Annotated in this window: 59 protein-coding genes and 3 tRNA genes (2 of these 62 only partly in view); 24 read left to right on the top strand and 38 right to left on the bottom strand. The window is 57.5% G+C overall.

Annotated elements, in window-relative coordinates; genetic code table 11:
- Positions 1-3,222, top strand: the 3' portion of a protein-coding gene (locus AC2FJV_RS04695; RefSeq protein ID WP_496712843.1) for a pyruvate carboxylase. Its footprint begins 216 nt before the window's first position; only the last 3,222 of its 3,438 coding nucleotides appear in the window; the start codon falls outside the window, past its left edge; it ends in the stop codon at positions 3,220-3,222.
- Positions 3,223-3,275: 53 nt separating this feature from the next.
- Here the strand turns inward: AC2FJV_RS04695 and AC2FJV_RS04690 are convergent, their stop codons facing one another.
- Positions 3,276-4,205 carry a hypothetical protein gene (locus tag AC2FJV_RS04690; RefSeq protein WP_496712841.1) on the bottom strand — a complete coding sequence of 310 codons (930 nt, stop codon included), beginning with the start codon at positions 4,203-4,205 and terminating at the stop codon, positions 3,276-3,278.
- 134 nt (positions 4,206-4,339) lie between these two features.
- Entirely contained in the window at positions 4,340-4,723 is a 384-nt protein-coding gene (locus tag AC2FJV_RS04685; protein WP_142636882.1) for an MAPEG family protein, read from the bottom strand.
- 201 nt (positions 4,724-4,924) lie between these two features.
- Between AC2FJV_RS04685 and AC2FJV_RS04680 the strand changes: the two genes are divergently transcribed.
- The 3 genes from AC2FJV_RS04680 to AC2FJV_RS04670 all read left to right on the top strand — a co-directional run bounded on the left by AC2FJV_RS04680 (position 4,925) and on the right by AC2FJV_RS04670 (position 5,319).
- Positions 4,925-4,999, top strand: a tRNA-Gly gene (locus AC2FJV_RS04680).
- A gap of 33 nt (positions 5,000-5,032) precedes the next feature.
- Positions 5,033-5,107, top strand: a tRNA-Gly gene (locus AC2FJV_RS04675).
- Between the two features lie 56 nt (positions 5,108-5,163).
- Entirely contained in the window at positions 5,164-5,319 is a 156-nt protein-coding gene (locus tag AC2FJV_RS04670) for a hypothetical protein (RefSeq protein WP_185956685.1), read from the top strand.
- Here the strand turns inward: AC2FJV_RS04670 and AC2FJV_RS04665 are convergent.
- Positions 5,316-5,555 carry an Lrp/AsnC family transcriptional regulator gene (locus AC2FJV_RS04665; protein ID WP_142636899.1) on the bottom strand — a complete coding sequence of 80 codons (240 nt, stop codon included), beginning with the start codon at positions 5,553-5,555 and terminating at the stop codon, positions 5,316-5,318. The genes AC2FJV_RS04670 and AC2FJV_RS04665 overlap by 4 nt on opposite strands.
- Before the next feature lie 154 nt (positions 5,556-5,709).
- On the opposite strand from AC2FJV_RS04665, the gene hisB reads away from it, so the two are divergent.
- Positions 5,710-6,297, top strand: a complete 588-nt coding sequence (gene hisB, locus AC2FJV_RS04660; RefSeq protein ID WP_142636880.1) for an imidazoleglycerol-phosphate dehydratase HisB — start codon at positions 5,710-5,712, stop codon at positions 6,295-6,297.
- On the top strand, positions 6,298-6,936 hold the full coding sequence (gene hisH / locus AC2FJV_RS04655) for an imidazole glycerol phosphate synthase subunit HisH (protein WP_496712839.1): 639 nt from the start codon (positions 6,298-6,300) through the stop codon (positions 6,934-6,936).
- Between the two features lie 4 nt (positions 6,937-6,940).
- Here the strand turns inward: hisH and AC2FJV_RS04650 are convergent, their stop codons facing one another.
- Positions 6,941-7,348, bottom strand: coding sequence for a DUF2147 domain-containing protein (locus tag AC2FJV_RS04650; protein WP_496693810.1), 408 nt, complete (start codon positions 7,346-7,348; stop codon positions 6,941-6,943).
- 134 nt (positions 7,349-7,482) lie between these two features.
- Between AC2FJV_RS04650 and hisA the strand changes: the two genes are divergently transcribed.
- Complete coding sequence (gene hisA, locus AC2FJV_RS04645; protein WP_496693811.1) at positions 7,483-8,202, top strand: 1-(5-phosphoribosyl)-5-[(5-phosphoribosylamino)methylideneamino]imidazole-4-carboxamide isomerase; 720 nt, start codon at positions 7,483-7,485, stop codon at positions 8,200-8,202.
- Position 8,203: 1 nt separating this feature from the next.
- On the opposite strand, the gene AC2FJV_RS04640 is transcribed toward hisA, so the two are convergent.
- On the bottom strand, positions 8,204-8,596 hold the full coding sequence (locus AC2FJV_RS04640) for a DUF302 domain-containing protein (protein WP_496690916.1): 393 nt from the start codon (positions 8,594-8,596) through the stop codon (positions 8,204-8,206).
- A gap of 170 nt (positions 8,597-8,766) precedes the next feature.
- On the opposite strand from AC2FJV_RS04640, the gene hisF reads away from it, so the two are divergent.
- The 3 genes from hisF to AC2FJV_RS04625 all read left to right on the top strand — a co-directional run bounded on the left by hisF (position 8,767) and on the right by AC2FJV_RS04625 (position 10,470).
- Positions 8,767-9,528, top strand: a complete 762-nt coding sequence (gene hisF / locus AC2FJV_RS04635; protein ID WP_271949509.1) for an imidazole glycerol phosphate synthase subunit HisF — start codon at positions 8,767-8,769, stop codon at positions 9,526-9,528.
- Positions 9,525-9,842, top strand: coding sequence for a phosphoribosyl-ATP diphosphatase (locus AC2FJV_RS04630; RefSeq protein ID WP_496712837.1), 318 nt, complete (start codon positions 9,525-9,527; stop codon positions 9,840-9,842). Before hisF ends, AC2FJV_RS04630 begins: the two co-directional genes overlap by 4 nt.
- Positions 9,843-9,903: 61 nt before the next feature.
- Positions 9,904-10,470 (top strand): hypothetical protein, encoded by a 567-nt coding sequence (locus AC2FJV_RS04625; RefSeq protein WP_142636866.1) that lies wholly within the window; start codon positions 9,904-9,906, stop codon positions 10,468-10,470.
- A gap of 4 nt (positions 10,471-10,474) precedes the next feature.
- On the opposite strand, the gene AC2FJV_RS04620 is transcribed toward AC2FJV_RS04625, so the two are convergent.
- The 4 genes from AC2FJV_RS04620 to rlmB form a co-directional block, all read right to left on the bottom strand.
- Positions 10,475-10,945 (bottom strand): CoA-binding protein, encoded by a 471-nt coding sequence (locus AC2FJV_RS04620; protein ID WP_496693813.1) that lies wholly within the window; start codon positions 10,943-10,945, stop codon positions 10,475-10,477.
- 200 nt (positions 10,946-11,145) lie between these two features.
- Positions 11,146-11,592, bottom strand: a complete 447-nt coding sequence (locus AC2FJV_RS04615; RefSeq protein WP_496694802.1) for a YHS domain-containing (seleno)protein — start codon at positions 11,590-11,592, stop codon at positions 11,146-11,148.
- Between the two features lie 108 nt (positions 11,593-11,700).
- On the bottom strand, positions 11,701-11,979 hold the full coding sequence (locus AC2FJV_RS04610; protein ID WP_142636860.1) for a hypothetical protein: 279 nt from the start codon (positions 11,977-11,979) through the stop codon (positions 11,701-11,703).
- A gap of 15 nt (positions 11,980-11,994) precedes the next feature.
- Complete coding sequence (gene rlmB, locus AC2FJV_RS04605) at positions 11,995-12,768, bottom strand: 23S rRNA (guanosine(2251)-2'-O)-methyltransferase RlmB (RefSeq protein ID WP_142636858.1); 774 nt, start codon at positions 12,766-12,768, stop codon at positions 11,995-11,997.
- A 116-nt stretch (positions 12,769-12,884) separates the two neighbouring features.
- Here rlmB and AC2FJV_RS04600 point away from each other — a divergent pair.
- Positions 12,885-12,968: transfer RNA gene (locus tag AC2FJV_RS04600), tRNA-Tyr, on the top strand.
- 110 nt (positions 12,969-13,078) lie between these two features.
- On the opposite strand, the gene AC2FJV_RS04595 is transcribed toward AC2FJV_RS04600, so the two are convergent.
- The 5 genes from AC2FJV_RS04595 to AC2FJV_RS04575 all read right to left on the bottom strand — a co-directional run bounded on the left by AC2FJV_RS04595 (position 13,079) and on the right by AC2FJV_RS04575 (position 18,512).
- Positions 13,079-13,600 carry a DUF2478 domain-containing protein gene (locus AC2FJV_RS04595; RefSeq protein ID WP_496694801.1) on the bottom strand — a complete coding sequence of 174 codons (522 nt, stop codon included), beginning with the start codon at positions 13,598-13,600 and terminating at the stop codon, positions 13,079-13,081.
- Positions 13,601-13,670: 70 nt separating this feature from the next.
- Positions 13,671-14,336 carry an NnrU family protein gene (locus AC2FJV_RS04590; protein ID WP_142636854.1) on the bottom strand — a complete coding sequence of 222 codons (666 nt, stop codon included), beginning with the start codon at positions 14,334-14,336 and terminating at the stop codon, positions 13,671-13,673.
- Between the two features lie 105 nt (positions 14,337-14,441).
- The gene (locus tag AC2FJV_RS04585; protein WP_496712834.1) at positions 14,442-16,505 is read right to left on the bottom strand and encodes an ABC transporter permease; all 2,064 of its coding nucleotides are present in this window, start codon (positions 16,503-16,505) and stop codon (positions 14,442-14,444) included.
- Positions 16,502-17,551 (bottom strand): quaternary amine ABC transporter ATP-binding protein, encoded by a 1,050-nt coding sequence (locus AC2FJV_RS04580; protein WP_496712832.1) that lies wholly within the window; start codon positions 17,549-17,551, stop codon positions 16,502-16,504. The genes AC2FJV_RS04585 and AC2FJV_RS04580 overlap by 4 nt, the downstream gene beginning before the upstream one ends.
- 10 nt (positions 17,552-17,561) lie before the next feature.
- Positions 17,562-18,512, bottom strand: coding sequence for an ABC transporter substrate-binding protein (locus AC2FJV_RS04575; RefSeq protein WP_142636848.1), 951 nt, complete (start codon positions 18,510-18,512; stop codon positions 17,562-17,564).
- A 386-nt stretch (positions 18,513-18,898) separates the two neighbouring features.
- Here AC2FJV_RS04575 and AC2FJV_RS04570 point away from each other — a divergent pair, with 386 nt between their 5' ends.
- Complete coding sequence (locus tag AC2FJV_RS04570) at positions 18,899-19,561, top strand: DNA-3-methyladenine glycosylase I (protein ID WP_142636846.1); 663 nt, start codon at positions 18,899-18,901, stop codon at positions 19,559-19,561.
- A gap of 45 nt (positions 19,562-19,606) precedes the next feature.
- On the top strand, positions 19,607-20,293 hold the full coding sequence (locus AC2FJV_RS04565; protein WP_271949488.1) for a hypothetical protein: 687 nt from the start codon (positions 19,607-19,609) through the stop codon (positions 20,291-20,293).
- A gap of 3 nt (positions 20,294-20,296) precedes the next feature.
- On the opposite strand, the gene AC2FJV_RS04560 is transcribed toward AC2FJV_RS04565, so the two are convergent.
- On the bottom strand, positions 20,297-20,701 hold the full coding sequence (locus tag AC2FJV_RS04560) for a c-type cytochrome (RefSeq protein ID WP_496712830.1): 405 nt from the start codon (positions 20,699-20,701) through the stop codon (positions 20,297-20,299).
- Positions 20,702-20,792: 91 nt separating this feature from the next.
- On the opposite strand from AC2FJV_RS04560, the gene AC2FJV_RS04555 reads away from it, so the two are divergent.
- A complete protein-coding gene (locus AC2FJV_RS04555) occupies positions 20,793-21,230 on the top strand; it encodes a DMT family transporter (RefSeq protein ID WP_496712828.1) in 438 nt (145 codons plus the stop codon).
- Here AC2FJV_RS04555 and AC2FJV_RS04550 read toward each other — a convergent pair.
- The 3 genes from AC2FJV_RS04550 to AC2FJV_RS04540 form a co-directional block, all read right to left on the bottom strand.
- Positions 21,214-21,900 (bottom strand): ABC transporter ATP-binding protein, encoded by a 687-nt coding sequence (locus tag AC2FJV_RS04550; RefSeq protein WP_496693819.1) that lies wholly within the window; start codon positions 21,898-21,900, stop codon positions 21,214-21,216. The two genes, AC2FJV_RS04555 and AC2FJV_RS04550, sit on opposite strands and share 17 nt — an antisense overlap.
- Complete coding sequence (locus AC2FJV_RS04545) at positions 21,893-23,188, bottom strand: lipoprotein-releasing ABC transporter permease subunit (protein ID WP_142636836.1); 1,296 nt, start codon at positions 23,186-23,188, stop codon at positions 21,893-21,895. Before AC2FJV_RS04545 ends, AC2FJV_RS04550 begins: the two co-directional genes overlap by 8 nt.
- A 63-nt stretch (positions 23,189-23,251) precedes the next feature.
- A complete protein-coding gene (locus tag AC2FJV_RS04540) occupies positions 23,252-24,334 on the bottom strand; it encodes a DUF6492 family protein (protein WP_496712826.1) in 1,083 nt (360 codons plus the stop codon).
- A gap of 247 nt (positions 24,335-24,581) precedes the next feature.
- Here AC2FJV_RS04540 and AC2FJV_RS04535 point away from each other — a divergent pair, with 247 nt between their 5' ends.
- Complete coding sequence (locus AC2FJV_RS04535; RefSeq protein ID WP_496712824.1) at positions 24,582-24,941, top strand: hypothetical protein; 360 nt, start codon at positions 24,582-24,584, stop codon at positions 24,939-24,941.
- On the opposite strand, the gene AC2FJV_RS04530 is transcribed toward AC2FJV_RS04535, so the two are convergent.
- Both AC2FJV_RS04530 and proS read right to left on the bottom strand, forming a co-directional pair.
- Positions 24,938-25,828: a glycosyltransferase family 2 protein gene (locus tag AC2FJV_RS04530; RefSeq protein WP_496712822.1), complete on the bottom strand. Its 891-nt coding sequence runs from the start codon at positions 25,826-25,828 to the stop codon at positions 24,938-24,940. The two genes, AC2FJV_RS04535 and AC2FJV_RS04530, sit on opposite strands and share 4 nt — an antisense overlap.
- Positions 25,812-27,152, bottom strand: a complete 1,341-nt coding sequence (gene proS, locus AC2FJV_RS04525; protein ID WP_496712849.1) for a proline--tRNA ligase — start codon at positions 27,150-27,152, stop codon at positions 25,812-25,814. The genes AC2FJV_RS04530 and proS overlap by 17 nt, the downstream gene beginning before the upstream one ends.
- 167 nt (positions 27,153-27,319) lie before the next feature.
- Between proS and AC2FJV_RS04520 the strand changes: the two genes are divergently transcribed.
- From AC2FJV_RS04520 to AC2FJV_RS04500, 5 genes are all read left to right on the top strand, one after another.
- Positions 27,320-28,684 (top strand): FAD-dependent oxidoreductase, encoded by a 1,365-nt coding sequence (locus AC2FJV_RS04520; RefSeq protein WP_496712820.1) that lies wholly within the window; start codon positions 27,320-27,322, stop codon positions 28,682-28,684.
- Complete coding sequence (locus AC2FJV_RS04515) at positions 28,684-29,658, top strand: isopenicillin N synthase family dioxygenase (protein ID WP_496712818.1); 975 nt, start codon at positions 28,684-28,686, stop codon at positions 29,656-29,658. Before AC2FJV_RS04520 ends, AC2FJV_RS04515 begins: the two co-directional genes overlap by 1 nt.
- Before the next feature lie 91 nt (positions 29,659-29,749).
- Positions 29,750-30,823 (top strand): AI-2E family transporter, encoded by a 1,074-nt coding sequence (locus AC2FJV_RS04510; protein WP_496690933.1) that lies wholly within the window; start codon positions 29,750-29,752, stop codon positions 30,821-30,823.
- Positions 30,824-31,513 carry a P-loop NTPase family protein gene (locus AC2FJV_RS04505; RefSeq protein WP_271949468.1) on the top strand — a complete coding sequence of 230 codons (690 nt, stop codon included), beginning with the start codon at positions 30,824-30,826 and terminating at the stop codon, positions 31,511-31,513.
- 49 nt (positions 31,514-31,562) lie between these two features.
- Positions 31,563-33,107 carry a Ppx/GppA family phosphatase gene (locus tag AC2FJV_RS04500; RefSeq protein WP_496693826.1) on the top strand — a complete coding sequence of 515 codons (1,545 nt, stop codon included), beginning with the start codon at positions 31,563-31,565 and terminating at the stop codon, positions 33,105-33,107.
- Between the two features lie 3 nt (positions 33,108-33,110).
- On the opposite strand, the gene AC2FJV_RS04495 is transcribed toward AC2FJV_RS04500, so the two are convergent.
- From AC2FJV_RS04495 to scpA, 6 genes are all read right to left on the bottom strand, one after another.
- Complete coding sequence (locus AC2FJV_RS04495) at positions 33,111-33,482, bottom strand: hypothetical protein (protein WP_496689681.1); 372 nt, start codon at positions 33,480-33,482, stop codon at positions 33,111-33,113.
- 37 nt (positions 33,483-33,519) lie between these two features.
- Entirely contained in the window at positions 33,520-34,524 is a 1,005-nt protein-coding gene (locus AC2FJV_RS04490; RefSeq protein ID WP_496694789.1) for an endonuclease/exonuclease/phosphatase family protein, read from the bottom strand.
- A gap of 4 nt (positions 34,525-34,528) precedes the next feature.
- A complete protein-coding gene (locus AC2FJV_RS04485; protein WP_496712816.1) occupies positions 34,529-35,209 on the bottom strand; it encodes a TerB family tellurite resistance protein in 681 nt (226 codons plus the stop codon).
- A gap of 45 nt (positions 35,210-35,254) precedes the next feature.
- A complete protein-coding gene (locus AC2FJV_RS04480) occupies positions 35,255-35,743 on the bottom strand; it encodes a GNAT family N-acetyltransferase (RefSeq protein ID WP_142636811.1) in 489 nt (162 codons plus the stop codon).
- Positions 35,740-36,342 (bottom strand): VOC family protein, encoded by a 603-nt coding sequence (locus AC2FJV_RS04475; protein WP_281972738.1) that lies wholly within the window; start codon positions 36,340-36,342, stop codon positions 35,740-35,742. Before AC2FJV_RS04475 ends, AC2FJV_RS04480 begins: the two co-directional genes overlap by 4 nt.
- A 107-nt stretch (positions 36,343-36,449) precedes the next feature.
- A complete protein-coding gene (gene scpA / locus AC2FJV_RS04470) occupies positions 36,450-38,576 on the bottom strand; it encodes a methylmalonyl-CoA mutase (RefSeq protein ID WP_496712814.1) in 2,127 nt (708 codons plus the stop codon).
- 168 nt (positions 38,577-38,744) lie between these two features.
- Between scpA and AC2FJV_RS04465 the strand changes: the two genes are divergently transcribed.
- Positions 38,745-39,191 carry a DUF4174 domain-containing protein gene (locus AC2FJV_RS04465; protein ID WP_271949456.1) on the top strand — a complete coding sequence of 149 codons (447 nt, stop codon included), beginning with the start codon at positions 38,745-38,747 and terminating at the stop codon, positions 39,189-39,191.
- Between the two features lie 76 nt (positions 39,192-39,267).
- Here AC2FJV_RS04465 and AC2FJV_RS04460 read toward each other — a convergent pair whose 3' ends face one another.
- The 5 genes from AC2FJV_RS04460 to AC2FJV_RS04440 all read right to left on the bottom strand — a co-directional run bounded on the left by AC2FJV_RS04460 (position 39,268) and on the right by AC2FJV_RS04440 (position 44,880).
- Positions 39,268-41,313: an ATP-binding protein gene (locus AC2FJV_RS04460; RefSeq protein ID WP_496712812.1), complete on the bottom strand. Its 2,046-nt coding sequence runs from the start codon at positions 41,311-41,313 to the stop codon at positions 39,268-39,270.
- Positions 41,314-41,427: 114 nt separating this feature from the next.
- The gene (locus AC2FJV_RS04455; protein WP_142636801.1) at positions 41,428-41,631 is read right to left on the bottom strand and encodes a hypothetical protein; all 204 of its coding nucleotides are present in this window, start codon (positions 41,629-41,631) and stop codon (positions 41,428-41,430) included.
- A 706-nt stretch (positions 41,632-42,337) separates the two neighbouring features.
- Complete coding sequence (locus AC2FJV_RS04450) at positions 42,338-42,691, bottom strand: hypothetical protein (protein WP_142636799.1); 354 nt, start codon at positions 42,689-42,691, stop codon at positions 42,338-42,340.
- Positions 42,692-42,764: 73 nt separating this feature from the next.
- Positions 42,765-43,091, bottom strand: a complete 327-nt coding sequence (locus AC2FJV_RS04445) for a DUF6497 family protein (protein WP_496689677.1) — start codon at positions 43,089-43,091, stop codon at positions 42,765-42,767.
- A gap of 256 nt (positions 43,092-43,347) precedes the next feature.
- Complete coding sequence (locus AC2FJV_RS04440) at positions 43,348-44,880, bottom strand: acyl-CoA carboxylase subunit beta (RefSeq protein WP_142636795.1); 1,533 nt, start codon at positions 44,878-44,880, stop codon at positions 43,348-43,350.
- A gap of 183 nt (positions 44,881-45,063) precedes the next feature.
- On the opposite strand from AC2FJV_RS04440, the gene AC2FJV_RS04435 reads away from it, so the two are divergent.
- Positions 45,064-46,269, top strand: coding sequence for a multidrug effflux MFS transporter (locus tag AC2FJV_RS04435; protein ID WP_142636794.1), 1,206 nt, complete (start codon positions 45,064-45,066; stop codon positions 46,267-46,269).
- 65 nt (positions 46,270-46,334) lie between these two features.
- Entirely contained in the window at positions 46,335-47,735 is a 1,401-nt protein-coding gene (locus AC2FJV_RS04430) for a helix-turn-helix domain-containing protein (protein WP_271949447.1), read from the top strand.
- A gap of 59 nt (positions 47,736-47,794) precedes the next feature.
- Here AC2FJV_RS04430 and AC2FJV_RS04425 read toward each other — a convergent pair whose 3' ends face one another.
- From AC2FJV_RS04425 to AC2FJV_RS04400, 6 genes are all read right to left on the bottom strand, one after another.
- Positions 47,795-48,034 carry an HP1242/YdcH family protein gene (locus AC2FJV_RS04425; RefSeq protein WP_142636790.1) on the bottom strand — a complete coding sequence of 80 codons (240 nt, stop codon included), beginning with the start codon at positions 48,032-48,034 and terminating at the stop codon, positions 47,795-47,797.
- Between the two features lie 78 nt (positions 48,035-48,112).
- Positions 48,113-49,771, bottom strand: a complete 1,659-nt coding sequence (betA, locus tag AC2FJV_RS04420; protein ID WP_496712809.1) for a choline dehydrogenase — start codon at positions 49,769-49,771, stop codon at positions 48,113-48,115.
- An 86-nt stretch (positions 49,772-49,857) separates the two neighbouring features.
- Positions 49,858-51,366: a choline-sulfatase gene (betC, locus tag AC2FJV_RS04415; RefSeq protein ID WP_496712807.1), complete on the bottom strand. Its 1,509-nt coding sequence runs from the start codon at positions 51,364-51,366 to the stop codon at positions 49,858-49,860.
- A complete protein-coding gene (gene betI, locus AC2FJV_RS04410) occupies positions 51,363-51,935 on the bottom strand; it encodes a choline-binding transcriptional repressor BetI (RefSeq protein WP_271949443.1) in 573 nt (190 codons plus the stop codon). Before betI ends, betC begins: the two co-directional genes overlap by 4 nt.
- A gap of 87 nt (positions 51,936-52,022) precedes the next feature.
- On the bottom strand, positions 52,023-52,931 hold the full coding sequence (locus AC2FJV_RS04405) for a DMT family transporter (RefSeq protein ID WP_496689676.1): 909 nt from the start codon (positions 52,929-52,931) through the stop codon (positions 52,023-52,025).
- Positions 52,932-52,971: 40 nt separating this feature from the next.
- Positions 52,972-53,571 (bottom strand): LysE/ArgO family amino acid transporter, encoded by a 600-nt coding sequence (locus tag AC2FJV_RS04400; RefSeq protein WP_282021478.1) that lies wholly within the window; start codon positions 53,569-53,571, stop codon positions 52,972-52,974.
- 86 nt (positions 53,572-53,657) lie between these two features.
- On the opposite strand from AC2FJV_RS04400, the gene AC2FJV_RS04395 reads away from it, so the two are divergent.
- Positions 53,658-54,542 (top strand): LysR family transcriptional regulator ArgP, encoded by an 885-nt coding sequence (locus tag AC2FJV_RS04395; protein ID WP_496712805.1) that lies wholly within the window; start codon positions 53,658-53,660, stop codon positions 54,540-54,542.
- A gap of 14 nt (positions 54,543-54,556) precedes the next feature.
- Here AC2FJV_RS04395 and AC2FJV_RS04390 read toward each other — a convergent pair whose 3' ends face one another.
- Positions 54,557-54,890, bottom strand: the end of a protein-coding gene (locus AC2FJV_RS04390) for a permease (protein ID WP_496712803.1). It continues 938 nt past the right edge of the window; the window shows 334 of its 1,272 coding nt (coding positions 939-1,272); the start codon falls outside the window, past its right edge — the gene reads right to left on this strand; the stop codon is at positions 54,557-54,559.

Here is a 54,890-nt window from a genome sequence, read left to right as displayed (position 1 = left end):
GCCAAGGAATGTGGTGCGGATGCCATCCACCCGGGCTATGGCTTGTTGTCGGAAAACCCAGATTTCGTGGATGCCTGCGTCCAGAACGGGATCACCTTCATTGGACCAAAGGCCGAAACCATGCGCGCCTTGGGCGACAAGGCCAGCGCCCGCCGCGTGGCCATCGCCGCCGGAGTTCCGGTGATCCCTGCGACCGAAGTGCTGGGCGACGATATGGACGCGATCCGGTCACAAGCCAAAGAGATCGGATATCCCCTGATGCTCAAAGCATCCTGGGGCGGAGGTGGCCGCGGTATGCGCCCAATCGAATCCGAGGACGAACTGGAAGAAAAGGTCCTGGAAGGCCGCCGCGAAGCCGAGGCTGCCTTTGGCAATGGCGAGGGCTATTTGGAAAAGATGATTATCCGCGCCCGCCATGTCGAGGTGCAGATTCTGGGCGACAAACATGGCGAAATTTACCACTTGTATGAGCGCGACTGCTCGGTCCAGCGCCGTAATCAGAAAGTCGTGGAACGCGCGCCTGCCCCGTATCTCAGCGAAGAACAACGCGCGGAAATCTGCGAACTGGGCCGCAAGATTTGCGCCCATGTAAATTATGAATGCGCAGGCACCGTCGAGTTCCTGATGGATATGGAAACCAGCAAGTTCTACTTCATCGAGGTGAACCCGCGCGTTCAGGTGGAACATACCGTCACCGAGGAAGTCACAGGTATCGACATTGTGCAGGCACAGATCCTGATCGCCGAGGGCAAATCGTTGGCCGAAGCCACCGGCGCCGCCAGCCAAGCGGATGTGCACCTGAACGGTCATGCCCTTCAGACCCGGATCACAACCGAAGACCCACAGAACAACTTTATTCCCGACTACGGTCGCATCACCGCATACCGCTCGGCTACTGGCATGGGTATTCGCCTAGATGGCGGCACGGCCTATGCGGGTGGTGTAATCACGCGGTACTACGACTCGCTGCTGACCAAGGTCACGGCCTGGGCCCCGACGCCACAGGCCGCGATTTCGCGAATGGACCGAGCGCTGCGCGAGTTCCGTATTCGTGGCGTCAGCACCAATATCGACTTTGTCATCAACCTGCTGAAACACCCGACCTTCCTGTCGAATGAATACACCACCAAGTTCATCGACACGACGCCCGAGCTGTTCACCTTTAAACGACGCCGTGACAGGGGCACCAAGGTTCTGACCTATATTGCGGATATCACCGTGAATGGGCATCCTGAGACCAAGGATCGTCCCGCACCGCGTACCGATCTGAAAGAGGCCAAGGCCCCGGCTCTGAAAAGTGAGCCGCAGATGGGCACCCGCAATCTGCTAGAACAAAAGGGCCCGCAGGCGGTGGCCGATTGGATGAAGGCTCAGCGCCAGTTGCTGATCACCGACACCACGATGCGCGACGGGCACCAGTCGCTGCTGGCGACGCGGATGCGGTCGATCGACATGATCAAAGTGGCCCCGAGCTATGCGGCCAACCTGCCGCAGCTGTTCAGCGTCGAATGCTGGGGCGGCGCCACTTTCGATGTGGCTTATCGGTTCTTGCAGGAATGTCCGTGGCAACGTCTGCGTGACCTGCGCGAGGTGATGCCGAACCTGATGACCCAGATGCTTTTGCGCGGTGCAAACGGGGTTGGATACACCAATTACCCCGACAACGTGGTGCAGGAATTCGTTCGTCAGGCGTCAGAAAATATCGACGTGTTTCGCGTCTTCGACTCTCTCAACTGGGTCGAAAATATGCGTGTCGCGATGGATGCGGTGGTCGAGAACGGTAAAATCTGTGAAGGCACCGTTTGCTATACTGGCGATATTCTGGACCCGAACCGTGCCAAATATGACCTAAAATACTATGTTGGCATGGCGAAAGAGTTGCGCGATGCCGGGGCTCATATTCTGGGCCTGAAAGACATGGCCGGCCTGCTGAAACCAGCCTCGGCCAAGATTTTGATCCGTGCGCTGAAAGAAGAGGTCGGGTTGCCAATCCACTTCCACACGCACGACACTGCCGGTATCGCCAGCGCCACCATTCTGGCCGCCTCCGAGGCGGGTGTGGACGCAGTGGATTGCGCGATGGACAGCTTCAGTGGCAACACTTCTCAGGCGACATTGGGCACTGTGGTCGAAGCGCTGCGCCATACGGAACGCGACACCGGTCTGGACATCAAAGCCATCCGCGAAATCAGCGACTATTTCGAGGTGGTCCGAGGCCAGTATGCGGCCTTTGAATCCAGCCTGCAGGCCCCTGCATCCGAGGTATATCTGCACGAGATGCCCGGTGGCCAGTTCACTAACCTCAAGGCTCAGGCGCGCAGCCTTGGCCTGGAAGAGCGTTGGCATGAAGTGGCGCAGATGTATGCGGACGTGAACCAGATGTTCGGCGATATCGTCAAAGTCACGCCTTCGTCAAAAGTGGTTGGCGACATGGCGCTGATGATGGTCAGCCAAGGGCTGACGCGCGCCGATGTCGAAAACCCGGACTCGGACGTGGCCTTCCCGGATTCGGTCATCGACATGATGCGCGGCAATCTGGGGCAGCCTCCGGGCGGGTTCCCTGATGCGATCATCAGCAAGGCGCTTAAGGGCGAAAGCCCCAACACTGACCGCCCCGGCAAAGACGTACCCCCGGTCGATCTGGAGGAAACGCGCGCCGAGCTATCCAAACAACTGGACGGCAAAGAGGTCGACGACGAGGATCTGAACGGATACCTGATGTATCCCAAGGTGTTCCTTGATTACATGGGTCGCCATCGGATCTATGGCCCCGTCCGCACCCTGCCCACGCGCACATTCTTCTATGGAATGGAGCCCGGCGAAGAGATCGCCGCGGAAATCGATCCCGGCAAGACTCTGGAAATTCGCTGTCAGGCCATCGGTGAAACCGATGAAAATGGTGAGGTCAAAGTGTTCTTTGAACTGAACGGTCAGCCCCGTGTGATCCGGGTGCCAAACCGTCTGGTGACGTCAACCACGCAGGCCCGACCCAAAGCGGAAATCGGCAACCTCGCACATATCGGCGCACCGATGCCGGGTGTCGTGGCAACCGTTGCGGTTACTGCGGGACAAGAGGTCAAAGAAGGCGATATGCTTTTGACCATCGAGGCCATGAAGATGGAGACTGGCATTCACGCCGAAAGGGACGCCGTAGTCAAAGCCATCCACGTTCAGCCAGGCGGCCAAATTGACGCCAAGGACCTGCTGATCGAGCTGGAATAGCAAAAAAAGGCGCGCCTCTGGGGCGCGCCTTTTCCATTTCATTGGGTTAAGGTTCAGCCGTCTACGGTTTCTCCTTCAACCTCATCTTCGACCAATGCCTTTTCTGTTTCATCACCAGAAACATCATAATCCGCAAGCGCCGGCAGACCCAGCAGGTCGTGCAGCTCGTTCAGGGCGTCGTCAGACAACTCGCGACCGCCGGTCAGAGTATCCAGAGCCTCTTGCGGGTCAGAAGATCCGGCCAGGTTTGTCTCGGCCTCCTCTACTGCCAGCGCAGCCTCTTCGACCGCGTCGTCGTACTTGTCCTGAGCGGTGATGCCCTCGGCAAGCTCGTCTTCGGTCGGCTCATAGGCCTCTTCGATCTCTTCTGCGGTCAGTTCCTGCAGGTCTTCCAGTTCGTCGTTCTTATCCTGCAGATCTGTCGCCGCATCGGTATGACCAAGAATGCTCTGCTGATAAGAGTACAGTTTTCCTGGCATACTGTTCGGAGACGCATTCATAAGAGCCGTTTGGCTGGCATGGGCTGCGTTCAGACCTTTAAGCTCCGATGCAATTTTGCCGTGCTTGTTGGGGTGAACCGGCTCCTCATCAACGACAGCAGTGGTAACTTTGGTCATCTTGGCAGGTTTCTTATTGCCCTTGACCAGATTACCAATCGAAGCGACCAGCCCGTTTTTCTTTTGAGTCGTAGCGCCCGTTTTGGCAGTTTTTTGCTTTTTCAGGCCAAGACTGGCGAGCAACCCTTTGCCAGTCCCCTTTTTACCCAAGGACTTGCCACCTTTCACCTGTGAGGACTTGTCGCCAGACTTATCCGCGCCGTTCCCATTTCCACCACCATTGCCTTTGCCACCGCCATTACCTTTGCCGCCACCATTTTTGGCGATGGCCATATCAGGTACGGCAACAACTGCCACAAAGCTTACAGCGCCAAGCAGCAGAAATGAGGTCGCAATTACACGCGAAAGTAACAAGAACCGTTTCATATTATTCACCTGTCCTTCTTGAGCAGTGGCAGCAGATACCACAAAATCAAGCACCTGAGTTAACGTTGACAGTTAGTTAATAATTGAATTTGGGTAAAATGGTGGCTTTTTTCGGCGTGTGCGACCCACCGCGCTCACACCGCCAGCACAATATTGGCTATTGCAGCTACGAAGATTGAACCAAATGTCAGCAGCATTCCGATTTGCCTGAGGATAACGATCTGCGGAGACCTGCCAAACCCATATGCATGAAGCAGGCGACCACCCAGCAAGGCCAATCCCAACAGGTTCAACAGCAACCCGCTGGCGCCCTGCAATTCAACCATCGCCATCAATAACAGCGCAAACGGCGCGTATTCCGCGAAATTGCCATGAGTTCGGATCGCCTTGATCATTTGCCCCTTGCCACCATCCCCGTAGGAAACCTTTTCGCCCCGTCGGTGGCCAATGACCCGAAGGCTCAGCGCCAGATACAAAAAGGCGGCTAATGCCGCATAAACCGGTGTAATTGTCAGCATGGGTGGCTCCGTCTATTAATATTCCTAAGCTCTGGGCAAAGCTTAACGCGGAATCTCGACCGGTCCAGTTGAACCGGGCTGCTGCTACGCGAGGTCAAGTCTGTCTGGATTTCCTCCGCACGAGAAGATTTTTTGCAAAAGTCGCGTTTTTCCCCTTGCAGCTTTCCGCCAGAATTAATACTTCACGCCTCACTCAACGGCGCGGGCGTAGCTCAGGGGTAGAGCATAACCTTGCCAAGGTTAGGGTCGGGCGTTCGAATCGCCTCGCCCGCTCCATTGAGAGGTCTCCGGACCAAATATGTATCTGATGCGGGCGTAGCTCAGGGGTAGAGCATAACCTTGCCAAGGTTAGGGTCGGGCGTTCGAATCGCCTCGCCCGCTCCAGATACAAACCCTCTCACTCAACGCTGTTTTCTTATGGTGCGGCCTGCTGAAAAAGCATGACCCGCGTATATGTTCATATGCCGCAACCGAACAAAGCCACCTTCACATTGGCCGCGCGGACGGCGCATAAGAACGTCTTTGACACCGCGCCGAAGTACTCCGATCACGACCCGGACCGAATCTTCCGCGTGACAACGTTTGAGCAGGGCTAGAACGCCTTGAACGTCATTGTGGTCAGCGAGCGTTCTATACCCGAGATCACCAGCAGATTTTCATTGATGAAATGTCCCACATCCTCGGCCTCGGGGATGTAAAGCTTCAGCAGCAGGTCATATTCGCCGCTGGTAGAGTAGAGCTCCGAGTGGATTTCGCGCAACGCGATCTCTTCAGCCACCTTGTAAGTGGTGCCAGGTTTGCAGCGGATCTGGATGAAAACACAAGTGGACATGGGCCGAGCCTTGTTGGTTGAGTTGGCCGCAGGCTGACATGGGCTGCGCCCGGGCGCAATCCCCTGCAACAGTTTGCGGCGATTGCGACGGATGGTCTGGATCAACCCGCCCTACCCCGTCTATAAGCACGCCTGTAGTAAAAGGAATTCGCCCATGCGCAGCGCAAAGATCAGCCGTCAGACCGCCGAAACCGAGATCACGGTCGAGGTCAATCTGGATGGGACCGGCCAGTATGACAATCAGACCGGCGTCGGTTTCTTTGACCACATGCTGGATCAGTTAGCGCGCCATTCTCTGATCGACATGACGATCCGTGCCAAGGGCGATTACCACATCGACGACCACCACACGGTCGAGGACACCGGAATCGCACTGGGGCAAGCGTTGACACAGGCCTTGGGCGACAAAAAGGGCATCCGGCGGTATGGCGAATGTCACCTGCCGATGGACGATGCACAGGTGCGCTGTGCGCTGGATCTGTCAGGGCGACCGTTTCTGATCTGGAACGTAGACCTGCCGACACCCAAGATTGGCACCTTCGACACTGAACTGGTGCGCGAGTTCTTTCAGGCGCTGGCCACTCATGGCGGCATCACGCTGCATATCGACCAGTTGCACGGGTTCAACAGCCACCACATCGCAGAAGCGGCGTTCAAAGCTGTCGCGCGCGCATTGCGCGACGCGGTTGAGACCGATGCGCGCAAAGCAGATGCGATTCCGTCGACCAAGGGCGCGTTGTAAATGCTCACCGCCATTATCGACTATGAAAGCGGCAATCTGCATTCCGCTGAAAAGGCGTTTCAGCGCATGGCGCGGGAACTGGACTCCGGCGAGGTCGTGGTCACATCCGACGCGGATGTCGTGGCGCGCGCCGACCGGCTGGTGCTGCCCGGCGACGGCGCTTTCCCTGCCTGCGCGGCCGAGCTGCGCGGGCACAAGGGTATCTATGACGCGATGGTCGAAGCGGTCGAGCAGAAAGCCCGCCCATTTCTGGGTATCTGCGTCGGTATGCAGCTGATGGCCTCGAAAGGTCATGAGTACACTGACACCGATGGGTTGGACTGGATTGCTGGGGATGTGGTGCAGATTGCGCCGTCAGACCGGTCGCTGAAAGTGCCGCATATGGGTTGGAACGATCTGGTGTTGGAAAGCGAACACCCTGTCTTTGCCGGGGTCACATCAGGCGATCACGCCTATTTCGTCCACTCATACCATTTCCGGGTCAGCGATCCGTCACAGCGTCTGGCCTATGTGGATTACGGTCAGGACGTCACGGCCGTAATTGGCCGTGACACTATGGTCGGGATGCAGTTCCATCCTGAGAAAAGCCAGGATGTGGGCCTGCGCATGATCGGGAATTTCCTGACCTGGACGCCCTGAGCGGTTACTGAACCCGTGTCCAGTCCTGCCCGCGACACACCAATCCACCCGCAACACAACCTTTGACGGTCAGCTTGTTCTGGCTGTCCAAGGTCATTTTCGAGCTGTAGGTCTTGTCTCTGTCCGGAGCCCAGATCTTGCCCCCGCCATAGGTGCCGTCGCCATCGGGCACCATATCCCAGATGATCTGCTTGCCGAGGTTTTCATATTCCAACTGTTCATTCCCGTCTTTGTCAAAAGCGGTATCGATGGTACCGCAAATCGCGCTGCCGCATTCGGCGATCGAAACATGCAGATACCCGCCGGAGTCTCCGGGCTGGGTTTTCCAAAGACCGTCAACCGGGTCGGCCATCGCCGCTCCCGAAATCAGAGATGCCAGCCCCAAGGCTGCTGCAAAAGCTGTTTTCTTCATAAAATCCTCCCTATTTGACCAGCAGTCTGGCGCGCTGGTGGACGTGGGGCAAGATTGACTTTGCGTCGCGTTGCATCCCCTGCCCTGCCTGTGCGATATCCCGCCGGGAAAACAGCGATTCAAGGCCTGACAACATGATCCTCTATCCTGCCATCGACCTCAAAGACGGACAGGCCGTGCGCCTGCTGCGCGGAGAAATGGACAAAGCGACCGTGTTCAATGAAGACCCCGCCGCCCAGGCCCGTGCCTTTGTCGACGCGGGGTGCGAATGGCTACATCTGGTTGACCTGAACGGTGCATTTGCCGGTGAGCCGGTCAACGCCGCCCCAGTCGAGGCAATTCTGAAGGAATGCAACGTTCCCGCCCAGCTTGGTGGCGGTATCCGCGACATGGTCACCATTGAAACCTGGATCGACAAAGGTCTGGCCCGAGTGATTCTGGGCACAATCGCGGTTGAGAACCCGGATCTGGTGCGCGAGGCGGCCAAAGCCTTTCCCGGCAAAGTTGCCGTTGGCATTGATGCCCGCAACGGCATGGTCGCGACCAAAGGCTGGGCTGAAGAGACGAATGTACAGGTCACTGATCTGGCGCGCAGCTTCGAAGACGCTGGCGTTGCTGCAATCATCTATACCGATATCAACCGCGATGGCGCGATGCAGGGCCCTAACATTGAGGCCACCGCGGACTTGGCCCGTGCCGTATCGATCCCGGTGATCGCGTCAGGCGGCGTCAGCTCATTGGATGATCTGATTGCTCTGCGAGATTGCGGTGTGGAATTGAACGGCGCGATTTCCGGCCGGGCGCTGTATGACGGCGCGATTGACCTGGCAGAGGCCATTCGCGCCCTGACCTGATTTACTGCGCGGCAGCCGCAGTCAGCTTTGCCAGCGCCCCGCGCATTTTCTCGATGATGGGAGAGTTTTCGACCGCGTCGAACTCATCCATCGTCTCTTTTGGATCTTCATAGATCAGCCAAACCTGACCGTCGGCATCTTCATACGCTTGCACCTTGAGCGGCAGGAACAGTCCGGCACGCGGGTCGATCTGCATTGCAGGCGTACCTAGCGCAGGATTGCCGAAAATCAGCACCTGATTGGGCGGGATAGGCGTTCCGACCTTTTCAGCTCCGGCGGCGTGGTCGATCCGCGCAAAAACCGTTGCACCCGCGTTGCCAATCGCCGTCTCAAGCGCGTCCAGCGCCTGGGTCACCGATTTGTCGGTCTTCATCTTGATGATATCGTCAGCCATTGCGGCAGCTGCTCCTGCGAAAATGAAAGTGGTTGCTAAAAAGAGTCTACGCATCTCATTGATCTCCTGATGAATTGGGGACAGTTTTCACAGGTTCCAGAGTTGTGACAATCACAAGTCTGGCATCGGCGGGGCTTTGCCGTTAGAGGTGCGCCAACAAAGGACGAGAGATGCTGAAAACCCGTATCATACCCTGTCTGGATGTCGCCGATGGCCGCGTTGTCAAAGGTGTTAACTTTGTTGGCTTGCGCGATGCGGGTGACCCGGTGGAATCCGCCAAGGCCTATGACGCGGCAGGCGCTGACGAGATTTGCTTTCTGGACATCCATGCCACCCATGAAAACCGGGGTACCATGTTCGATGTGGTGCAGCGCACAGCGGAACAGTGCTTTGTACCCCTGACCGTTGGCGGCGGCGTGCGGACCAAGGAAGACGTGCGCGCTCTGTTGCTGGCCGGTGCAGACAAGGTCAGCTTCAACTCGGCGGCAGTGGCAAACCCGGATGTGATCGCCCAAGCCGCCGATCAATTCGGCAGCCAGTGCATCGTCTGTGCCATCGACGCCAAGACCGTCAGCCCTGGAAAGTGGGAAATTTTCACTCATGGCGGACGCAAGCCCACCGGCATCGACGCGGTTGAGTTCGCCAAAACCGTCGTCGCCAAGGGCGCGGGTGAGATTCTGCTGACTTCGATGGATCGCGATGGTACCAAAGCCGGGTTCAACTTGCCGCTGACACGCGCCATTTCGGATGCTGTGAATGTACCAGTGATCGCCTCGGGCGGGGTTGGAACTCTGGATCATCTGGTCGAAGGCGTCACCGAAGGCGGTGCCAGCGCTGTCCTTGCCGCATCGATCTTTCACTTCGGCGAATTCACCATCCGCGAGGCCAAGGAACACATGGCTGCCGCTGGCATCCCGATGAGGCTGACATGAGCATTCTGCACGACCTGGCCCAAACGATTGAGGCCCGCAAAGGGACGGATCCTGAAGGCAGCTGGACCGCCAAGCTGTTGGCCAATGGCCCCGAGAAATGTGCCGAGAAATTCGGCGAAGAAGCGGTTGAGGCCATCATTGAGGCGGTCAAGGGCGATCAGGCCAAGCTGACCTCAGAGGCGGCGGATGTACTGTATCACCTGCTGGTCATGCTGGCCGCGCGCGATGTGGCGCTGGATGATGTGCTGGCCGAACTGGCCCGGCGTCAGGGCACCAGCGGCATCGCGGAAAAGGCCGCGCGACCCAAGGGGTGACGCAGGTGTTGTCGATCCATTATTCTGATCCTGACAGGTTCGCAGGTCAAAGGGTGCGCAGATGATCAGAGCTTTGGTATTTGGACTGGCGCTAGCCGTTCTGGGGTCCTGCGCAATTGCCCCGCCGTCCACCAGTGATGAAGTTCAGCGCCTGGCGTCTGAAATCCGCAACCTCGGGCCTGACATCGACCCTGAAGAGGCCAACCGCGCCGCGCGCATTGCCTATGCCTACACCGATCAACTGGCTCAGGAATATCAGATCACCGACCCGCCACTGATCCACAATGCCAAAGTCAACAAGGGCCTGAAGCCGCGCGGACTGTGTTGGCACTGGGCCGAGGATATCGAACGGCGGCTGGATCAGGAAAACTTCCAGACGCTGGAAATGCACCGCGCCATCGCTAATGCCGACAACCCGTTCCGGATCGACCACAGCACGGCAATCATCAGTCGCAAAGGCGAGACAATGTATGACGGTGTTGTGCTGGACCCCTGGCGCTATGGCGGCGTGCTGTACTGGACGCCCTTACCACAAGACACGCGCTATGACTGGGTTCCGCGCGAAGTGGTTCTGGAAAAGCGGCGTTTGGAACAATTCGGCGAACTGCAACCATATCTCGGTGAATAACCGCTCAGAGTTTCGACGAAATCATTCCGGTGGCAAAACCACCCATGCGCAATTCGCCAAACAAACGCTGATATTCGATCTTCGGGCAGCGGTTCATCACGACATCCACCCCGCGCACCTGCGCTGTAGCCGCAGCCGGGGCATGTTCTATTCCAATCTGCATCCAGATTGTGCGCAGATTGGGAAACGCCTCCAGCGCCGCGTCCACTATGGGTGGTACAGCTTCGGATCGGCGAAAGATATCGACCATGTCTACCGGTTCGGAAATCTCGGATAGCGACGCACGGATTGTCTGGCCAAACAGCATCTTGCCCGCATGGCCGGGGTTAACAGGGATCACTTTGTATCCCTTAAGCGACAAATACCGCGCCACATAATAGCTGGGTCGCACCGGATTCATCGACACGCCCGCCACCGCAATGGTTTTGGTACGCTTTAGAATCCGGGTCAGGAATTCATCGGAATATTCAGTCATTTGCGCACCCTAGTCGCCCTTTCCAAAAGAAAAAAGCGCCCAGGAATACCTGAGCGCCAGTTGTTGGAACGAGGGACAGTGAAATGACCCGCGGCAGTTCCGTTCCGCGGTCACTGTGACATTTAAGCATGAGTTCAGAGAAAAAAAGAGGTAGCGCGCAATTTTGTGATGACAGATCAGAAAAAACGGCCGCCGCCCTGTTATTCATACAGAACGCTTGGCCAATGCGCTTCGGCCTCGCGGATATAAGCTGCGGTATCGCGTTGCCAGATGCGCTCGATTTCGGGCGAGTGGGTAAGATACAGCCGACCGTCAATCACCTGCCAAATAGTCGGATCGGTGCTGACAAGCTCTCCTTGCGCCATTGCGAAGGCGCAGTACCCGCCGAACTGAGGTGCATAGGCACGCGGATTCATCTCAAACGCATCCCGATTCTCAGCGGTGGCAAAGTGCCATTCAGCGCCTTTCCACATAACCGCGTATTCAGGCTGACCCCGAACAGGTGTTTCGCCATTGAAATAGGACACCGCATCATATCCGGCCATGGCTGCACCGTCCGTCCGATAGAAGACGGGCAGATCCTGCGCAAACGCAGGAAGAGCAATCACACTGGCGGCAATCGCGCCAAAAAGGAAACGTCTGTTCATGGTCATCGGATCACAAATAGAAACTCAGGGTATCAAGATGCAATTTATTATCGCAACTGAAACCCCTTTTAACGCGCTTGTGAACATTCGAACCGGCAACGCCAGCCTTTAGTCGAAAATGTCCTCGATCACATCCCAGGCTTCATCCAGCACCCGTGAGAAAACGCCTTTTTTCTTCTTCTTTTTGCCTTTGTAGGGACGATCCTGCTTGGCTGTTTGACGGTTCGCCTTGGCATCGTCCAGTTTGCGCTTTGGCATCATCTTGAGGTTATGCAGCGGGGCACCGCAGCTTGAACAACTGAGCTCTTGGCGTTGCGTGCCTTTTAGAACAAGCGCTGCCCGGGTCCCACAGTAACAGCAGGTCGCAATTTTGGATGGCGTGGAAATGACGTTCTCCTGTCGTTATCTTTGCCTAGAAGCATATAGGGCAATCGCCGCCGCATTTGAGACATTGAGAGAACCAAACCCGCCCACAGCGTCAATTTTGACCAACTTGTCGACGGTTTCTTTGGTTTTTTGCCTCAGGCCCGGTCCCTCTGCGCCTAACACCAATGCCACTGGCTGGTCCGGGTTACCTCCCAAGGCGGCCTCGATCGTGTCGTCCGCCTCGCCGTCCAGTCCTAGGACCAGAAACCCCATTCCCTGCAACTCGACAATGGCATCAGCCAGGTTACGCACCCGCAGATAGGGTTGACGTTCCAGTGCGCCGCTGGCGGTCTTGGCCAGCGCGCCAGTTTCCGGCGCCGCGTGATGGCGCATACCGACTACTGCGCTGGCTCCAAGAACCTCAGCTGACCGTAGAATCGCTCCGACATTATGGGGGTCGGTCACGCGGTCTAACAAAATGACGCGCGGGTGTTCGCGCCCGATGCAGTTTTCCGCCAGACCACCCCATTCCAAAGGCTTAACCTCAAGGGCCGCGCCCTGATGAACCGACCCTGGGTCGATCGGAGCGGTAAATTTGCGTGGATCAACCATCTCGGGCTCAATGCCAGCAAATTCAATGGCTTCCACCAGCTTGTCCCGCGCATTCCGCGTCACAATCAGGTGCAATTTTGTGCGGTTTGGGTTCATCAGCGCATCCCGCACCGCATGCAGACCAAACAGCCAAACAGTTTCGGATGCGGCAGCTTTGCGCGCCTGTTCTTTTTCGACGACCCACTTGGGTTTCTTCATTTCTTTGGCCTCCGGGCCGCGAATTCGGTTTCCTGCGTCAAAGCAGTATTTTCCTGTTGACGCTCCTTTAGAGCGCTAGTAATCACGCCTCCACGTCAGGTGCAACGCCTGACAGTGGGCGACAGGCCGCAAGGTGTGGCAGGGGACTGTAACTCCCTCGCGGAGACGCACGCCTGGTTCGATTCCAGGGTCGCCCACCATTTTCTTCCAGACATCCAGCAAGCTTTGCCAGCGCGAGTGATGAATGGCTGATCACACCGTACCAAGCAGAAATTGGCAGGACCGATGGCCCCGCCTTATGACCGCTCTGTCAGGCGGCAGCTTCACGTTGCGCAGTGACCCGGTCAAACCAGGCCAAGATCGCCTCAAGGTCGGGCTCAATTTGCTCGGCACCGCCGCCCGTGAATTCTTCGAATTTAGCCGTGTTCAAACCGTTCACCCCGACAAGAACCGGAATGTCCTGCGCCAGTGCTTCAGCGATGACCGGGCGAAAACCGCGCCCATCCGCCTCGTGCTTGCCGAACTTGTTAACGATCAGCAAATGGGGATTCTCTGCCAGCGATGCCGTCACGTATCCAACTGCCCGCTCAAGTGCCGCAGGGTCCAGACGGCAGCCGCGCGACTGAGTACCCAAAGACTGCGAAATCCGGATGGTCTCTCCCTCTGGCAGGACACGGACGTCCATGTCGCACTTGCTGCTGTCGGCGCATTCGGTGTTGGTTTGCACCACACCCGCCAACTGCGCATCTGCGGCCAAAAGGCGATCCGCAGCCGCGCTCAGCAGACGGTCGGTTGCACCGCGGTCGGTGGTCGTAACATAGGCGAGGTACATGCAAATCCCCTTGTCGCAACAATTCGAAACATCAAATAGCACGCACGACCCGCCCCGACCACCACTCAGCTTATGGCAGCGGAGACAATCCGATCACCGGTTCGTGTAGGTGAAGCAGGATTGCAAATGCCGCCAGCGCTACAAACCCGATCCAAACAGGCGGCCAAGGGCGTGGCGCACGCAAAGAAAACCTTGCAGTGTTGCGCGACAGCCGACCCCATTCAGCACCCATCTGACGGGACTTGCGTCGATCAATCAGCGGCAGCCCCATCGCAGCAAATACCGCAAACAAACCGAACAAAATCACGTGGGACAGGCTGCCATTGGCCAGCAGATGAGCGACAGCCCACACCAACAGCGCCACCAAAACCGGGTGGCGCGTGGTGCGCAGAATGCCGGGCTTTTCCGGATCGAACGGGCGCTGGCCTAAACCACCAAATGAAAACGGGTTCTGGATCGTCAAGCCCGCAACCGCGAGCCAGCACACAACGGGCATCATCAGAACGGGAATCCAGCGGAAAATCCAAATGGGTGGGATCACCTCGACATACGGGGCTTGCGCTGCAGCGATGATCAACCAACCCAGAACCAGCAGAGACAAGATGGAATAAGCCACGAAATACCCGCGCCGTCCGAACGTAGTGATCAGGCGGTCGCGCACAGCGGGGCGCGCTGGTATCGCATGGGTCGCCAGAAACGCTATCAGTGCAGCAAAGAATAGGGGCCAGCCTGCCATGATAGTCTCCGATCATTTGCGCCAAGTTTAATCACCTGCGCCGGAACGTCCTTGCCCGAAATCAAAAGAGGCAGAGAGGCGGTTGTTCCGCCTTTCTGCCGATGTTTACAGGCCCAGCGCCTTGCGACGTTCCTCGGCAAAGCCCTGCACGATGCGGTCAGCTATCAGCGCAAGGATAGCCATCGCCGCCCCTGCTGAAATCCCCAATCCCACATCCGCCTGCCCCAGCGCCAGATAGATCGACTGGCCCAGACCGGTGGTTCCGATCAACGCAGCGATCACCAGCATGGCAAAGGCGTAAAGGATGGTCTGGTTCAGACCCAGTAAGATAGTCGGGGCAGCATAAGGCGCGCGCACGTCACGCATGATCTGCCACTCGGTCGCGCCACTAGAGATGGCGGCCTCCATCATCTCATCCGGTGTGTTGACCAGCCCGTGCCGTGTGTAGCGGATCATCGGAACAACGGCATAGGCGCAGATTGCCAGAAAGGCCGAAAACTCGCCGATCTGAAACACCATCAGCACAGGAATCAGGAACACGAACAGTGGGATCGTCTGCAACATGTCACAGACGGGGCGGACCACCTTCCAAACAGGCAACCAGACTGCACTGGCAAGACCAATCACACCACCGACTACGGCACAAGAAAACACCGCAGCACCGCTCAGATACAGCGATAACAGCGCGCGTTCCCACAGGCCCGAGACAAGAATGGTACAGAGCAATCCGACCGAAAGCGCCGCCAATCGCCAGCCCCCTGCCACCCAACCCAACGCGGCGGCGGCAGTCAGAACGAAAGGCCAGGGCAGATTGGCAATGCCGGTTTCCAGCATCCCGATCAGGATCAGCATCACCAGCCCGCCGGTCAGGTGTCCGCGCCATGCCATTATCACAGCAATCGCTGCGGCGGCGGCGAACAGGCCATAGCTCATCACGGGCGTCCACTGAAAACCCCATGTGAACGGCAGCACGGCCTGGTCCAAACCAATCCGAAGCGGCAGCAGCACATAGAACAAAGAGTTGTTCTTGAGCGCGTCAAGCCACGGCCCATTAGCCTGGGTAAACGCCGTCAGCCCGCCGTCAATCACCCCGGCCAGCGGGTCGAGAATGGTCAGTTCGGACGGGTTCGGCAGCCTGGTCCAGAAGACAGCGGTGAACAGCACGGCAACGCCAATTACTGCCCAGGCGACACGCTGGTCATAGCGTTTACGTTCGGTCGCCAGCGTCCCGCTCATCCGGTCGATGACGACGGCAAAGACCACGATCACCAGACCGGCCATCAAGGCTTCGCCGAACTGTGCCTTGCGCATGGTCAGAAGAACCTCCCAACCGATATCGTTGAAGCCGCCAATGACGGCTGCGATGATAACCATCGACAGCGCAGCCATTAGGCACTGGTTCACACCGACCATGATCTGCGTGGCTGCAGCCGGGATCTCGACCTGAAACAGCTGTTGAAACCGCGTGCCGCCGGACATGATGGCAGCCTCTTTGATTTCCGGTTCGACCCGCTCCAGTCCCAACATCACGTTGCGCGCCATCGGAGGGGCCGCATATATGGCCGAGGCGATCAGCCCAACCACAGGACCGAAACCAAACAGCAGCAGCAGCGGCGTCAGATAAGCGAATGTCGGCACGGTCTGCATCACGTCCAGCACGGCCTGCACAAATGACTTCACGCGCGGAACTTCGTTGGCAAGGATACCGATAGCTCCGCCCATGATCAGCGCAACCGGCACGGAAACGGCCACTAACGCTAGGGTGTTCATACTTTCGGCCCAATAGCCCGATGCCAACACAAAGCTAAGGCCCACAAAGCCCAGCGCCGCCATCGGCAAGCCGCCCAGATACCAACCCAGCGCAGTCACCAGACCGATCAGGATGGGCCATGGCGTATTGCCGAGCACAAAGTTGGCCCAGTTCATGGGATAGGCCATGAGATCGGAAAACAGCCGCGCCACCGGTTTGATCCCGTTCAGGAACCAGTCCAGAAACGTGCCGACCCATTGCGTTGCAGGCAGTTCCCAGCCTGCGGGCCATTTGACCAGCCAGGGCGCGACGCCTTCCAGCGCCAGACACAATGCACCGACGATCACTGTGATCAGTGCGGCGCGCGCGCCAATGCTCAGGCGCGCCTGCGGCACAGAAACTTCCGTCGCTACAGTCATGTTTCATCAACCTGCAGGGCGGCGGCCAGATCGGACGGATGAACCGTTCCGACGATGTTACCATCGGCATCCCTGACGGGCACCGGTTCATATAACTCCATGCAATGCGCCAATGCAGCGTCCAATGTCATCGAGGTTGTCAGGCCAGGGTCATCTGGTCCCCGCTCTCCGTCTTGGCGCATGACCGATGCGACCTTGGCATGCTGACCCTTGGCGACATCCTTTGAAAACTCTCGCACGTAATCATCCACCGGGCGCAGTACGATATCGGTGGGTGTACCGATCTGGACTATCTTGCCGTCGCGCATGATGGCAATCCGGTCGGCCAGTTTCAGCGCCTCTTGAATATCGTGGGTGATGAAGACGATGGATTTCTGCAACGTCGCCTGAATGCGCAGGAATTCATCCTGCAACTGACGGCGGATCAAGGGATCGAGGGCCGAGAATGGTTCGTCCAAAAACCAGATATCGGGGTTCACGGCCAGAGACCGGGCAATCCCGACACGCTGCCGCTGACCACCCGAAAGCTGACGCGGGAAGCTGTCTTCGCGCCCCTCCAGACCGACCAACGAGATCACCTCCTGCGCACGGGCCTGCCGCTCTTTGCGGCTAACACCCTGAACACGCAGCGGATAGGCGACGTTTTCGGCAACGGTCATATGCGGGAACAGGCCGAAATGCTGAAATACCATGCCCAGCTTTTTGCGGCGCAGCTCGGTCATGGCTTTCTTTGACGCGCCGATGACGTTCTCGCCATCCACACGGATTTCGCCACCCGTGCCCGGCAAAAGCTGCGAGATACAGCGGATCAAAGTGGACTTGCCCGATCCGGACAGGCCCATGATCACAAACAGCTCGCCCTCCTTGACCTCGAAATTGGCATCCTGAACGGCGGGGATGAACCCGTTTTCCCGCAGATCGGCAGCGGCTTTGTTAGCGTCATTCCCTGACCGAGACAGCGCGTCGGTCAGGGCTTTGTCAGCGCCGGGGCCAAACACCTGCCAGAGATTCTGGCAGGCGATGGCTGGCGAATTTACGTCAGTCACTGATGTCAGCTCACTGCGTTGCCGCGTCGACAACAGGGCGCCATTTGCCTTCGTTTTCAGCCATCCAAGCGGCGACGACCTCTTCGACGGAACCACCATCAACGTCGATCGCACCCATCATCGGCTGCTGATCTTCGACCGCCAGCTGATAGTTGGTCAGGATTTCATAGGCTGCGGGCCATTTGTCTTCCATGCCGCTCCAACCCGCCTTGAAGATGCGCGACGGCGAGAAATCGCAATCGTTCACAGCGTTCGGGTTCGGGCCCCAAGCGGGATCGGTGAAACAGGCGTCTTCCCCGGCTGGCAGTTCGACGAATTGCACATCATAGGCCGACATGGCCCAATGCGGCTGCCAGAAGGTGATCAGCAGCGGCGAGTTGCGCTCGGTCGAGGCCCGAAGCTCGGCTATCAAAGCCCCCTCGGAACCTGCGGGAACCGCTTTGAACGGCAGATCCAGGCCCACCATACGGTCAGCGCCGGGCGTACCCCAATCAGCCGGGTAATCGACCAGACGGCCCCCGGGCAGCGTTTCGGCCGTCGCAAATACCTGCGCGCAGTCCTTCAGCGCTTCCCATGCGGGCAGGCCGGGACACAGATCAGCCACATGCGCGGGATAGGCGATGCCTTCTTTGGCGTCGAGGCCCAGATCGCCGATTTCAACGACGGTGCCTTCGTCAATCTTCTTGGCATATTCATCCGATACGTTGGACGACCAGATTTCCAGGGTCGCGTCGATGTCACCATCGGCCAGCGCCTGGAACTGATTCATCATGCCTGCGGTCACATATTCCACATTGTATCCGGCAGCTTTCAGCATCTCACCCGCGACATGGGTGGTCACGTGCTGGCCAGTCCATTCGTTGATCGCCAGTTTGATCGGCTGATCCACGGCCCCCATCTCGGCGGCATAGGCAGAGCCTGCAACGGTCAGCGCCATCAGGCTTACACTCAGTTTTTTCATTGATTTTCTCCCTGCAATATTCGTTTTGCCCGGTCCGGCGCGCTGTTACGCGCCAGTCGGCTTGTCATGTGACAAATCCATGTCGCAACATGCACAAAAACTGGCGAAGAAGGGAAGCAGACAGTTCGGCGCGGCACGGAATAACTCGCCCCTTTGCCCAAGTGTTTCCCCTCTTTCAGCATCATGCTAGGCGCCCGCGCCCACTGCATTTCCCCAGCATTGCGGTGCGGATATTGATTGACGAGTCAATCACAAACTAGAATCACCCACTTTGTCGAGCATTTCTTTTGGGCTTGGGATGTTTTTTTACCTTGGCAGGCATGTGTCCCGGGCCACCTTGCAACACCGACCGCAAAACGCGACGCTAGGTTTGGAGGATTCTGCAGATGCGCCATTTCGACGAGATTTTCGCCATAGCCGCCAGCCGTCACGGCGGGACAGATGCCCTGAGCAACAAGCTTTCCAAACCCAAAAGCCCTGCGGAACTGGCTGAAATGCCCGAAGATCGCTGGCTGTCGATTATCACGAAATGCATCTTTCAGGCCGGGTTTAACTGGAAGGTCATCGAAAACAAATGGGACGGGTTCGAAACCGCTTTTGACGGGTTCGACATTGGACGCTGCGCCTTTATGGATGACGAAAAGTTCGATGCTCTGCTGCAGGACACTCGAATCGTGCGCAATGGCACCAAGATCGCCACGGTCCGCGACAATGCTGCCTTTTTGCTGGAACTGCGCCAAGAAGGTGGCGTCGGAAAGATTCTGGGAGGGTGGCCTTCGGATGACTATGTCGGTTTGCTGAACATGCTGAGCAAGCGAGGGTCGCGTCTGGGTGGCGCATCGGCGCAATATGCAATGCGATTTGCGGGGCGTGACAGTTTCATCCTGTCACAGGATGTGACCGCACGGCTGGTGGCCGAGGGCGTGGTCGATAAGCCGCCGACATCGAAAAAGGCCATGGCCTCGGTTCAAGCGGCATTCAACACATGGATGGAACAGTCCGGGCGATCTCTGACGGAAATCAGCCGCGTCCTGGCAATGAGCCTGTAAAAAAAACCATTTGCACACGAGTGCTGCCAGAATAGATTTTTTGTCATGTTGCGCCTCATTTTGATGACGTCCCTTTTGGTATTCACCGCTTGCGGTCGCCCCCTGACTGATCAGGAGGCTGCTTTTACCCGCACACTTCAGGGTGATACGCTGAAACTCAACAAAGTGCGGTTGGTCGAAGGCGCACCAGTTGCGCCAATAACTTTCTATCGTAAAGATCGGTCACGCCTTGCTTGCCGCGAACGCATTTTGCCCGCCCCGCAGGAAGGTATCGTGACCGCAAAACCCGCAGCGGTGGCCCTATTCAACAAAGTCTATTTCACGCGGGACTGGTATCTGGACGACTACATGTCCGAATTCCCGGATCGGATGAGCCTGATCGCGGCGATGCTGTTGGGTCATGAACTGACCCATGTCTGGCAATGGCAAAACCGCAAGAAAACCGGATATCACCCGCTGCGCGCCGCAGCCGAGCATGGTGGCAACAGCGACCCCTACCAATTCGATCTGGAGAGCTCGCCTGATTTCCTGTCCTATGGGTTCGAACAGCAGGGCGCCATTGTCGAGGAATACATTTGTTGCCGGGCGCTGGATCCTTCGGCACCCCGCACCAGACGTCTGCACGAGATGCTGGGCGCACATTTCGATCTGGCTCCGCTACGTGGTGACAAGCGTGAAAGCGCAGTGGTCATCCCCTGGGCCGATGCCGAGATCGAAGGAATCTGTCGGTGACGTTCAGTCGGCCTGCAGCGTCTGCAGATAAGCCACCAGATCCACGATCGGCTGGCTGGTCAGGATCGGCTGCCCATCTGGTGTTTTCATCGCCGTATCCTGCCCTTCGAAATACGGTCCATAGACTGGCATCGGGCTGCCATGGCTGACCAGCGGGTCTCGTCCATCTATGCGCGCCACAACACGAGCGGTCGGGAATACCCCTTCGCTGCTTGCAAGCCGCGTCAGATCAGTTGGCTGAATAACAAGGACGCCTGCCATTGGACCATATCCCGTCGCGTCGATCCCGTGGCAGGTTGCACAATAATGCTGGTACAGCTCGGCGCCGGTATCTGTATCCTGCGCGCTGACCTGAGACGCCGTCACAAACGCCGCTATCGATAGCGCCCCCATTGCCTGTCTGATCATCACATCCTCCTGTCAGATTTGACATTTTCAGGCTTGCCCGTGCCTAGGCTTGGCGCAATGATCCAGATCAACGAGGCAATAGGAAAACCGCATGACACAATATGCTGCTATTATGCTTGTGGCTGGAATTGGGGTTCCGATCCTTGCCGCGTTGAATGCCGCATTGGGCAAATTGATCGGGTCGCCAACAACAGCGGCTGTGGTCCTGTTTGCGATAGCCTTTGCATCAAGTGCAGCGTTGATGTTGGTTTTTCCCGGCTTTGGAGCCCTTTCAAAAATTGCCGATGCCCCCAAGCACCTGCTTCTGGCCGGTGTGCTTGTCGCCTTTTATGTTCTGTCAATCACCCATGTTGCGCCACATTTTGGGGTCGGCAACGCGGTGTTCTTTGTCCTTCTTGGGCAACTCGTCAGCACTGCAGCCATCGACCACTTCGGCTTGTTTGGCGCGCAGGTCACCCCGCTGACATGGGTTCGCGCAAGCGGTATCGCAGTGATGGCTGCAGGCGTTGCCATCACTCAACTGGCCTAAGCGCGCCTCCGTCCAGCCTCAGTGTTCGGTCCATCCGGGCGGCAAGCTGCATGTTATGTGTGGCGATCAGAGCCGAGAGCCCCTCGTTCCGCACCAAAGCCATCAATGCGTCAAAAACCTGATCCGAGGTTTCAGGGTCCAAATTGCCTGTCGGCTCATCCGCAAGAAGAACCCGAGGTTTGTTGGCCAATGCGCGGCAGAAGGCCACGCGTTGCTGCTCACCGCCAGACAGGGCGGCCGGCCGGTGATCGGCGCGCGCGGCGACGCCGACATGATCCAGAAGGGACATCGCCCGTTCCTGGGCTGCCCTTTCGGACACGCCATTGGCCAGCTGCGGCAGTGTGATATTTTCCAGCGCGGTGAATTCCGGCAACAGATGGTGGAACTGATAGACAAAGCCGACATCCTGCCGCCGCAAGGCAGTACGTGTGCGATCACCTTTCCCCGTCACGTTCTGGCCCACGACCTCAACCGATCCTGTGTCGGGTGTGTCCAACAATCCGGCAATATGCAACAGCGTCGACTTACCGGCACCAGAGGGCGCCACAAGAGCCACGGCCTCGCCCGCACGCAGGTCCAAATCGACACCGCGCAATACCTGAACCTCACCCGGCTTACCTTTGAGATAAGTCTTGGTCAGACCGGCCAATCGCATCATTACATCACTCATAGCGCAGCGCCTCAACAGGGTTCAGCCGCGCCGCGCGACGGGCGGGGAAATAGGTGACCAGAAATGACAGGCCCAGAGATAGGCCAACAGCCTTGAGCACATCCGACAGATGCAGTTCAGCTGGAAGCGCATAAATACCGCGGATGGACGGATCCCAAACACCGCCCCCCATTACAAAGTTCACAAAGCTGAAGATCGGGTCGATATAGATCGCAAAGAGACAGCCCAGCACCACGCCCAACCCAGTGCCGATGATCCCGGTAAACGCGCCGCAGATAAAGAACACGCGCAGGATCGAGCCTTCGCTCAGCCCGATGGTGCGTAAGATGCCGATGTCTCGGCCCTTGTTTTTCACCAGCATGATCAGACCCGAAACGATGTTCATCGCGGCGATCAGAACCAGGATCGACAGAATGATGAACATGACATTGTCTTCCACCTCAAGCGCACGCAGGAACCCGCCCGAGGCATCCTGCCATGTCCAGATCTGACTGCGCTCACCTGCGGCCTCAAGGATGGGGATCAGGATCGGCGTCAACTCTTCGGGGCGGTCGACCATGACCTCGATCTCATCGGCCACGCCCTCGCGGTTGAAAAAACCCTGCGCCTGTTCGAAGGGCATATAGACCCGCGTCCGGTCGATGTCATAACGCCCGGCCGAAAACACATAAACCACCTGATAGGCATTCACCCGGGGAGAGGTGCCAAACGCGGTCTTCACCCCATTGGGCGAGGTCAGCTTGATGGTATCGCCCACCGTCGCCCCGATGCTGCGCGCGACACCTGAACCTATGGCAATGACGTCCTGGCCGTTCTGAAACATCGACAGATCACCAACCGCCTGTTCGCTTTCGGCGACACCTGGCAGTTCCAGCAAATCTTCGGGCTGGATGCCAAATACCTCAACCCCGCTGCTGCGGTCGCGATTGGTGATCAGAACCTGACCTTTCACCAAAGGTGCTGCACGCTGAACGCCTGGAACCTGAGCGATCCGGTCGGCCATGTCCGTATAATCCGCAATAGTGCGATCTACCTGCCCCTGCGCAGTGAACTCACCCGATGAATACACGGTCACATGGGCGTTAGCCCCCAGAATGGTTCCGACAAATTCGGACCGGAAACCGGACCTGACGGCCAATGTGGCGATCAGCGCAAACACTGCCAGGGTAATCCCGATCAGCGAAATCCATGTCATCACGCTGACGCCACCTTCAGCACGGCGCGCACGCAGGTATCGCCAAGCGATTTTCCACTCAAAAAGCGCAAATGGCGGTGGTGTCTTGGCCATGTCTGCTCCGCTGGTTTTGTTTTGTGGCGACCCTCTCGGCAATTCGACCGGGGGTCAAGCCGGTTATCCGCCCACTTCGACTTGCCCGGTCAAAGCAGCGGTTCTGTTCAAGGCGGCCTCGGCGATGGAACGATCGCAGATACCGCGGCTTTCCAGCTCGTGAAACACCCGGTTTCGAATGTCGGCGGGCAGCTTGTAAAGCGCTCTGTTATGCAAGCCTAGGGTCAGAGTTTCCGGATCGTCCAGCCGGGAAAGCTCATCAGTCAGTTTCTGCGCCGAAAAGGATGGCCACAGCCCTATGCTAGTGTTTCCCGAGGGTTCGAACCAAGGCGCAAAACCGGCTTCGGATTTCAGACAAAATGCATTCAACAACATAAACTCAGACGGGCGCCTGCGAGAGGCAAATAGCGACTGAACCGATCCGTGGCGCGCATTTATCTCTTGCAGCAGATCCAGGATCAGCGACCGGCGCACAGGATAAGGCGTTGCGAAATTTGTTGTCTGTATACCGTCCGTTTCCGGGATCGACGCGCCCAGCGCATCAAAGCTCTGTTCCAGCCAGCGTCTGTGATAATCGCTGTTCACACCGATAAACGGAATCCGCGCCGCACCACTGTCCGAGAAAAACTCGGCCTCCTGAAAGGGGCGCAGAAACAGGTTCTTGGTGTCCAGTATTACAATGTTTTCTGTCGAGGCAGCCCGAGCAGATCCCAATTTCAAAACCTGCTGTGTCCGGTATCCGTTGTTGCCACGCCATCCACCCTTGCGCGCGCCCGGAATGCGGTATCGGTTTTCGACCAATATCCTGTCCGAGATCGACCGGCGCGCGCATTGCCCAGGAGCCAGCAAAACGTCATCGCCGCTCAGGACTTCAACTTTGGGTCGCAACGGGCCGTAAGAAGCCAAAATCGGTTCCACCATCGCGCGCAGTGCCGGTTCGTCCACATCGTTCATGATCACCCGGATCGAGCCGACCTTATCAGGGTCAACAAATCGGGCAAAAGACAATGCCTGCAATTCAAGCAAGGGGAAGTCTTTGGAATAGACGACGGTTGTGAAGCTCAGCAAACCGTGGATCCTTTTGTGATTTTCGGCCCGTGTATCAGCAAATTCCAGGTGATCCAATTCCGCAAGAAATTCAACCATCGGCGAATCAGGTCGGGGTTTTTCAAAATACGGATGATTTCCACATGCCGCATTATACCCTTGGTTGTGAAGCCCTTCACAGACAGCACCGCATTGTTTCAGCTATGAAGTCAATGTGAGCATTCAGGGTGAAACTGCACTCATAATGCAACATTTTAGGCGCAATATTATTTCGCCTTTTGATTATTTAAAGAAACTTTGTCACCCTACTTTGTGGGGGAATTCATTTCCAGAGCGGGGGTCGCTCATGAATATTCGTACTGAAACAGAACAACCGGGCGCAATTTCGGCCCGGAAACTATCTACAGAAATTGATTGCGAGACCGCAGCACTGCTGCGCGCGGCGATACGCCCGATATTTTCCGGTGCCGCAAGCTGGGGCAATCTGACGGATATCCTGAAAGATAAAGGGTACCATTTGGCGTTTCGACAGGGGCGGTTATGTATCACCGATCGCATGACTGGCGACCGTGTTTGCGGAATACGCTTTCTGGGGTTCGAATTTAAGGACCTGGTCAATCGCTTGGGCCGTCCGATCGTTGTTTCACGCGGATCCGAGGCTGATGGTGATCTGCTATCCGTCCGACCGACTGCGGCAGGCCACTAATAGCGCCGCCAAAACTGTACGGATCGGCGGGCCGTTTTCCATAGGCTATGGCGTGCCGCCAGTTTGATCCCGTCTGGGGTATCTGGGCGCCGCAGTAATTCGATCATCAGATTGGCAGGCATGTGTCCGCGGCGGTAGAACCGGAAGAAATCCTGTTGGGTCAGGGTCCGCGCTGCATTGAAACCTGAATAGAATTGAACCCAGACGCGGGCATAATCCTCGGCGGTTTTGACAATGTCGCTGGTTATGCCCCTGCCCCAGAACATGGAAACAGGCTCATCCGTGCGCTCTCCCTGATATCTGGCAGCGACAAGCCTCAGCATCAGGTCATAATCCGCAGCCACCCGAAACTGCGTGTCATGCCCGCCAAGCGCCTGAAACACATCCCGCCGCAGCAACACCGAATTGTGGCAGAACGGCATCCGCTGCAGGATCGCTTTGAGCGACATGCGCTTTTCCCGACTTTCCGAACCGTCCTCGTATTTGCGCAGGGTCGAGCCATACAGGAAATCCGGTCGAGATTCCGCAAGCCGGTCGGCAACGGTGTTCAAAATGCCATCCGATGCCAACGAGTCATCCGAGTTCAGGAACAGCAGATATTCACCCTGTGCAGCCTCGGCGCCTTTGTTCATGGCATCATACAGGCCAGTATCAGGCGCGCTGATCACGCGCGTTCGTGGTGCACCTGCCGTCAGCTCTTCCAGAAATGCCACCGTGCCGTCATCCGATGCGCCATCCTGAATGATATGTTCGGCCCGGTCGCAACTCTGCCGGGCCATACAGGCTATGACTTCGCGGAAACTGTCCTGCCGCCCTTGGGACAGAAGGTTATATGTCGCCGTGATGACCGAGATCAGCGGCGTGTCGGTTTCAGGCAATGCGCTCATAGATCTCGGCGATCTTGGTGACGGCGGCTTCGGGGCTCAACTCTTCGCTTTCGCCTGTGCGGCGGCAAGTCAGTTCCACCACACCGTTCTTCAGGCCGCGCGGGCCGACCGTGATCCGCCAAGGCAGGCCGATCAAATCCATCGTGGCGAATTTACCGCCTGCCCGTTCGTTACGGTCATCATAAAGTGGCTCCAACCCCAGCACGGTCAGCGCGGCATAGAGTTTTTCACAGGCTGCGTCCGCTTCGTCATCGCCTTGTTTCAGGTTCACGATACCGCAATGGAACGGGGTCACGCCCTCTGGCCAGATGATGCCCTTGTCGTCATGGCTGGCTTCAATGATCGCGCCAACCAAGCGGCTGACACCGATGCCGTGGCTACCCATATGGACCGGAACCGGTTTGCCATCGGGGCCTTGAACGGTTGCCCCAAGGGGTTCGGAATATTTTGTGCCGAAATAGAAGATCTGGCCAACTTCGATCCCGCGCGCCACACGGCGCCGATCTTCCGGCACCTGATTGAACAGCGCCTCGTCATGCGTCTCGTCGGTGCGGGCGTATTTTGAAGTGAACTCTTCCAGAATGGACTGACATTGACCACGGTCGTCATAGTCAATCTGACGGTCGCCAAAAGTCAGGTCGGTGACGGCGCTGTCATAGAATACCTCAGACTCGCCGGTTTCAGCCAAAACCAGGAATTCATGCGTATCGTCGCCACCGATTGGGCCGGAATCGGCGCGCATCGGGATCGCCTGCAAGCCCATGCGCTCATAGGTGCGCAGATATGTAACCAGGTGGCGGTTATAGGCGTGCAGCGCATCCTCTGTGGTCAAGTCGAAATTATAACCGTCCTTCATATAGAACTCGCGGCCCCGCATCACGCCGAAACGCGGACGGATTTCATCGCGGAATTTCCACTGGATCTGATAGAGCGTCAGCGGCAGGTCCTTGTAGCTACTGACATGACCCCGAAAAATGTCGGTCACCAGTTCCTCGGCAGTCGGGGTAAAAAGCATGTCCCGGTCATGCCGGTCTTTCATGCGCAACATTTCCTGGCCGTAGTCGTCATAACGTCCGGATTCGCGCCACAGATCTGCCGATTGCATGACAGGCATCTGAATGGCGATGTGACCCGCCCGCGCCTGTTCTTCGTGCACGATGTTTTCCAGCTTGCGCAGAACTTTGAACCCCAGCGGGAGCCAGGAATAGATCCCAGCAGCGGCCTGCTTGATCATGCCCGCGCGCAGCATCAGCCGGTGGCTGACGATCTGAGCCTCGGAGGGGTTTTCCTTGAGAACGGGCAGAAAGTAACGGCTGAGGCGCATGGCTTGACCTTTAGAGGTAAAATTCGACTTCAAAGGTGATTATGCCAAAGCCCCGCCGGGGGCAATCACGCATTGGGGTTTTACGACCACGGGCCTGTCGGTTTTTTGATTGACCCGCCAGTTAGCTGCGTCAAATGTGGCGGCAATGTAAAGTCACCGAGGCGCCCATGCAGACCATTCAAGAACCCGCCCGTCAGATCCCCGTTGTCCATTCCACGGACGTTCTGGTTGTTGGCTCCGGGCCTGCAGGTCTGGCCGCAGCGCTGGCGGCCGCACGGGCCGGAGCCGAAGTGTCTCTGGTCGACCGCTTCGGCTGCATGGGCGGCAATATCACTGCTGTCGGCGTTGAAGGCTTTGCCTGGTATCGCCACGAGCAAACGGTCGAGGCTGGCGGCATCGGCATGGAGTTCGAAACCCGCGCCAAAGAAATGGGTGCGGCGGTGCCAGAAAGCCAGTCGCTGAGTTATGAGCTGGACAGCGAAGGGTTCAAATTGGTCGCCGACAAACTGATTGAAGAGGCCGGTGTGCATCCGATGCTGCACCGGCAATTCGTGGCTCCGATCATGGACGGCGACCGGATCATCGGCATCATCACCGAATCCAAAGCCGGCCGCGAGGCGATACTGGCGAAGGTTGTCATTGACGCTACCGGAGACGCAGATGTCGCCCATCGCGCCGGTGCGCCCACGCACAAGACCGCACGAGAAGACATGATGGCGGCCTCGGTCATGTTCCATCTGGCGGGCGTCGACAAGCGCGCCTTTATCGAAGGCGTAAAGGCCGACCCCCAGACCTACAAGGACTGGGGCGGTGGTGGCGAATGGAACATTGAGACCAGCGGTAAAGAGGACGACATGTACTCGCCCTTTGTGCACAAACCGTTCCAGCAGGCGATTGATCAGGGGCTGATCCCAGCACATCTGAACACCATCGCGGGCACTTGGGGCGCGATGCATGACACCGGTGAGCTGACCTATATGAACCTTATTCATCTGGCCGAGATCGATGGCACCGATCCCGACAGCATGACCCGCGGTGAGATCGAAGGGCGGCGTCAGTCAATGCTCGCCGTCGAGGCGCTGCGCCGGTTCATGCCCGGGTGTGAGAACGCCCGGCTGCGGAATTTCGGGATGACCATCGGCATTCGCGACACCCGCAAGATCGACGCGGTGTACAACATGACCGAGGATGATGCCCGCCATCAGGGCCGGTTCGAAGACACAATCGGCATCTACCCCGAATTCATCGACGGCTATGGCATTCTGATCCTGCCCACGACTGGTCGGTACATGCATATCCCCTATCGGTCGATGCTGCCCAAAGGGATCAAGGGCCTGCTGGTCGCGGGCCGGTCACATGGGGCGGACCGGGTTGCCCATGCGGCAACGCGCAACATGGCTTGCTGTGCGGTCATGGGTCAGGGCGCGGGGATTGCTGCGGCGCTTTCACTCAAAAGCAACCAAGACCTCGATAAATTGAACCTTGCCCCGGTGCATAAAGAACTGGCACGGCAAGGCGTGAGGATACGCTGATGGACCAAATCCCAACAATCGACATTGCTCCGCTGGGTGATGCCAGCCACACCGATTTCAACGCAACCGTTCAGGCAGTCATGGATGCCTGCACCCGGATTGGGTTCCTGTCGATTACCGGCACCGGCGTTTCGCGGGACACCGTCAACAACATGCGCACTTGCGTCCGGGCGATTTTCGACATCGACGATGATGCGAAATGGGATCAGGCGATCACACGCGAGAATTATCGCGGTTTTATCCCGATGGGGTTTTTCACCCCGAATGACGGGTCGGGCAAAGCGGATAAATACGAAGGCTACAAGCTGCATTATCAGGTGGACCTGGATGCGCCCATCCGCCGAGATTGTGCCCTCTATGGCCCCAATATCTGGCCCCGCCATGTTCCACGGGCACAGGCAGTGATTCTGGATTACTGGTCAAAGCTGGACGGTGTCGCGCATATGCTGCTGGGCGCGCTGGAGATGGGATTGAAGCTACCTGCGAACCAGCTGCGCGCTGCGTTCCGCGACCCCATGACCAATATGACCTTGTTGCACTACCCCCCTCAGGCCCCGGACGAGGCCGGGTACGGCATCCACCCGCATAAAGACACGGATGCGCTGACCATCATCGCCCCGGACCCGGTCGGCGGGCTTGAGGTTCAGACCCGTGACGGAGGCTGGATAACCCCCGACTGCCCGCCGGGTGGGTTCGTCGTCAATATCGGTGACATGCTGGAGCTTTGGTCAGGTGGGCGCTTGAAATCCACGCCGCACCGGGTGGTCAACCGGTCGGGAAAAGAACGCTATTCCTTCCCGTATTTCGCGGTGCCGCGTCATGATGTGGTTGTCGAACCGCTTTTACCGCCCCTGCCCGGCTTTGACAGGCCATCTGTGCATTGCGGCCATTGGTCGGCTGAAATCTGGCGCACCAACTGGCCCGATGAAACAGCGCATGACGCCACCCCTGAACTGGGCACGTTAAGCGACTAGCCCCGCGCGATTCTGGCGGGTCATGAAGCGCTTGCATCGTGGGGCCGCATACGCCAAGAACATTTGCACGTGCCGAAACAAGGGGACAACCATGGCTTTGCCGGTAAGAGATCAACTCAGGTACTGGGGCATCGCCGCAGTGGTTATTGTACTGCTGTTGTGGGCACTTGGCGATGTATTGCTGCCCTTTGTAATCGGTGGCGCGATTGCCTATTTCCTTGATCCTGTTGCGGATAGGCTTGAAAAGCTGGGCCTGTCCCGCATGGCCGCTACGGGGGTAATCACGGTTGTCGGCGTTTTGGGTTTCGTACTGCTTATCCTGATGGTCGTTCCGGCGCTGATCACCCAGTTGATCGACCTGGTCGAGGTTATGCCCAGCCTTCTCAAGCAGCTAAGAGGGTTTATCGAACAGCAATTCCCGTCGCTTTTGGACCGCGAATCCAACACGCACCAATTTCTGGTGTCCTTGGGTGAGACGCTTCAGTCCAAAACTGGTGATGTCCTGCAATCCGTCGCTGCGTCGCTTGGATCAGCCATCAACGTGGTGGTTCTGCTGGTGATTGTCCCAGTGGTCACCGTCTACATGCTGTTGGACTGGGACCGCATGATTGCTCGTATCGCAGAGCTTTTGCCCCGCGACCACGCCCCCACCATCAAGCGGCTGGCTGGTGAGATTGACAGCGTTCTGGCCTCATTTGTACGTGGAATGGGCACAGTCTGCCTGATCCTGGGCACCTATTACGCCGTCGCGCTGATGGCCGTCGGACTGCAGTTCGGGCTGGTCGTTGGATTTATCGCCGGCTTAGTCACGTTTATCCCTTATCTGGGCGCCCTGATCGGGGGCTCACTGGCCATTGGTTTGGCACTGTTCCAGTTCTGGGGAGACTGGACGCAAATTGGGCTGGTCGCAGCGGTCTTTGCATTGGGTCAGGTGGCCGAGGGCAATTTTCTGACGCCAAAGCTCGTCGGCAGCTCGGTCGGGTTGCACCCGGTCTGGCTGTTGCTGGCATTGTCGGTCTTTGGCGCCCTGTTCGGATTTGTCGGGATGTTGATCGCGGTGCCGGTCGCTGCAGCACTTGGCGTTCTGGCGCGCTTTGCCACGTCGATCTATTTGGATAGCCGTCTGTATACTGGCCTTGTGGGTATGGACCAGGAAGACGATTGAATGGCCCTACAGCTGAGCTTTGATCTACCGGCCAAGACTGCGCTGGGGCGCGAGGATTTTTTCGTCTCGCCCGCAAATGCTCTGGCTGTGGCCATGATCTCGGCCACCTCATGGCCGGGGAATAAACTGGTGCTCAGCGGACCTGCTGGCGCGGGCAAGACACATCTGGCCCATGTGTGGGCGGCAGAGACCGGTGGTCGCATTGTGCAAGCCTCGCAGATTAAGCACGACGAGGTTCCTGACCTCGCCCAAACACCGATCGCGGTGGAAGATGTCCCCATGATTGCTGGCGATATCGACCAGCAGAAAACCCTATTCCATTTGCACAATCTTGTGTTGGCAGAAGGCCACGCCCTGTTGATGACCGGGCGCCTGGCGCCAAATTTCTGGCAGTTGCCCTTGCCTGACCTGCAAAGCAGGATCGAAGGCGCACATCACGTTGCGCTGGACCCGCCCGATGACGCGCTACTGGGCGCCGTGCTGGCCAAACTGTTCGTAGACCGACAGCTGAACCCCGGACCCGAGGTCATCGCTTACCTCGTCAAACATATGGATCGCCGTTTCGAAACCGCCGCCAGCGCTGTGGCGCTGCTGGATCAACTGGCGCTGTCTGAGAAACGAGACATCACGCGGGCTCTGGCCGTACGGGTACTGAGTGCGGAACTGGAAGATGCCGAAACCAGCGATTGACCCGTCCCCGGTGATTTCGCATCTTAAGCCTGGAATATCTGGAAGAGATATGGATCAAGCCGTAGATACCAACATTCCCGACTGGGGACCTTTCGGAAAGCCGTTGTTTGACAACCCCGAGGCCCGCGCCCTGTCGCGCGTCGGCGTTGTTGATGTAGGGTCGAACTCGGTCAGGATGGTGATCTTTGATGGTGCGGCGCGATCGCCTGCCTATTTCTACAATGAAAAAGTCATGTGCGAGCTTGGCGCGGGCCTGTCCGAGACCGGCCGCCTGAACCCGCTTGGCAGGATACGTGCCCTGGCTGCGTTGAAGCGTTTTTCCCGGCTGTCAGACGATCTGGGTCTGCCGGGGCTGCACGTCGTGGCCACCGCCGCCGTGCGAGAGGCCAAGGATGGCCCGGATTTTTGCGCCGAAGTTCAAGCGCTAACCGGGTTGACGGTCTCGGTCATCGACGGCGGGGAAGAGGCACGCCTGTCCGCTCAGGGCGTTTTACTGGGCTGGCCCGGTGCATATGGTCTGATCTGTGATATCGGCGGGTCCTCGATGGAGCTGGCCGAGATCGGTGGCGGAGACGTTGGTCGTCGCCTGTCGTCGGCCCTAGGTCCGCTGAAGCTGCGGGATATCAAGGGCGGTCGTCGCGCGCGCAAGGCGCAAATCAAGGAGACGATGGAAAACCTGCGCGACCAGATGGGCCCTCAGCGCGATCGTCTGTTTCTGGTGGGCGGAAGCTGGCGGGCCTTTGCAAGGCTCGACATGCTGCGCCGGGGATATCCCCTGAACGTGCTGCATGAATATCGGATGACGACGAAGCAGGTGCATCAAACCATCAAATTCATCGAAAAGGGTGACCCGGAAAAACTGCGCAGTCTGGCAGGCGTCTCGGGTTCTCGGATGGCGCTGATCCCTTATGCGATGGATGTGCTTGCGCGACTGGTGCGAACGTTCAAACCCAAGGACATTGCCGTTTCCAGCTATGGCATCCGCGAAGGCCTGCTTTACGAACAGATGCCACAAATCCTGCGCGATCGTGACCCTCTGATCGAAGCCAGCTATTTTTCCGAAGCCAAAGATGCCCGCCTGCCCGGGTTTGGCAAACATCTGTTCGAATTCGTCATGCCTCTGTTCAAATCCGCGCCGGCCGCGCGGGTCAGGCTGATCAAGGCTGCGTGTCTTTTGCACGATGTCAGTTGGCGCGCCCATCCGGATTACCGGGCTGAAACCTGCTTTGATTACGTAACTCGCGCCAACTTGGGCGGATTAAAGCATTCCGAACGGGTCTATATCGGGCTGGCCCTGCAGCACAGGTATCGCAACAAGCGTGAGGGCAACCGGTTTACCCCTCTCTATGACTTGTTGGGCGAAAAAGATCAGGAACAGGCCGAGATTCTGGGCAAAGCCATGCGCTTTGGTGCAATGCTGTGGATGCAGAACGAAGCCACGATGGGCACGCTTCGGCTGTACCCTAAAAAACGTCAGCTAGAGCTGATTTTGCCAGAAGCCGCAGCCCCTCTCTTTAGCGAAGTGGCCGAAGCACGACTGAACTCATTGGCAAGCACGCTGAAATCCGAACCCCGCTTGATCATCAAAGGCTGACCCTCAGATATCAATCTCGCCTTCGGGCTCATTTTCGGGTTTTTCCGGCTCAACCTCGGGCTCGGGCGGCTTTTTGCGGATAATGATATCCCCGTTCGGCAGGATTTCCGGAGCCTCGTAAACGCTCCAGTCCTGCACTTCGGCGGCCAGTTCCGCCAGGGCCGGTCCCATTTCCTCAAAAAACGACTGCATCGCGGGGCCGAATTGATCTGCCAGCCCCAACAAATCCTCAAGCGCGGGTTCCATTTCCTGACGCAGCCCTTCAAAGAACAACTCAGCCCCTTGTTCCATCAAGGATTTGCCTGTGTCGTCCTCTGCCTGTGCCGGAACGCCCATGGCCGCTGTGACCACGCATATTGAAATGAACTTTTTCATGCTTCAGATATAAGTCGCCCACGCCGGCGATGAAAGGTCACAGATCAATATCCAGCGTGACAGGGAAGTGATCCGAGGCTGTCAGCAGCGCCTCGTGCAGGTCCCGCGAGGCATAGCATGCAGGGTCCTGGAAAGGATGCCATATGCGCCATTTCGGGCGCTTAACACGCAGCCCTTCGCTGATCATGACATAATCCAACAGCGCCTCAAGATGATCAGCCCTGTCGCGGCGCACAAAGCGCGCGGACGAGGGTAAGATTTCGGATTCAGCCTCATTTGCCATCACCGCATGCGGATCGAACAGACCGGTCTGCAACAGGATTTCGACAGATGAGCGCCCGAACAGGTTTTCAAACTCATCCAAGCCCGGCCCGTCGTTGAGATCGCCCAAAAGGATGACATGCTCGTCAGCCGCAATATGCGCCTGTACTCGCCGCCCCAACCAGACAGCCTGTGCAAGCTGTTTGCGTCGATTGGCGATGGATATCCGGATCGCCTCATCGCGGCTTTCTGCCCCATGCGGGGCTTTGGATTTCAGATGCGCTCCGATCAGGCGAAACGTCGCCCCGCCTGACGTCTGCGCTGACAACTCCATTGGCGGCTTGGAAAAGCGCACATGATCCTCGGTTGCATCAATATCCAGGTCGATCTTGAAAACGCCATCAAAACGAGGGGCAGCCCCTTTTCCTTCCTTGTTTCCTTTGGGATCATGGCGCAATGACAGGATCTGAGGATCGAAAAGAAACGCAAGTTCCTGATGGGTATCGTTCGGAAACCCCATGATCGCGTTTCCTATGCGCAGATCGAACGCTTCGGCAAACCCTTGCAGCGCACGCACCGTGTTCTGCGTCTTACCAGTATTCGGAGCTTCAACAATCAGCACGGCATCCGCATCGATTGCCGTCAGCACTTTTGCGATGGCCTCGATCTGTTCAGCTTTGGTGACATTGTATCTGCCGGACCAGCTGTCATCTACGATCAAGCGGTCTTGCCGGTCGAAGAGATTGGCGAACCATTCAATATTGTAGGTTGCCAATCGCATCGGTTCAGGCCTGCGCGCCTTTGATTTCATCCCAGGCGCGATTGATGTCGATCATCTTTTTTTCGGCCAGACGAATGGCCTCTTCCGGAACGCCTCGTGACATCATGGCGTCGGGATGAGTGTCGCGTACAAGTTGCCGCCAGACCTTACGAATGTCGGGCAGCGGCATATTCCGCGGCACACCCAGCACCGTATAGGGATCCTTTGGTGCATCCGGTACAAACCGTGCGCGTAAGGCCAGAAACTGAGCATCGGTCTGACCGAATATCCGGCTGACATCTTCCAGAAACTTATTTTCGTTGGGATGATAAAACCCGTCGGCCATTGCGATATGAAACAACCCCTCCATCAGGTCGCACAAGGTGGTGCTGTCTTCTGCGAACATATAGGCAATTTTGCTGGCATATTCCTGATACCCGGCGACATCGGTGCGCGCCATGTCAAAAACACGGGCTGCACCGCCCTCATCTTCGCGCGCGATCTGGAATACGTCCCGAAAGGCTGTAACCTCGTCTCGCGTGACCTGCCCGTCGGCCTTGGCCATCTTGGCCCCCAGGGCGATGACCGCAATCGCAAAGGCGACCGAGCGTTCCGGCGGCGTGCGCAGTTTCTCGAACACGGCCGTCAGGCTTTCGCCCTGTGCAAGCGCGCTTAGCGCATCGGATATACGGGTCCAAATCGACATGAGCGCACCCTAACCCGCTCCGTCGCGACTGTCAGGTGCGACAGATCACTGCGGGGCAAGAATTTTCTGCATCAGCACAAGATCTAACCACTGACCGCATTTAAACCCCACCTCGGGCATCAGGCCCACTTGTGTAAATCCGGCAGCCGTATGGAAAGCGATGGCCGCAGGGTTGGCCGAGGAAATGCCCGCAATCAGAACATGAACATTGTCCATCTGTGCGCGGGCTTCCAAGGCCTGCAACAATGCGCGGCCTATCCCCTGACCCCGCGCCTGCGGTGCCAACAGGATCGAATGTTCACGCGTATGGGCATAGCCCGGCCCTGACCGAAACGCACCATAGGTTGCGAAGCCCAGAACAACGCCGTCACGCTTGGCCACCAGAAACGCCGCCCCTCTGGATTTGATATCCAATGCAACGGCGTCATCGCTGCGCAATTCGGTGGTGAAGGTCACCAGCGTGTCGCGGATGATCGCATTCCAGATCGCCGCAACGGCGGGCGCGTCGTCTGAACTGGCTTGCCGGATATTCATTCCAGCACCCGCACCCCGTGCGGCGTGTCAATTTCCGCGCGCAACGCCGCCGGACCGCTGTCGAACTCAACTTGCCCCAACGGCCCAACCGCTTTGGCGAGATCCAGCGCATCAGGGTGATAGACGACTAGGCGGCGCAGCTGGCAGCCACTGTCGTTCAGCATGTTTGCCGGGTGAAGGTCACCCTGCCACTGGATGAGCGCCGGGAAAAGATTATCAAACGGCAGGCGCCCATTGGGAGGCACCGCCATGCGCCAACGCAGCGCGCCACGGTTTAGGTCGATCGGTTGGCCGACTCCGTCAGGAAAGACCATCAGTGAGGTCTCGATATCCGGAACCTGGCAAATCCAGTTGGTCAGGCGGGGAGCGCCCTGAAACCGATCTAGATCGAACCAGCGGGTTATTTGCGGATTGGGTGCATCGGGGTCAATCGCGATGGCTTCCAGATACAAACCGTCCCGAAGGCCCAACAACCGGTTATGAGTTCCGAATTTCTCGTGCTTGCCGCCGTCCTGCAAGGGTACGCCCAGCGCCTGTTCGACATGAGCCGAAGCCTGTTCAAGCGTTTCGCCAGCAACCGCCAAGTGATCAAGTAACACGGATGAGCCCCCCAGATGACATACGGCCAGACCGCAAGGGTCTGGCCGTATGTTTTCCTCAAAGGCGCTGGATCACAAGATTTTTCGACGAAAAACTTGGCGCCGGGTCAATCTTTGGCTTCGCCGATCAAACTCAGGATATCTTGTGCCGCCTCTGGGATGTTCGTACCCGGACCAAAGATCGCCTTAACCCCGTGATCATAGAGGAACTTATAATCCTGTTGTGGGATGACACCTCCGCAGATGACGATGATATCCTCAGCCCCGGCCTTTTTCAGTTCTTCGACCAGCTGCGGGGCCAGCGTCTTGTGCCCGGCTGCCTGAGACGAAATGCCGACGACATGGACGTCATTGTCCACCGCGTCTTGTGCTGCTTCGGCTGGCGTTTGGAACAGCGGGCCAACGTCCACGTCAAAGCCGATATCGGCAAAGGCTGTGGCGATCACCTTGGCTCCCCGGTCATGCCCGTCCTGCCCCATCTTGACGACCAGCAGGCGCGGGCGACGGCCTTCGGCCTCAGCAAAATCCTCAATGGACTTCTGGATGGCGGCAAAGCCTTCGTCGCCCTCATAGGCGGCCCCATAAACACCGGCCAGCGTTTTAACCTCGGCGCGGTGGCGACCAAATTCCTTTTCCATTGCCATGCTGATCTCTCCTACGGATGCGCGGGCACGGGCGGCTTCGACAGCAGCGGCCAGCAGGTTGCCGCCATCGCGGGCGGTAGTCGTCAGGGTGTCCAGCGCCTTTTGGCAGGCAGCCTCATCGCGCGTGGCACGGATGCGTTCCAGACGTGCCACCTGCGCCTCGCGGACAGCCACATTGTCGACATCCAGAATGTCTATCGGGTCTTCCCGTTCCTTGCGGTACTTGTTGACGCCGACGATTACCTCGTCACCCCGGTCGATCATCGCCTGCCGTCGGGCGGCGCTTTCTTCTATCCGAAGCTTTGGCATGCCGGATGCAACGGCCTTGGTCATGCCGCCCATTTCCTCGACCTCTTCCATAAGAGCCCAGGCTTTTTCGACCAGCTCATTAGTCAGGCTTTCGACGTAGTAAGACCCGGCCAGCGGATCGACCACATCGGTCACCCCGGTTTCCTCTTGCAGCACCAACTGAGTGTTCCGTGCAATGCGAGCAGAGAAATCGGTGGGCAGCGCAATCGCCTCGTCCAAGGCGTTAGTATGCAGCGATTGGGTGCCGCCCAGAACCGCGCTCATCGCCTCATAGGCCGTGCGGATCACGTTGTTATAGGGGTCTTGTTCTTGCAGCGACACGCCTGAGGTCTGGCAATGGGTCCGCAGCATCTTAGAGCGCTCGGATTTCGCGCCGAAATCGGTCATTACCCGATGCCAAAGGGTACGGGCCGCACGCAGCTTGGCAATTTCCATGAAGAAATTCATGCCAATGGCAAAAAAGAACGACAAGCGACCAGCGAATTTGTCGACATCCATTCCGGCCTGTGTCGCTGCACGAACGTATTCGCGCCCGTCAGCCAGCGTATAGGCCAGCTCCTGCACCAGGTTCGCCCCGGCCTCTTGCATGTGATAGCCCGAGATTGAGATCGAGTTGAATTTGGGCATATCATTCGACGTATATTCGATGATGTCCGAGATGATCTTCATCGAAGGCTCAGGCGGGTAGATATAGGTGTTACGCACCATGAATTCTTTCAGAATGTCATTCTGAATAGTGCCGGACAGGACGGATTTGTCGTGGCCCTGTTCCTCACCCGCTACAATGAAACTTGCCAGGATAGGAACCACGGCACCGTTCATGGTCATCGAGACCGAGACCTTGTCCAACGGGATGCCGTCGAACAGAATCTTCATGTCCTCTACGCTGTCGATGGCCACACCGGCCTTGCCCACATCGCCGACAACGCGTGGGTGGTCGCTGTCATATCCGCGGTGCGTGGCCAGATCGAAAGCAACCGAGACCCCCTGCTGACCCGCCGCCAGATTGCGACGGTAGAAGGCATTCGATTCCTCGGCGGTGGAAAACCCCGCATATTGGCGGATCGTCCAGGGACGACCGGCATACATTGTCGCCTTTACCCCGCGCGTGAACGGCCCAAACCCGGGCATGGAGCCCATATGCGGCAGATCAGCCGTATCTTCCTGCGTATAGAGTGGCTTGACGGCGATGCCTTCCAGCGTCTCTTTGGTCAGGTCGTCCAACGGGCGACCGCGCAGCTCTTTCTCGGCCAGCGCCTGCCAGTCTTTCCTATTGGTCATTGCGATATCCTTTTCTCAATTCGGGTCGCGCAAGGGCGTGGCCCGCGCGTTATCATCCGTGGTTGCGCCCATTCGAATTGGATGGGACGCAATATTTTATGGGCTGCGTGCATTTCGCTGGTCGCATTCGTGCGCACAGGGACTATATTCAATCCAACAGGAGGCCCAATGACACGAACGCTAGCCTTTGTTTTTTCGGCGCTATTTCCACTGGCGGCCCTTGCAGCTGACGGGGTAGCCCCGGTTGACGATGAATTTGTCCGCCCTGTGGGGGATAGCGAGCTCAGCGAATATCTGTGGATCAAGCGGCCCATTGTTGTCTTTGCCGATACACCTGCTGACCCGCGATTCCAGCAGCAGGTCGACATGCTTTTGGAAGGGGAGGACGTCATGCGCGACCGCGATGTGGTCGTTCTGATCGACACTGACCCTGACGCCCGCTCGCCCATCCGGTCAAAACTGCGCCCGCGCGGGTTCCAGATGGTGTTTGTCGACAAGGACGGCGTGGTCAAACTGCGCAAACCTTCCCCTTGGAGCGTGCGTGAAATCGGTCGCTCCATCGACAAGACCCCCCTGCGCCAACGCGAAATCCGTGAACGGCGCGAGGGCGGCTGAACGCGTTTCCCATACCCGACGGCCCCGGCGGCGACCGCCGGTTCCCTTGCAGGATATGACAAACGCACGGTCATGATCATTCAAACTCGATGATCACATCATCCACGGCGAGGCTGTCGCCGGGGCCTGCGTTGATCTTGGCAACGGTGCCTTTTTTCTCGGCGCGCAGAATGTTTTCCATCTTCATCGCCTCGATAGTGCACAGCGCCTGACCTTCCTGCACTTCTTGGCCCACTTCGACATCGACCTTTACGATCAGGCCAGGCATCGGGCAGAGCAGCAGTTTCGACGTATCCGGCGGCAGTTTCTCGGGCATCAGCTTGGCCAGTTCCGCCTGTCGCGGACGGCGCACATGCACCTTCATATCCGCGCCCCGGTTGCGGATCCGGAACCCGCCCGAGATTTTGTCGGCCTTCAGAACCAGCGGGCTACCGTCTATGTCCAGCACCGCCAGCTGATCGCCCGGCGTCCACTCCGAGGCCACGCGCAATGTCGCGCCGCCTTCGAATTTGACCGTTGCGCCCTCTTTATCGGCATTCACCTGAACTGCGTATTCCTGGCCCTGCAGGGTCACGACCCAGCGTTTGCCGACCTTGCGTTCATGGTTGTCCATCCGGCCCGATACACGGGTGCGGCGAATCTCAGCCACCCGGTGCATGGCGGCGCAGGAAGCTGCGATCTGGCGCAGGTCAGCCTCGGGCAGCTCTACGCCCTGGAACCCATCGGGGTACTGTTCTTCGATGAACGCGGTAGTCATCTCGCCCTTGATGAAGATCGGATGATCCATCACTGCCGACAGGAACGGCAGATTGTGCCCGATGCCTTCGACCTCGAAACTGTCCAGCGCCACCCGCATCGCCTCAATCGCTTGATCACGGGTCGGGGCCCAGGTGCACAATTTGGCGATCATCGGATCGTAATACATACTGATCTCACCGCCTTCATAGACGCCGGTATCGTTGCGAACGGCGGCCTCTCCGCTGGGGGCTTCACCCTGCCATTTGTCATTTACCAACAGCGGACCAGCGGCAGTTTCCTGAGGCGGGCGGTAGCGCGTCAAACGACCAATGGACGGCAAGAAGCCACGATACGGATCTTCGGCATACAAACGGTTTTCAATCGCCCAGCCGGTCAGTGTGACATCGTCCTGGGAGATCGACAGTTTCTCACCAGCCGCGACGCGGATCATCTGTTCGACCAGATCGACACCGGTGATCAGTTCGGTCACCGGGTGTTCCACCTGCAGGCGTGTGTTCATTTCTAGAAAGTAGAAGTTCTTGTCACCATCAACGATAAACTCGACCGTGCCAGCGCTGGCATAATCCACAGCCTTGGCCAGGGCCACCGCCTGCTCGCCCATCGCCTTGCGGGTCGCCTCATCCAGGAAAGGCGATGGTGCCTCTTCGACCACCTTCTGGTTCCGACGCTGGATCGAGCATTCGCGTTCGCCCAGATAAACCCCGTTGCCGTGGCTGTCGCACAGAACCTGAATCTCGATGTGGCGGGGCTGGGTCACGAATTTCTCGATGAAAATCCGGTCATCGCCAAAGGAATTCGCGGCCTCGTTCTTGGACGACTGGAACCCTTCGCGCGCCTCGTCGTCATTCCACGCGATCCGCATGCCTTTACCACCGCCACCGGCGCTGGCTTTGATCATGACCGGATAGCCAACCTCATTCGAGATCTTCACCGCGTCTTCCGCGTCTTCAATCAGGCCCATATAGCCCGGAACCGTGGAAACTCCGGCCTCTTGCGCGATCTTTTTCGAGGTGATCTTGTCGCCCATGCTTTCAATCGCGCCCACCGGCGGACCGACAAAAGCCACGCCCTCGGCATTCAACGCCTCGGCGAATTTCGAGTTTTCAGACAGAAAGCCATATCCCGGATGAACCGCCTGCGCGCCGCTTTGGCGGATCGCATCCATGACCTTGTCGATCACGATATAGGACTGGTTCGCAGGTGGCGGGCCGATATGCACGGCCTCATCTGCCATCGACACATGCAGGGCGTTCTTGTCCGCGTCCGAATAGATGGCGACCGTGCCGATACCCATCTTGCGGGCGGTTTTGATAACCCGGCAGGCGATCTCGCCCCGGTTGGCGATCAGGATCTTGTTGAACATGGAACGTCCTCTGTCTTGAAGTTCTGGAAACGCAAAACGCCGCCGCGGGGCAATGGCCCCACGACGGCGTGTCGCGCGATGACGGTCGGGGCGACGGGGGCCCCGAAGATTTCGTTATCTACAGTTGTTCTGGGTCTTGCAGTAAAGCACGTTGCCTGCCGCGCCGACCACGGCACCCAACAGCGGGTCGGCACTGACGACTGCCGCGCCAACGGCGCCGGCTCCACCGCCAAGCAACGCCTGCTCGCCGGTCGAGTCTCCGCACGCCGCGAGCCCTGCACAGGTCGCCATTGCAAGAATGACTTTCGAGATTCGCATGATGTCTGCCCTTTTTGGTTTTTTAACAATTTCAGAGCCAGATGCGGGAAATCGCCACTGTTATTCAATAACGAGCGTACCGAAATGCCCATTTGCGCAGTTTTATGCCATCCAATGACTGAAGTTTGCACAAAGAAAAACGCGGGCAGGACATTGTGAAAACCACAAGCCTGCCCGCGGAAGGAAGGGGTACGGAATAGTAGGTGCGCGTGCGACGCAGGCAAAGTAGAGCCGCACGACCCGCTCACCATGCACGGCCCGGTTGCACCTGCAAACCGGGATTGGCCAGTGGTGAAATTTCCGGCCAGAATCTGCCCATTCAGCGAAATATCGCGCAGAAACGCGCCGATTCCGCTTGCGTGAACTTTGGTTGGGCAGGGCGAAATTCGCACCCCGAAAGTCACGCAAACCTTTGTTTTATCAACACTACCTGAGATCACATGACCTGAAGAATTCGATCCTAAGTCGCCGCGGCCAACCCCCGCCGACCGGCCTTTTTCCTGCCCAAGCCTTGATGGTTTTCCCGCCACCAAGCCACGGGTTATACAGGCCATAGAATCAGTGGTTTGCGCCCTTTCCCTCAGGTATTTTGCGCGATTGTCACGCGCCCGATCTGCACAGCGCACATATCCTTCTTGACCCAACCGGGGCAAAGAAACCCTGTTGGAATTTCCAAGGCGTTTATGTGCGACGACGTCGATCACCTTCAGCTATCCCCGCCGAAAATGTCCGGAAACGAGGCTCTGGCCACGCTCGGATCAATGACCAGCAAGGCATCATAGCTGGCGGGGTCAAACGGATCCTCCGCCGGAATGACCTCACGCCCGAAAAACCAGCTCAGGCGACCGGCATCCAGATTGCCACGTTCGAATGGCTGGTCGCCGAAATGCTCCCACAGGGCCTCGATAAAGGCTGCATCCGCGCGACGATCAGCAGGTTTACGATCCCGGAACCGTTCACGCGTTGTCAGTGGGGTAACACCCTTTGGGTTGGCCCGTCTGATAGTGAATTGATAATCCGTCCCGGTCAGACGGCCGGGAAATCCGCGATGTTTCAACATTTCAGCGCCTCTTCGCTAAGGTCCTTTGAGGCGAAGGGGAATGCACAGAAATTGTGGTAATTGACAACCATTCTCAAATCCCTCCGTCCCAGATACATTGGGAATCCTGCAGAAGATACGCTTCGAAGAACTGCGTGGCATCCGGCGCGGTATGGCCAAAATCTATCGGCTTGTTCGAAAGGGAAATCACAACCCTGGCTGGTTCCAGCTTGTGGTGCGCGACATAGGCCACGGCCAGCGTCTGACACAGGTGCTCCATGTCGATCGTGGCGACATCATATCCAATGCGTCCCACATCCGAGCCTATCTTTGGCGCGATGAAGCGAAAGCGCAGCCATAACTCGCCCGGATTGTTGTCCAGCAGGACATCGTTCAGATGTACAGGCTGCCCAGAGGGCACCGGCACCAATGCTTCTGCGAATGTAGGCGAACCAAGACAGAGAATTGCCAGACATAAGGCGCGATCCCAGACCCACCAAAGGCGAGCTCCTCTCTCCGGGATCGCGCGCGCATGCCTACTGGCCCGCGCTTTTCTATGTCCAATAAGGCATTTCATTTAGCAGCTTTGCTCTCAAAGTCAAATTCGCCGTTTGGGGGTCTTTCACCAACGTGCCCAGAGGCAGGCAAACCAGAGCGCCTGCCCCGCGACCGTCAGCTTACAGCGGAATGTTATCGTGCTTTTTCCAGGGGTTTTTCAGTTGCTTGTTACGCAAGCTGGCAAAAGCTCGCGATACGCGGCGGCGGGTCGAATGCGGCATGATCACCTCATCAATGAATCCACGTTCCGCAGCCACAAACGGGTTGGCAAACCGGTCCTCATAGTCCTGAGCGTGCTGTGCGATTTTCTCGGCATCGCCCAGATCCGCACGGTGGATGATTTCGGTCGCGCCCTTGGCCCCCATCACCGCGATCTCGGCGGTTGGCCAAGCATAGTTGAAATCGCCACGCAGATGTTTGGATGCCATCACGTCATAGGCACCGCCATAGGCCTTTCGGGTGATCACTGTGACCTTCGGAACGGTCGCCTCGCCATAGGCAAACAGCAGTTTTGCGCCATGTTTGATCACGCCGCCATATTCTTGCGAGGTTCCCGGCAAAAAGCCCGGCACATCAACCAGTGTCAAAATCGGAATTTCAAAGCAATCACAGAACCGGACGAAGCGCGCGGCTTTGCGGCTGCTGTCGATATCCAGACAGCCGGCCAGCACCATCGGCTGGTTGGCTACAACACCTACGGTCTGACCTTCCAGACGGATAAAGCCCGTGATGATGTTCTTGGCGTAATCTTCTTGAATTTCGTAAAAATCACCCTCGTCCGCCACTTTGGCAATGAGTTCTTTCATGTCATAAGGCGTGTTCGGGTTGTCCGGGATCAACGTATCCAGCGAAGCCTCAATCCGGCCCGGTTCGTCAAAGAAGGGACGAACGGGCGGTTTTTCCTTGTTGTTCAACGGTAGGAAATCGACAAGACGGCGCACTTCGGCCAGTGCTTCGACATCATTTTCGAATGCACCGTCGGCAACCGAAGATTTCTTGGTATGGGTCGATGCACCACCCAGCTCTTCGGCGGTTACAACCTCATTGGTGACTGTCTTGACGACATCGGGGCCCGTCACAAACATGTACGAGGTGTCTTTGACCATAAAGATAAAGTCGGTCATCGCCGGACTGTAGACGGCGCCACCGGCGCAGGGCCCCATGATCACACTGATCTGCGGAACCACGCCCGAGGCCATGATGTTACGCTGGAACACCTCGGCATAACCCGCAAGCGAGGCCACACCTTCCTGGATTCGCGCACCACCCGAATCGTTGATGCCGATCACCGGAGCACCATTCTGGATTGCCATGTCCATGATCTTGCAGATTTTCTGCGCGTGGGTTTCCGACAGAGACCCGCCGAAAACGGTGAAGTCCTGGCTGAAGACATAGACCATACGACCATTGATTGTGCCCCATCCGGTGACGACACCATCGCCTGCAGGCTTTTGATTTTCCATCCCGAAATCCGTGCAACGATGGCTGACAAACATGTCGAATTCTTCGAAACTGCCTTCATCCACCAACAGCTCTATGCGTTCGCGTGCGGTGAGCTTGCCCCGCGCATGCTGCGCATCAATACGTTTTTGCCCACCTCCCAGCCGTGCATCGTTGCGGCGGCCTTCAAGCTCGGAAAGGATGTCTTTCATAACGATGATCCCCTTTGAAATTTGGCGCGACACTATACTTAGTTTCGTTCAGACCAAAGCCTCATTCGGCAAATTTGCAAATCTTTGAAAATACAGTTTCGGGTAATTGTAAACATGCAAAGTTTCGCACTGAGACACGGTCACGGATGGCAATCCCAAAAACCGTCACTATACATGTGAACCATGCAGTTTACTTCTTCGCCAGCGCGTCGTTCGCCCCCAACCATTGCCACACTTGTGATGCTATCCGGGCTGTCAGCGCTGAGCTTGAATCTTTTCCTTCCCAGCCTGCCCAATATGGCCGCGTATTTTGACGCAGACTACAAAGTCATGCAGCTGTCGATCGCTCTGTATCTGATGATCAGCGCAGTAATCCAAATTCTGATCGGCCCCATCGCAGATAAGGTTGGCCGCAGGCCAGTTATTCTCTGGGGATTGGTTCTGTTTCTGATTGCGACACTGGGTTGCATCTACTCCCCGAACGCCGAAGTATTTCTGGCCTTCAGGATGTTTCAAGCGGTCGTCGCAGTTGGAATGGTCCTTAGCCGTGCAGCGGTGCGAGACCTTTACGAAGCAGATCAGGCCGCTTCGATGATCGGCTATGTCACCATGGGAATGGCCATTGTTCCAATGATTGGCCCTGCCATCGGCGGCTTTCTGGAAGAGAGCTTTGGCTGGAAGGCAAATTTCTGGCTTCCTTTCGGGCTGGGTCTACTGGCGCTAATGCTGACCTATTCCGACTTCGGAGAAACATCCCGCAAAAGCGGGCTGACCTTGCTGCAGCAGTTTCGTGAATACCCGGAATTGCTCAGATCCCCTCGGTTCTGGGGCTATTCCATGGCCTCAGCCCTGTCGTCGGGCGCTTTTTTCGCCTATCTGGGCGGCGCGCCTTTCGTCGGGACTGAACTGTTCGGCCTAACAGCGTCAGAACTGGGCATTTACTTCGGCGCCCCCGCGGTGGGTTATTTCTTCGGCAACTTCTTCAGCGGCAGGTTCTCTGTCCGCTTTGGCGTGAACCGGATGGTTCTTTGGGGGTGCTGGATGAACGCAACCGGCGTTGCACTGTCGACGATCGTGTTCCTTACGGGCTTCGGCTCAGTTCTCAGCTTCTTTGGGTTCATGACCATTGTTGGTGTGGGCAATGGTATGACCATTCCAAACGCAACATCAGGCGCACTGTCCGTCCGCCCGCACCTGGCCGCGACAGCATCTGGGCTGAGCGGGGCCATCATGCTGGGCGGCGGAGCTGGCCTGAGCGCGCTCACGGGCGCAATACTAACCCATGAAACAGGCGCGATGCCGCTGCTGTGGCTGATGTTGGCCTCAGCAACATTTGCCATCGTTGCTATTGCCATCGTGATCCGGCGCGAACGGTATTTGGGCCTGTAACACGCCTTGCGCAGGACGGTTTGCAAAGCTAGCGTTCAAGATTAGAAAAGTTGCAAAGGCACGCCATGGCGACCCAAAAGCTCTATGCTGGTGCAAAACTGCGTGAAATGCGCACGCGCCTGACGCTGACACAAAAGGAATTCGCAGCCAAACTGGGGGTTTCTCTTCCCTATCTGAACCAGATGGAGAATAACAACCGCCCGATCTCGACCACGGTTGTTCTGGCTCTGGCGCAGGAATTCGGCATGGACGTGACCGAACTTAGCACTGGTGACAGCGAACGTCTGGTCTCAGACCTGCGCGAAGCGCTGGCAGACCCCGTGTTTGATGACGCCATGCCACCGCTCGCTGATCTGCGCCTGACAGCTTCAAACGCCCCCGCAATGGCCCGAGCGTTTATCGCCCTGCACCGCACGTATCGCCAGACGCATGAAAGGCTGGCCTCGCTGGACGAAGCCCTGGGACGTGAAGACGCACAGATTCAGGCCAGCCCCTGGGAAGAAGTGCGAGACTTTTTCCATTATTGCGACAACTACATAGACGCGGTTGACCGAGCCGCAGAACGATTTGCAGGCCGCGCCCAGGACAAAGGCGGAATTCGCGCCGCCGCAATCGAAAGCTTGGGAGAAAACGGTATTCGCGTTCAGTTCCCGGATATCGAAGAAACCCGGAAATACGATGCGGATAGCAAAACATTGCTGCTGTCATCACGGATTGCACCGCAAACACAAGTGTTTCAGCTGCTCTTGCAGGTATCCCTAATCAATCAGGACAAGCTGCTTGAAGCGACACTGGATTTCGCCAAATTTCACAGTGATGAGGCGCGCGCGATTGCGAAGATCGGCCTGGCGAATTATTTTGCTGGCGCCTCTCTGATGCCCTATGGCGAATTTCTCAGCGCAGCCCAGCTGTATCGCCATGATTTGGAATTGCTCAGCAATCGTTTTGGAGCATCCATCGAACAGGTGGCCCACAGGCTTTCTACGCTGCAACGCCCCGGTGCAAAGGGGATACCATTCTTCTTTGTTCGGGTGGATCAGGCTGGAACGATCACAAAACGCCACTCCGCCACGCGCCTGCAATTTGCACGCTTTGGCGGTGCCTGCCCGTTGTGGAATGTGCACCGCGCCTTTGAAACTCCGGGTCACTTCCTGCGGCAGCTTGCCGAAACCCCGGACGGGGTCCGCTATATCTCGCTGGCGCGGGATGTTTCGAAATCGGGCGGTTCGTACGGAGCGCCTGTCCGGCGCTATGCGATTGCGCTGGGATGCGAGGTCCGCCACGCCGAAGCGTTGGTTTATGCGGACAATCTGGATATCTCAAACGCCAGTGCCTACGAGCCCATAGGTATCTCGTGCCGGATCTGCGAACGCCAGAACTGCCACCAACGGTCAGTTCCTCCGCTGGAACGTCGCCTGTCCATCGACACTCATACCCGCGGAACCTTACCCTATGAAGTCACCTGAGCTTTACCCGGCCTAAAACCACGGCCAGCCGAAACGGGGGCAATGCCCCCGCCCAACCCTTAAGCGTTCGACAAAATCGCCCAGATCTCATCCTTCAATGCGGCGCGTTTCTTGCGCAGCTCGCCTTCGGCAAGGTCCTCCATCGGCTCGACGTTAGTTTCCGCGCGGTGCACGATACGATTGACCTCGTGATACTCTTCGGCCAGCCGAGAAAAATGCGCATCGGACTGTTTAAGCTGACTGATCAATTCGACCTTGTCGGGAAACTCTTCGGCCAATTCGTGCGGGGTGTGGGACATTCCTGTTCGCTCCTTAGAAAATGCGTTGCGATTCAGGTCTATATTGGTCCCACTCCCCCCGCTTTGACGCGGATCAAATCAGCGCTGCGCCGAGGCCCATTGCGGATGAATCCAAGGCTGATCATTGGCTTTGGGCAACGGATCTTTGCCCAGCAGATGATCCGAGACTTTCTCGCCCACCATGATCGACGGCGCATTAAGGTTGCCGTTGGTGATTTGCGGAAAGATCGAACTGTCCGCCACACGCAGCCGATCCACGCCGATCACCCGGCCTTCGGAGTCGACAACCGCGTTCTGGTCATCCACCCGTCCCATCCTGCAGGTGCCGCAGGGATGATAGGCACTTTCGGCATGCTCAGCGATAAAGGCGTTCAACTCTTCATCTGTTTGTACCGCAGCACCGGGCTGAATCTCTTTCCCGGCAAAGGGTCTGAACGCCTCTTGCCCGAAAATCTCTCGCGTCAAGCGGATACAGGTGCGGAACTCCTCCCAGTCTTTTTCCTGGCTCATGTAATTGAACCGGATGACAGGTGCGTCCTCGGGTCGAGCCGAGCGCAATGTCACAGCACCCCGTGATTCCGATCGCATCGGACCCACATGTGCTTGGAACCCGTGCCCCTCGGCCGCAGCCTGCCCGTCATAGCGCACCGCCATCGGCAGGAAGTGGTACTGGATGTCGGGGTATTCGACACCCGGCCTTGATCGGATGAAGGCCGCGCTTTCGAACTGGTTCGAGGCACCAAGGCCGGTCTTGGTGAACAGCCATTGCGCCCCGATCAGGCCTTTGCTGACCAGGTTCCAGTGTTTGTAGAGCGTGATCGGCTGAAGCGAGGCTTGCTGGATATACAGCTCCAAATGGTCCTGTAGATTTGCGCCAACCCCCGGACGGTCTGCAACAACTCCGATCCCCTGCTCAGCCAAATGCGCAGCCGGGCCGATTCCAGACAGCATCAAAAGTTTCGGCGAGTTGATGGACGAGGCTGCGATGACCACTTCGCGGCGCGCGCGGATCACCTCTGTCTTGCCGCCACGGATCAGTTCAACACCAACAGCACTTCCGTTTTCCAGAACAATCCGGGTCGCAAGACCGCGCACGATATCACAGTTCTCGCGCTTGAGCGCAGGCCGCAGATAGGCATTTGCCGCCGACCAGCGCCGCCCTTTCCAGACGGTCTGCTCCATCGGGCCGAAGCCTTCTTGCTTTTCACCGTTATAGTCGCCCGTGATTTCATACCCGGCTTGCTGGCCCGCATCGACAAAGGCCTGGAACAGCGGGTTCGCACGCGGGCCCCGCGACACATGCAGCGGCCCGTCAGTGCCCCGCCACGCGGAATCCCCACCATGACCGCCGTCATGCCAGGTCTCCATCCGTTTGTAATATGGCAGCACATCCGCATAAGACCAACCATCCGCGCCCATCTCGGCCCAGGTATCGAAGTCCCGGGCGTGGCCGCGCACATAAACCATTCCGTTGATCGAAGAGGATCCGCCGATCACCTTCCCTCGCGGGCAGGCCAGGCGGCGGTTGTTCAGATGCGGCTCAGGCTCGGATTGATAGCCCCAGTCATAGCGCGACATGTTCATCGGATAGCTTAGCGCGGCGGGCATCTGGATAAACGGGCCCATGTCGGTACCGCCATGCTCGATCACCAGAACCGAGGCACCGGCCTCACTCAAACGATATGCCATCGCGCAGCCTGCGGAACCTGCGCCGACGATGACGAAATCTGCTTCCATTTTCGGGTCTCCATTCTCAACCGGAGCCAAGATTTTTCATCAAAAAATCTCTGCCTGACCAGAGAGGGTCTTGTTAATTCGGGTTGTTACTCTCCGCGTGGAAAGCGTTGGCTTTCCTCGACGATATTCAGATCCATGTGGTTACGCATGTACCGCTCAGATGCTTTCTGCAGGGGCTGGTAGTCCCAAGGATAATACCCGCCCTGGCGCAACGCCTCGTACACGACCCAGCGACGCGCCTGGCTGGCGCGAACTTCGGCGTCGAACCGATCCAGATCCCAACGGGCATCGGACTTGGCACGCAAGGTCTGCAACGTTCCTGCGTGCTCTGGCCTGTCTGCGAGGTTCTCCAACTCGGAAGGGTCCGCCTCGAGGTCGAACAGTTGATCAGGGTCTAGCGCACATCGGTTGTATTTCCATTTGCCATAGCGCAAGGACACCAGTGGCGCATAAGAGGCCTCGGCTGCATATTCCATCGCGACCGGCTCACTGCGCTCGTGCCCCATGGCCAGCGGCACAAGGTTTTCGCCATCTGTCCACGGCGCGATCTCTGCCATATCGACACCGGCAAGAGCACCCAAGGTCGGCGTCACATCTATGGTCGAAACCGGAGCGTCGATCCGGCCCGCTGGCAGATCGGGCGCACAGATCATCAGCGGGACGCGGGATGACCCTTCATAGAAGGTCATCTTGAACCACAATCCGCGTTCACCAAGCATATCGCCATGATCCGAAACGAACAGAATGATCGCCTCTTGCCGCGTGGTCTCTAACACCTCGAGGATTTCTCCGACCTTGTCGTCCAGATAAGAGATATTGGCGAAATAGGCGCGGCGTGATTTGCGGGTATCTTCTTGAGTGATGTCAAAGCTGCGCCAGTCATTGGCGTCAAAAATCCGTTTCGAATGCGGGTCCTGATTATCATAACCAAGGTCGGCAATCTCGGGCAGAAGGTGCTCGCAATCTTCGTACAGGTCCCAGTATTTGCGACGTGCAACATAGGGATCATGCGGGTGGGTAAAGCTTACAGTCAGGCACCATGGACGGTCGTCCTTGCCACGGGCCAGATCGTATAGCTTGGACTTGGCGTTATAGGCCACCTCGTCGTCATATTCCATTTGGTTGGAAATCTCGGCTACACCTGCGCCCGTGACCGAACCCATATTGTGATACCACCAGTCAATTCGCTCGCCTGGTTTACGGTAGTCCGGGGTCCAGCCGAAATCGGCGGGGTAGATGTCGGTGGTTAGGCGATCTTCAAACCCGTGCAACTGATCAGGCCCGACGAAATGCATCTTGCCCGACAGACAGGTATAGTACCCTGCACGGCGCAGATGGTGGGCATATGTCGGAATATCACTGCCAAACTCGGCGGCATTGTCATAGACACCAGTGCGCGACGGCAACTGACCGGACATAAAACTGGCCCGACCCGGCGCACACAGGGGCGACGCCGTATAGGCATTCGCAAATCGCGTGGATCGTTCGGCCAGCTTTTTCAGGTTTGGCGCATGCAGCCAGTCGACAGGACCGTCAGGAAAAAGGGTCCCGTTCAACTGATCCACCATCAGGATCAGAATATTAGGTTTTGTCATTTCTCGGCCTCGAGCAAGGTGCTGAGCACGCGCATCGCGTGGTTTACAGCCAGTTGCGGTTCTTCCGGGGCGCTCAGCGCGGCGTGGATATAAAGTCCGTCGATCAAGGCGATCATGTTCCCGGCCGCCTCAACCGGATCGGCCAAATGCGGGCGCAGCGCATAAACCAGGTTCGACCGGATACGGGCCTGATAAATCTGCCACAATCGCAGGGCGTCGTCATTAGTCTGCGCAAGAACGTAGAACGTCATCCACGCTGCCGTCACATCCGGCGTGAAACAGGATGGGGCAAAGCATGCCCGGATGATCGCCTGCGCGCGCCCACTTGGCGTGGCTGCTTTCAGTTCGGACCGGACCTCTGCCCCGAAATCCGACAGGATGCGGCGCATCGCTGCCAGAAAAATCTGATCTTTTCCGCCGAAATAGTGATGTGCCAGCGCGCTGGACATGCCAGCCCGCTTAGCGATCTGGCTGACGGTTACATCGAGGGATTTTTTCGACCCGAGCTCAGCAATCGTTGCCTTTACGATCGCATCACGGCGGATTGGCTCCATTCCGAGTTTCGGCATCCGTACCCCTCAACTGCTTTTGATAGAAAAACGCTAGGAGATTTTTATTGACTCGTCAATTAATAACGTTTTTTCGGCAGAAATCGGCTAGAGTTTAGGTGCAATACTGGGGGTCGTCAGGCTGCTGCGGTTCAACACGGCCTCGCGCCAGGCAATAAAACTGACTGCCAACAGAATCAGCGTGCCCCCGGCGACAACCCACAAATCTACGCTTTCGTGGAAAACCAACGCCCCAACCAGCGTGGCCCAGATCAGCTGTAAGAATGTGACGGGCTGCGTCACTGCTACGGGGGCGGCCTGCAGGGCCAAGGTCATCAGATAGTGTCCAAGTGTGGCAAAACAGGCAACCAGAAACAGCACACCCAAATCATGGAGACTTGGCGGGGACCACACGGCAATGGCGAAAGGTATCAGCGCCATCGTCACCCATATGGACATATGTGCAACCACGACCGAGGGCGGCAGATCTCGCACCAGCATCTTGGCCAGCAGGTAGGATGCACCAAGCGTCAACGAAGTCCCCAACATGGTCACGTGACCAACCGAGATATCCCGAAACCCAGGTCGGAGAATAATTGCGACACCGATCAATGCGACACCAATGGCGGCAATCCGGCGGAAGGCTAGTTTCTCGCCTAGAAACAGCACAGCACCCAATGTGACATAGACTGGCGTCATGTAGTTCATGGCCGTGACTTCGGCCAACGGAATTCGGGTCATGGAAAAAAACCACAGCATCACGGCAATGGCGTGAACCACCCCGCGGATGCCGAACAGTGTCAGATGCCTACGTGTCAGAGGTGTCGTAACGATCAGCCTTAACGCTGGCAGTAGGAACACCAACCCAAAGACAAAGCGCAGAAATGCGGCCTGTATCGGGTCCATGGAGGTGCCCAGAGATTTGACGAGCGCAGTCATGACAACAAAGGACAGACCGGCGGAAAACATCCAGAACATTCCCGCCAATGGCCGATAGGTGTTAGGTTGAGTTGTCATGTTAACGGTTCAACACCGAAACACAGGCGGGAACAAGACCTCAGATCGCCACCAGCTTGGCCGCAATCGCCAGCATGACAAAACCGATAACAACATCCAGCACCTGCCATGCCCTTGGGCGGGCAAAGACCGGCGACAGAATCCTTGCCCCGTAGCCCAACGAGAAGAAGAAGACAAAGCTGGACAGCATCGCTCCAATAGCAAAGGCCAACCGGTCATCATATTGTGCAGATATCGACCCGATCAGAACCACCGTGTCCAGATAGACATGCGGATTCAACCAGGTGAATGCCAGCACGGTCAGCAGGACAGACCTCAGACTTGAACGTGTCCCTTCACTGACATCCATGGAAGACCCGCCGTGCCAGGCCGATAGCAGGCTGCGCAACCCGTACCAGGTCAGAAACACAGCCCCGCCAAAGCGCATGACCGGCTCGAACCAAGGAGCAGTCTGAGCAAGCGTTCCGAACCCGGCAACCCCTGCCGCAATCAGAATGGCATCCGATACGGCGCAGGTCAGGCATAGGGCAAAAACATGTTCGCGGCGCAGCCCTTGACGCAGGACAAAGGCGTTCTGCGCACCAATGGCCAAAATCAGACTAAAGCCCAGAGCGAATCCGGAAATCAGAGATGCGGACATGAAACCTCCTGTGTTCGATTTGATTGACTAGAGCCAGTCAGTCGATTTATCAAATTAAAGAAGTTACACCTGGTTAAGCTCTGCTAATGTTGCTGGATCCCAATCACCTTGCCGCACTTTCGGCCATTCTACGCCACGGAAGCTTTGACGCCGCCGCCACAGAGCTGTCGGTGACGCCTTCGGCGATATCGCAGCGGATCAAGTCATTAGAGGATCGGATAGGCGCCGCTCTGATCACTCGTGGTGCGCCCTGCACAGCGACACCCGCCGGCTTGCGCATTGCCAGATACGCCGAGGATATCGGGCTGCTTGAGGCACAGCTGGCCCGTGAACTTGCGTTGGAGGGAACCTCTGGCCCGACCCAGGTGCGCATTGCAATTCCTGCAGACAGTTTGGCCACATGGTTCATCGCTGCGATGGCCCAAACAGATGAATTGCTGTTCGATCTGGTAATTGATGATCAGGACCATTCGGCCGATTGGTTGCGCCGCGGTGAGGTCAGCGCGGCTGTTACCACCGGAGGGCAACCGGTCTCTGGCTGCGATGCCCATCCACTTGGGGATTTCAGGTATATTCCAACGGCCAGCCCAGGTTTTATGCATAAATGGTTCCGGGACGGTGTAACCAAAAGCAGCCTTGCCATAGCACCGTGCCTGACCTTCAATCAAAAGGACGGTCTTCAGAAAGCCTGGTTTGCGAGAGAGTTTGGGCACCAGATTTCCCCGCCATCGCATTTTCTGCCATCCTCACACGGGTTTGTGGATGCAGCGATCGCCGGCATCGGGTGGGGAATGAACCCGATTGAGCTGGTACAAAAGCCTTTGGCAGATGGCCTGTTGTGCCCCTTGATACCAGACACGCCCCTTGATGTTCCGCTGACCTGGCAGGTCGGGCGTGTCTTATCCTCGGCCCTTTCGCCGCTGACCGCCGCTGTAAAGCGCGCGGCTGTCGACGCGCTTATTCAACGATAGACAGGATTGGCCGATCAGGATGGCTCGGGCGCTTTAGGAATTGGCGTGACCACCCGGTAACAGGCAAAAGCTGCGATCAGGCTCACCAAGACAACGATCAAAACCGCCGCCGAGACCTCGTGCATATGTGCCAGACCAGCCAGCGCCGCCGACACGATGACCGCAACAATCCGCGAGATGCTTTTCACCGCAGCCGCCCCTTTGACCCGCTGATCAAACGGGGCGATATCCAGAAAATACAACTTTCGGGCACTGCTGATGCCTGTAACCGCCACGGTCACCACAAACAGGGCAACCGCGTGAGTGTGCACTTGATGACCGATATGGAGGTAATGGACCGCCAGCAGC

Source organism: Ruegeria sp. CDSA241 (assembly GCF_059611265.1).
Note: the sequence above shows the minus strand (reverse complement) of the source record. Positions and strands in the feature narration are given on the sequence as shown.

Bases quoted from the DNA above. Each gene is read 5' to 3' on its own strand.
- AC2FJV_RS04480 (WP_142636811.1), bottom strand. From the start codon at position 35,743: ATGAATATCCGGCAAGCCAGTTCAGACGACGCGCCCGCCGTTGCGGCG.
- AC2FJV_RS04400 (WP_282021478.1), bottom strand. From the start codon at position 53,571: ATGTCCGCATCTCTGATTTCCGGATTCGCTCTGGGCTTTAGTCTGATT.
- AC2FJV_RS04640 (WP_496690916.1), bottom strand. From the start codon at position 8,596: ATGGCTGACGATATCATCAAGATGAAGACCGACAAATCGGTGACCCAG.
- AC2FJV_RS04395 (WP_496712805.1), top strand. From the start codon at position 53,658: ATGTTGCTGGATCCCAATCACCTTGCCGCACTTTCGGCCATTCTACGC.
- AC2FJV_RS04425 (WP_142636790.1), bottom strand. From the start codon at position 48,034: ATGTCCCACACCCCGCACGAATTGGCCGAAGAGTTTCCCGACAAGGTC.
- AC2FJV_RS04500 (WP_496693826.1), top strand. From the start codon at position 31,563: ATGGATCAAGCCGTAGATACCAACATTCCCGACTGGGGACCTTTCGGA.
- hisF (WP_271949509.1), top strand. From the start codon at position 8,767: ATGCTGAAAACCCGTATCATACCCTGTCTGGATGTCGCCGATGGCCGC.
- AC2FJV_RS04435 (WP_142636794.1), top strand. From the start codon at position 45,064: ATGCAGTTTACTTCTTCGCCAGCGCGTCGTTCGCCCCCAACCATTGCC.
- rlmB (WP_142636858.1), bottom strand. From the start codon at position 12,768: ATGAAGAAACCCAAGTGGGTCGTCGAAAAAGAACAGGCGCGCAAAGCT.
- AC2FJV_RS04565 (WP_271949488.1), top strand. From the start codon at position 19,607: ATGTTGCGCCTCATTTTGATGACGTCCCTTTTGGTATTCACCGCTTGC.
- AC2FJV_RS04575 (WP_142636848.1), bottom strand. From the start codon at position 18,512: ATGAAAAAACTGAGTGTAAGCCTGATGGCGCTGACCGTTGCAGGCTCT.
- AC2FJV_RS04430 (WP_271949447.1), top strand. From the start codon at position 46,335: ATGGCGACCCAAAAGCTCTATGCTGGTGCAAAACTGCGTGAAATGCGC.
- AC2FJV_RS04665 (WP_142636899.1), bottom strand. From the start codon at position 5,555: ATGTCCACTTGTGTTTTCATCCAGATCCGCTGCAAACCTGGCACCACT.
- AC2FJV_RS04535 (WP_496712824.1), top strand. From the start codon at position 24,582: ATGAATATTCGTACTGAAACAGAACAACCGGGCGCAATTTCGGCCCGG.
- proS (WP_496712849.1), bottom strand. From the start codon at position 27,152: ATGCGCCTCAGCCGTTACTTTCTGCCCGTTCTCAAGGAAAACCCCTCC.
- AC2FJV_RS04490 (WP_496694789.1), bottom strand. From the start codon at position 34,524: ATGCGATTGGCAACCTACAATATTGAATGGTTCGCCAATCTCTTCGAC.
- AC2FJV_RS04510 (WP_496690933.1), top strand. From the start codon at position 29,750: ATGGCTTTGCCGGTAAGAGATCAACTCAGGTACTGGGGCATCGCCGCA.
- AC2FJV_RS04485 (WP_496712816.1), bottom strand. From the start codon at position 35,209: ATGTCGATTTGGACCCGTATATCCGATGCGCTAAGCGCGCTTGCACAG.
- AC2FJV_RS04560 (WP_496712830.1), bottom strand. From the start codon at position 20,701: ATGATCAGACAGGCAATGGGGGCGCTATCGATAGCGGCGTTTGTGACG.
- AC2FJV_RS04515 (WP_496712818.1), top strand. From the start codon at position 28,684: ATGGACCAAATCCCAACAATCGACATTGCTCCGCTGGGTGATGCCAGC.
- AC2FJV_RS04460 (WP_496712812.1), bottom strand. From the start codon at position 41,313: ATGTTCAACAAGATCCTGATCGCCAACCGGGGCGAGATCGCCTGCCGG.
- AC2FJV_RS04530 (WP_496712822.1), bottom strand. From the start codon at position 25,828: ATGAGCGCATTGCCTGAAACCGACACGCCGCTGATCTCGGTCATCACG.
- AC2FJV_RS04405 (WP_496689676.1), bottom strand. From the start codon at position 52,931: ATGACAACTCAACCTAACACCTATCGGCCATTGGCGGGAATGTTCTGG.
- AC2FJV_RS04685 (WP_142636882.1), bottom strand. From the start codon at position 4,723: ATGCTGACAATTACACCGGTTTATGCGGCATTAGCCGCCTTTTTGTAT.
- AC2FJV_RS04570 (WP_142636846.1), top strand. From the start codon at position 18,899: ATGCGCCATTTCGACGAGATTTTCGCCATAGCCGCCAGCCGTCACGGC.
- AC2FJV_RS04545 (WP_142636836.1), bottom strand. From the start codon at position 23,188: ATGGCCAAGACACCACCGCCATTTGCGCTTTTTGAGTGGAAAATCGCT.
- AC2FJV_RS04585 (WP_496712834.1), bottom strand. From the start codon at position 16,505: ATGACTGTAGCGACGGAAGTTTCTGTGCCGCAGGCGCGCCTGAGCATT.
- AC2FJV_RS04520 (WP_496712820.1), top strand. From the start codon at position 27,320: ATGCAGACCATTCAAGAACCCGCCCGTCAGATCCCCGTTGTCCATTCC.
- betI (WP_271949443.1), bottom strand. From the start codon at position 51,935: ATGCCGAAACTCGGAATGGAGCCAATCCGCCGTGATGCGATCGTAAAG.
- AC2FJV_RS04450 (WP_142636799.1), bottom strand. From the start codon at position 42,691: ATGTTGAAACATCGCGGATTTCCCGGCCGTCTGACCGGGACGGATTAT.
- betC (WP_496712807.1), bottom strand. From the start codon at position 51,366: ATGACAAAACCTAATATTCTGATCCTGATGGTGGATCAGTTGAACGGG.
- AC2FJV_RS04540 (WP_496712826.1), bottom strand. From the start codon at position 24,334: ATGGTTGAATTTCTTGCGGAATTGGATCACCTGGAATTTGCTGATACA.
- AC2FJV_RS04455 (WP_142636801.1), bottom strand. From the start codon at position 41,631: ATGCGAATCTCGAAAGTCATTCTTGCAATGGCGACCTGTGCAGGGCTC.
- AC2FJV_RS04630 (WP_496712837.1), top strand. From the start codon at position 9,525: ATGAGCATTCTGCACGACCTGGCCCAAACGATTGAGGCCCGCAAAGGG.
- AC2FJV_RS04505 (WP_271949468.1), top strand. From the start codon at position 30,824: ATGGCCCTACAGCTGAGCTTTGATCTACCGGCCAAGACTGCGCTGGGG.
- scpA (WP_496712814.1), bottom strand. From the start codon at position 38,576: ATGACCAATAGGAAAGACTGGCAGGCGCTGGCCGAGAAAGAGCTGCGC.
- AC2FJV_RS04670 (WP_185956685.1), top strand. From the start codon at position 5,164: ATGACCCGCGTATATGTTCATATGCCGCAACCGAACAAAGCCACCTTC.
- hisH (WP_496712839.1), top strand. From the start codon at position 6,298: ATGCTCACCGCCATTATCGACTATGAAAGCGGCAATCTGCATTCCGCT.
- hisB (WP_142636880.1), top strand. From the start codon at position 5,710: ATGCGCAGCGCAAAGATCAGCCGTCAGACCGCCGAAACCGAGATCACG.
- AC2FJV_RS04550 (WP_496693819.1), bottom strand. From the start codon at position 21,900: ATGAGTGATGTAATGATGCGATTGGCCGGTCTGACCAAGACTTATCTC.
- AC2FJV_RS04465 (WP_271949456.1), top strand. From the start codon at position 38,745: ATGACACGAACGCTAGCCTTTGTTTTTTCGGCGCTATTTCCACTGGCG.
- AC2FJV_RS04555 (WP_496712828.1), top strand. From the start codon at position 20,793: ATGACACAATATGCTGCTATTATGCTTGTGGCTGGAATTGGGGTTCCG.
- AC2FJV_RS04690 (WP_496712841.1), bottom strand. From the start codon at position 4,205: ATGAAACGGTTCTTGTTACTTTCGCGTGTAATTGCGACCTCATTTCTG.
- hisA (WP_496693811.1), top strand. From the start codon at position 7,483: ATGATCCTCTATCCTGCCATCGACCTCAAAGACGGACAGGCCGTGCGC.
- betA (WP_496712809.1), bottom strand. From the start codon at position 49,771: ATGGAAGCAGATTTCGTCATCGTCGGCGCAGGTTCCGCAGGCTGCGCG.
- AC2FJV_RS04440 (WP_142636795.1), bottom strand. From the start codon at position 44,880: ATGAAAGACATCCTTTCCGAGCTTGAAGGCCGCCGCAACGATGCACGG.
- AC2FJV_RS04625 (WP_142636866.1), top strand. From the start codon at position 9,904: ATGATCAGAGCTTTGGTATTTGGACTGGCGCTAGCCGTTCTGGGGTCC.
- AC2FJV_RS04495 (WP_496689681.1), bottom strand. From the start codon at position 33,482: ATGAAAAAGTTCATTTCAATATGCGTGGTCACAGCGGCCATGGGCGTT.
- AC2FJV_RS04650 (WP_496693810.1), bottom strand. From the start codon at position 7,348: ATGAAGAAAACAGCTTTTGCAGCAGCCTTGGGGCTGGCATCTCTGATT.
- AC2FJV_RS04590 (WP_142636854.1), bottom strand. From the start codon at position 14,336: ATGGCAGGCTGGCCCCTATTCTTTGCTGCACTGATAGCGTTTCTGGCG.
- AC2FJV_RS04620 (WP_496693813.1), bottom strand. From the start codon at position 10,945: ATGACTGAATATTCCGATGAATTCCTGACCCGGATTCTAAAGCGTACC.
- AC2FJV_RS04595 (WP_496694801.1), bottom strand. From the start codon at position 13,600: ATGTACCTCGCCTATGTTACGACCACCGACCGCGGTGCAACCGACCGT.
- AC2FJV_RS04615 (WP_496694802.1), bottom strand. From the start codon at position 11,592: ATGAACAGACGTTTCCTTTTTGGCGCGATTGCCGCCAGTGTGATTGCT.